General features: G+C 59.6%; 47 protein-coding genes and 1 tRNA gene. 29 read left to right on the plus strand and 19 right to left on the minus strand.

The window, feature by feature from the left end; all coding sequences use genetic code 11:
- On the minus strand, nt 1-783 hold a 783-nt coding region (locus ACTJJ7_RS26395; protein WP_440969334.1), incomplete at its 3' end, for a hypothetical protein.
- A gap of 123 nt (nt 784-906) precedes the next feature.
- Between ACTJJ7_RS26395 and ACTJJ7_RS26400 the strand changes: the two genes are divergently transcribed.
- The 3 genes from ACTJJ7_RS26400 (at nt 907) to ACTJJ7_RS26410 (ending at nt 2567) form a co-directional block, all read left to right on the plus strand.
- Entirely contained in the window at nt 907-1344 is a 438-nt protein-coding gene (locus ACTJJ7_RS26400; protein WP_105736578.1) for an SRPBCC family protein, read from the plus strand.
- Nucleotides 1345-1505: 161 nt separating this feature from the next.
- Nucleotides 1506-2303, plus strand: coding sequence for a DUF899 domain-containing protein (locus ACTJJ7_RS26405; RefSeq protein WP_440969335.1), 798 nt, complete (start codon nt 1506-1508; stop codon nt 2301-2303).
- 3 nt (nt 2304-2306) lie between these two features.
- On the plus strand, nt 2307-2567 hold the full coding sequence (locus ACTJJ7_RS26410; protein ID WP_440969336.1) for a hypothetical protein: 261 nt from the start codon (nt 2307-2309) through the stop codon (nt 2565-2567).
- Nucleotides 2568-2637: 70 nt separating this feature from the next.
- Here ACTJJ7_RS26410 and ACTJJ7_RS26415 read toward each other — a convergent pair whose 3' ends face one another.
- The gene (locus ACTJJ7_RS26415) at nt 2638-3126 is read right to left on the minus strand and encodes an Lrp/AsnC family transcriptional regulator (RefSeq protein ID WP_440969337.1); all 489 of its coding nucleotides are present in this window, start codon (nt 3124-3126) and stop codon (nt 2638-2640) included.
- Between the two features lie 105 nt (nt 3127-3231).
- Between ACTJJ7_RS26415 and ACTJJ7_RS26420 the strand changes: the two genes are divergently transcribed.
- The gene (locus ACTJJ7_RS26420) at nt 3232-4428 is read left to right on the plus strand and encodes a diaminopropionate ammonia-lyase (protein WP_440969338.1); all 1197 of its coding nucleotides are present in this window, start codon (nt 3232-3234) and stop codon (nt 4426-4428) included.
- Nucleotides 4429-4487: 59 nt separating this feature from the next.
- Here the strand turns inward: ACTJJ7_RS26420 and ACTJJ7_RS26425 are convergent, their stop codons facing one another.
- On the minus strand, nt 4488-4703 hold the full coding sequence (locus ACTJJ7_RS26425; protein ID WP_105736569.1) for a helix-turn-helix domain-containing protein: 216 nt from the start codon (nt 4701-4703) through the stop codon (nt 4488-4490).
- A gap of 133 nt (nt 4704-4836) precedes the next feature.
- Here ACTJJ7_RS26425 and ACTJJ7_RS26430 point away from each other — a divergent pair, with 133 nt between their 5' ends.
- Both ACTJJ7_RS26430 and ACTJJ7_RS26435 read left to right on the plus strand, forming a co-directional pair.
- The gene (locus ACTJJ7_RS26430) at nt 4837-5154 is read left to right on the plus strand and encodes a hypothetical protein (protein ID WP_440969339.1); all 318 of its coding nucleotides are present in this window, start codon (nt 4837-4839) and stop codon (nt 5152-5154) included.
- 75 nt (nt 5155-5229) lie between these two features.
- Nucleotides 5230-5418: a hypothetical protein gene (locus ACTJJ7_RS26435; protein ID WP_130268630.1), complete on the plus strand. Its 189-nt coding sequence runs from the start codon at nt 5230-5232 to the stop codon at nt 5416-5418.
- A gap of 11 nt (nt 5419-5429) precedes the next feature.
- Here ACTJJ7_RS26435 and ACTJJ7_RS26440 read toward each other — a convergent pair whose 3' ends face one another.
- Nucleotides 5430-6332 (minus strand): LysR family transcriptional regulator, encoded by a 903-nt coding sequence (locus ACTJJ7_RS26440; protein WP_440969340.1) that lies wholly within the window; start codon nt 6330-6332, stop codon nt 5430-5432.
- Between the two features lie 115 nt (nt 6333-6447).
- Between ACTJJ7_RS26440 and ACTJJ7_RS26445 the strand changes: the two genes are divergently transcribed.
- Nucleotides 6448-7449 carry an aldo/keto reductase gene (locus ACTJJ7_RS26445; RefSeq protein WP_440969341.1) on the plus strand — a complete coding sequence of 334 codons (1002 nt, stop codon included), beginning with the start codon at nt 6448-6450 and terminating at the stop codon, nt 7447-7449.
- Between the two features lie 30 nt (nt 7450-7479).
- Here ACTJJ7_RS26445 and ACTJJ7_RS26450 read toward each other — a convergent pair whose 3' ends face one another.
- Nucleotides 7480-9267 (minus strand): M23 family metallopeptidase, encoded by a 1788-nt coding sequence (locus ACTJJ7_RS26450; protein ID WP_440969342.1) that lies wholly within the window; start codon nt 9265-9267, stop codon nt 7480-7482.
- A gap of 384 nt (nt 9268-9651) precedes the next feature.
- On the opposite strand from ACTJJ7_RS26450, the gene ACTJJ7_RS26455 reads away from it, so the two are divergent.
- The 3 genes from ACTJJ7_RS26455 (at nt 9652) to ACTJJ7_RS26465 (ending at nt 11523) form a co-directional block, all read left to right on the plus strand.
- Complete coding sequence (locus tag ACTJJ7_RS26455) at nt 9652-9951, plus strand: hypothetical protein (RefSeq protein ID WP_440969343.1); 300 nt, start codon at nt 9652-9654, stop codon at nt 9949-9951.
- Nucleotides 9952-10021: 70 nt separating this feature from the next.
- The gene (locus ACTJJ7_RS26460) at nt 10022-10765 is read left to right on the plus strand and encodes a hypothetical protein (protein ID WP_440969344.1); all 744 of its coding nucleotides are present in this window, start codon (nt 10022-10024) and stop codon (nt 10763-10765) included.
- A 104-nt stretch (nt 10766-10869) separates the two neighbouring features.
- A complete protein-coding gene (locus ACTJJ7_RS26465) occupies nt 10870-11523 on the plus strand; it encodes a glutathione S-transferase family protein (RefSeq protein ID WP_440969345.1) in 654 nt (217 codons plus the stop codon).
- Between the two features lie 13 nt (nt 11524-11536).
- Here ACTJJ7_RS26465 and ACTJJ7_RS26470 read toward each other — a convergent pair whose 3' ends face one another.
- Nucleotides 11537-12094, minus strand: coding sequence for a DUF308 domain-containing protein (locus tag ACTJJ7_RS26470; RefSeq protein WP_440969346.1), 558 nt, complete (start codon nt 12092-12094; stop codon nt 11537-11539).
- A gap of 139 nt (nt 12095-12233) precedes the next feature.
- On the opposite strand from ACTJJ7_RS26470, the gene ACTJJ7_RS26475 reads away from it, so the two are divergent.
- On the plus strand, nt 12234-12812 hold the full coding sequence (locus ACTJJ7_RS26475) for a TetR/AcrR family transcriptional regulator (RefSeq protein ID WP_440969347.1): 579 nt from the start codon (nt 12234-12236) through the stop codon (nt 12810-12812).
- 75 nt (nt 12813-12887) lie between these two features.
- Here the strand turns inward: ACTJJ7_RS26475 and ACTJJ7_RS26480 are convergent, their stop codons facing one another.
- Nucleotides 12888-13211 (minus strand): hypothetical protein, encoded by a 324-nt coding sequence (locus ACTJJ7_RS26480; RefSeq protein ID WP_440969348.1) that lies wholly within the window; start codon nt 13209-13211, stop codon nt 12888-12890.
- A 439-nt stretch (nt 13212-13650) separates the two neighbouring features.
- On the opposite strand from ACTJJ7_RS26480, the gene ACTJJ7_RS26485 reads away from it, so the two are divergent.
- A complete protein-coding gene (locus ACTJJ7_RS26485) occupies nt 13651-14376 on the plus strand; it encodes a sce7726 family protein (RefSeq protein WP_440969349.1) in 726 nt (241 codons plus the stop codon).
- On the opposite strand, the gene ACTJJ7_RS26490 is transcribed toward ACTJJ7_RS26485, so the two are convergent.
- From ACTJJ7_RS26490 to ACTJJ7_RS26505, 4 genes are all read right to left on the minus strand, one after another.
- Entirely contained in the window at nt 14373-15422 is a 1050-nt protein-coding gene (locus ACTJJ7_RS26490) for a beta family protein (protein WP_440969350.1), read from the minus strand. The two genes, ACTJJ7_RS26485 and ACTJJ7_RS26490, sit on opposite strands and share 4 nt — an antisense overlap.
- A gap of 20 nt (nt 15423-15442) precedes the next feature.
- The gene (locus ACTJJ7_RS26495) at nt 15443-15943 is read right to left on the minus strand and encodes an ImmA/IrrE family metallo-endopeptidase (protein WP_403169806.1); all 501 of its coding nucleotides are present in this window, start codon (nt 15941-15943) and stop codon (nt 15443-15445) included.
- A gap of 11 nt (nt 15944-15954) precedes the next feature.
- Nucleotides 15955-16416: a hypothetical protein gene (locus ACTJJ7_RS26500; protein ID WP_440969351.1), complete on the minus strand. Its 462-nt coding sequence runs from the start codon at nt 16414-16416 to the stop codon at nt 15955-15957.
- A gap of 171 nt (nt 16417-16587) precedes the next feature.
- A tRNA-Thr gene (locus ACTJJ7_RS26505) sits at nt 16588-16663 on the minus strand.
- 279 nt (nt 16664-16942) lie between these two features.
- Between ACTJJ7_RS26505 and ACTJJ7_RS26510 the strand changes: the two genes are divergently transcribed.
- The 3 genes from ACTJJ7_RS26510 to ACTJJ7_RS26520 all read left to right on the plus strand — a co-directional run bounded on the left by ACTJJ7_RS26510 (nt 16943) and on the right by ACTJJ7_RS26520 (nt 20677).
- Nucleotides 16943-17431, plus strand: a complete 489-nt coding sequence (locus ACTJJ7_RS26510) for a (2Fe-2S)-binding protein (protein WP_105736548.1) — start codon at nt 16943-16945, stop codon at nt 17429-17431.
- An 88-nt stretch (nt 17432-17519) separates the two neighbouring features.
- Nucleotides 17520-19865, plus strand: coding sequence for a xanthine dehydrogenase family protein molybdopterin-binding subunit (locus ACTJJ7_RS26515; protein WP_105736546.1), 2346 nt, complete (start codon nt 17520-17522; stop codon nt 19863-19865).
- 11 nt (nt 19866-19876) lie between these two features.
- Nucleotides 19877-20677, plus strand: coding sequence for an FAD binding domain-containing protein (locus tag ACTJJ7_RS26520; protein WP_440969352.1), 801 nt, complete (start codon nt 19877-19879; stop codon nt 20675-20677).
- Here ACTJJ7_RS26520 and ACTJJ7_RS26525 read toward each other — a convergent pair.
- Entirely contained in the window at nt 20674-21243 is a 570-nt protein-coding gene (locus ACTJJ7_RS26525; protein ID WP_440969353.1) for a helix-turn-helix domain-containing protein, read from the minus strand. The two genes, ACTJJ7_RS26520 and ACTJJ7_RS26525, sit on opposite strands and share 4 nt — an antisense overlap.
- Before the next feature lie 29 nt (nt 21244-21272).
- Between ACTJJ7_RS26525 and ACTJJ7_RS26530 the strand changes: the two genes are divergently transcribed.
- Complete coding sequence (locus ACTJJ7_RS26530; protein ID WP_440969354.1) at nt 21273-21791, plus strand: N-acetyltransferase family protein; 519 nt, start codon at nt 21273-21275, stop codon at nt 21789-21791.
- On the opposite strand, the gene ACTJJ7_RS26535 is transcribed toward ACTJJ7_RS26530, so the two are convergent.
- Entirely contained in the window at nt 21788-22750 is a 963-nt protein-coding gene (locus ACTJJ7_RS26535; RefSeq protein ID WP_105736540.1) for an NAD(P)H-dependent flavin oxidoreductase, read from the minus strand. The two genes, ACTJJ7_RS26530 and ACTJJ7_RS26535, sit on opposite strands and share 4 nt — an antisense overlap.
- A 135-nt stretch (nt 22751-22885) precedes the next feature.
- Nucleotides 22886-24226: a PLP-dependent aminotransferase family protein gene (locus tag ACTJJ7_RS26540; RefSeq protein ID WP_440969355.1), complete on the minus strand. Its 1341-nt coding sequence runs from the start codon at nt 24224-24226 to the stop codon at nt 22886-22888.
- Nucleotides 24227-24330: 104 nt separating this feature from the next.
- Here ACTJJ7_RS26540 and ACTJJ7_RS26545 point away from each other — a divergent pair, with 104 nt between their 5' ends.
- The 7 genes from ACTJJ7_RS26545 to ACTJJ7_RS26575 all read left to right on the plus strand — a co-directional run bounded on the left by ACTJJ7_RS26545 (nt 24331) and on the right by ACTJJ7_RS26575 (nt 30966).
- Complete coding sequence (locus ACTJJ7_RS26545) at nt 24331-25326, plus strand: nitrate ABC transporter substrate-binding protein (protein WP_440969356.1); 996 nt, start codon at nt 24331-24333, stop codon at nt 25324-25326.
- Complete coding sequence (locus ACTJJ7_RS26550; RefSeq protein ID WP_105736536.1) at nt 25323-26123, plus strand: deaminated glutathione amidase; 801 nt, start codon at nt 25323-25325, stop codon at nt 26121-26123. Before ACTJJ7_RS26545 ends, ACTJJ7_RS26550 begins: the two co-directional genes overlap by 4 nt.
- Nucleotides 26124-26163: 40 nt before the next feature.
- Complete coding sequence (locus ACTJJ7_RS26555) at nt 26164-27060, plus strand: ABC transporter substrate-binding protein (protein WP_440969357.1); 897 nt, start codon at nt 26164-26166, stop codon at nt 27058-27060.
- Nucleotides 27057-28034 (plus strand): amino acid ABC transporter permease, encoded by a 978-nt coding sequence (locus ACTJJ7_RS26560; protein ID WP_440969358.1) that lies wholly within the window; start codon nt 27057-27059, stop codon nt 28032-28034. The genes ACTJJ7_RS26555 and ACTJJ7_RS26560 overlap by 4 nt, the downstream gene beginning before the upstream one ends.
- 14 nt (nt 28035-28048) lie before the next feature.
- Nucleotides 28049-28828: an amino acid ABC transporter ATP-binding protein gene (locus tag ACTJJ7_RS26565; protein WP_440969365.1), complete on the plus strand. Its 780-nt coding sequence runs from the start codon at nt 28049-28051 to the stop codon at nt 28826-28828.
- A gap of 221 nt (nt 28829-29049) precedes the next feature.
- Entirely contained in the window at nt 29050-30048 is a 999-nt protein-coding gene (locus tag ACTJJ7_RS26570) for a hypothetical protein (RefSeq protein ID WP_440969359.1), read from the plus strand.
- Between the two features lie 6 nt (nt 30049-30054).
- A complete protein-coding gene (locus ACTJJ7_RS26575; RefSeq protein WP_440969360.1) occupies nt 30055-30966 on the plus strand; it encodes a methyltransferase domain-containing protein in 912 nt (303 codons plus the stop codon).
- On the opposite strand, the gene ACTJJ7_RS26580 is transcribed toward ACTJJ7_RS26575, so the two are convergent.
- The 3 genes from ACTJJ7_RS26580 to ACTJJ7_RS26590 form a co-directional block, all read right to left on the minus strand.
- Nucleotides 30967-31755 (minus strand): TIGR02186 family protein, encoded by a 789-nt coding sequence (locus ACTJJ7_RS26580; RefSeq protein WP_105736526.1) that lies wholly within the window; start codon nt 31753-31755, stop codon nt 30967-30969.
- Nucleotides 31752-32705, minus strand: a complete 954-nt coding sequence (locus ACTJJ7_RS26585; RefSeq protein WP_199537991.1) for a sulfite exporter TauE/SafE family protein — start codon at nt 32703-32705, stop codon at nt 31752-31754. Before ACTJJ7_RS26585 ends, ACTJJ7_RS26580 begins: the two co-directional genes overlap by 4 nt.
- A gap of 355 nt (nt 32706-33060) precedes the next feature.
- Nucleotides 33061-36510 carry a peptidoglycan-binding protein gene (locus tag ACTJJ7_RS26590; RefSeq protein ID WP_440969361.1) on the minus strand — a complete coding sequence of 1150 codons (3450 nt, stop codon included), beginning with the start codon at nt 36508-36510 and terminating at the stop codon, nt 33061-33063.
- A gap of 535 nt (nt 36511-37045) precedes the next feature.
- On the opposite strand from ACTJJ7_RS26590, the gene ACTJJ7_RS26595 reads away from it, so the two are divergent.
- From ACTJJ7_RS26595 to ACTJJ7_RS26620, 6 genes are all read left to right on the plus strand, one after another.
- Entirely contained in the window at nt 37046-38839 is a 1794-nt protein-coding gene (locus ACTJJ7_RS26595) for an acyl-CoA dehydrogenase C-terminal domain-containing protein (protein WP_105736522.1), read from the plus strand.
- Between the two features lie 63 nt (nt 38840-38902).
- The gene (locus tag ACTJJ7_RS26600) at nt 38903-40075 is read left to right on the plus strand and encodes an acyl-CoA dehydrogenase family protein (protein WP_440969362.1); all 1173 of its coding nucleotides are present in this window, start codon (nt 38903-38905) and stop codon (nt 40073-40075) included.
- 26 nt (nt 40076-40101) lie between these two features.
- Nucleotides 40102-41310 (plus strand): acetyl-CoA C-acetyltransferase, encoded by a 1209-nt coding sequence (locus ACTJJ7_RS26605; RefSeq protein WP_105736518.1) that lies wholly within the window; start codon nt 40102-40104, stop codon nt 41308-41310.
- A 13-nt stretch (nt 41311-41323) separates the two neighbouring features.
- Nucleotides 41324-43546, plus strand: a complete 2223-nt coding sequence (locus ACTJJ7_RS26610) for a 3-hydroxyacyl-CoA dehydrogenase NAD-binding domain-containing protein (RefSeq protein WP_105736516.1) — start codon at nt 41324-41326, stop codon at nt 43544-43546.
- 162 nt (nt 43547-43708) lie between these two features.
- Complete coding sequence (locus ACTJJ7_RS26615; protein WP_105736514.1) at nt 43709-44353, plus strand: S24 family peptidase; 645 nt, start codon at nt 43709-43711, stop codon at nt 44351-44353.
- A gap of 15 nt (nt 44354-44368) precedes the next feature.
- Nucleotides 44369-45241 carry a thermonuclease family protein gene (locus ACTJJ7_RS26620; protein ID WP_440969363.1) on the plus strand — a complete coding sequence of 291 codons (873 nt, stop codon included), beginning with the start codon at nt 44369-44371 and terminating at the stop codon, nt 45239-45241.
- 14 nt (nt 45242-45255) lie between these two features.
- On the opposite strand, the gene ACTJJ7_RS26625 is transcribed toward ACTJJ7_RS26620, so the two are convergent.
- Both ACTJJ7_RS26625 and ACTJJ7_RS26630 read right to left on the minus strand, forming a co-directional pair.
- Nucleotides 45256-45639, minus strand: a complete 384-nt coding sequence (locus ACTJJ7_RS26625) for a VOC family protein (protein ID WP_105736511.1) — start codon at nt 45637-45639, stop codon at nt 45256-45258.
- Between the two features lie 37 nt (nt 45640-45676).
- On the minus strand, nt 45677-46981 hold a 1305-nt coding region (locus ACTJJ7_RS26630), incomplete at its 5' end, for a lysine--tRNA ligase (protein ID WP_440969364.1).

Here is a 46981-nt window from a genome sequence, read left to right on the forward strand (position 1 = left end):
AATGTCGAACCGGTCGGCAACGGTGAGGCAATTGTCGATGGCGGCTGGCGTGGTGCCCCAATCCTCATGCAGTTTCACACCGCGCTCGCCAACCGGAAAGATCGCCAGAACGCCATCGCCAATGAATTTCAGCACCTCGCCGCCAAAGGCATGGACGGCACCGGCGATCCGGTCGAACCACGCGTCGAGTGCGGCAATCACGTCCTTCGCTTCTGTTGTTTCCGACAATTCGGTGAAGCCGCGAAGATCGGCGAACAACAGGGCGGCCCGGATGGTCTCGCCGGGCTCGCGCCGCAAACGCCCAGCCAGGACCTGTGTCGCGCTGCGCCGGCCGAGATAGGTGGTCAGCAGTGCGGTCAGTGTTGAGCGCGCGGCCAACAGTGCCAGAGGCGCAGCGGCAAAACGGGCAGCTTGGCGCAGCAATTCCGACTGTTCGCTGGTGAGCGGGCGGTGCGCGGCCCAGCGAAGCACGGTACCGTTGGCGAAATCCTCCTGCACGGTATTTGTCCCGAGGCTGATCAGCCAGTTGCTGGCAAGGTCAGTGTCCTGGGACTCGGCAGGACCGGCCAGGCCCAGCGCCTCGATCACCTGTCCCGTGTCGGCGCGCCACAGCCATGTACGCCGTCCAATGACCGGATGGGGCGCCGCCTGGGTGAGCGTGCCGCCTGCCAGCGGCAGGCCGTCGGCGATGAGCCGGGCGGCGAGCGTCGTCAGAAAGGCATCGCCATCCGGCATGCCGGTCGCTTCGTCGACGAGAAAGGAAAGAGCGGACGGCAACTGCATGGCTGCCATCATGCAGCGATGCTAGGCCCCTGTCATCCGCTTTTGTTTCTTGCGCGAAATCCCGATTGGCTTACATTGCGCGATGCCGAAGTGAGTGTGCGTCCTGTTGGGAGGAGATCACCGATGACCGAGACGCTTCGCAACGAAATCGAGATCGCCGCCCCGCAGGCGACGGTCTTCGCCTTCCTCACCGATCCCGACAAGATCCTGCGCTGGATGGGGACGAAAGCGACAATCGAGCCGCATCCCGGCGGCATTTATCTCCTTAGCGTCAATGACACGCACACGGTTCGCGGCCAGTTCACCGAGGTCATTCCAGTGCACCGTCTGGCCTACAGTTTTGGCTGGGAAGGGCACGAAAATGTGCCGCCAGGTTCGAGTCTGGTCGAGATCGACCTTATAGAGAAGGAGGGAGGCACGCTGGTGCGTTTCACCCATAGCGGGCTGCCGGACGAGACGGAACGCGCCAACCACGAAAAGGGCTGGAACCACTACCTGCGCAGGCTGGTGGTGGCGGCAGCTGGTGGCGACCCCGGACCGGACAAGCCGCTTGGTTCGTAGAAGTCGTGGAAAAAGGCCCCGGGCATCCGGCTGAGTTTGCCCGGGAAATCCCGTCACAATTGTAACTCCCATGCTTTCGGTATCCGGCCCTAAACTCAGGACCGGTAAGCAACATGTCGCACCGGCTCGTACGGACGGCAGACAACCGAAGGAGAAAGACCATGACATCACATGTGACCGGAACACGCGAGGAATGGCTGGCTGCGCGGATCGGCCTGCTCAAGGATGAGAAGGATCTGACGCGGCGCAGCGATGCGCTGGCACAGCGGCGCCAGGAACTGCCCTGGGTTCGTATCGACAAGGAATACCGCTTCGACACCGACGCTGGAAGCGCCTCGCTGGCGGATCTGTTCAAGGGCCGTTCGCAGCTTCTCGTCTACCACTTCATGTTCGGACCGGATTATACGGCCGGCTGCCCGTCCTGCTCGGCGATCGCCGACGGTTTCAACGGCATCACCGTCCATCTGGAAAATCATGATGTCGCCTTCTCGGCGATATCGCGTGCACCGCTTGCCAAACTGCAGGGTTTCAAGCAGCGCATGGGCTGGAATTTCCCCTGGGCTTCGTCATTCAACAGTGACTTCAATCGGGATTTCAGCGTCCTGTTCACCGAGGAGCAACAGCGCAACGGCGGCATAGAATACAATTTCCGCCGGGAGGCAGCCGCACCGCAGCCGCCATCGGACAAGACAGCTCCGGAACGGCAGCCGCGCGGTGAAGAAGGGCCGGTCGATCTCATGGCGGCCATGACCGGTACCGATGCTGCCACCTTCACCCGTGACCGGCCGGGACTGAGCGCTTTCGTGCTCGATAAGGGCGTCGTCTACCACACCTATTCCAGCTATGCGCGCGGCCTCGATGGCATCTGGGGCATGTATCAATGGCTGGATCGTGCCCCGTTCGGGCGTAACGAGACCGGTGTCTGGTGGCGCCATCACGACAAGTACGGCCAGGGTTGAACGATGATGTTCGGCCCGGAACCCGGCAGCGCATCCGATCCCGGCCTGGCCGGCTGGCTGCGTCTCGCCGCAGCACCGACATTCGCCGTCATGGCGCTCGTCACAGCCCTCTCCGGCGACGCCGGCATGATCTGCTCGGCGATGCCGAATACATCGCCCTTCAGCGGCATGACCCTCATGTATGTGCTGATGAGCATTTTCCATGGGATGCCTTGGCTCAACCTGCTGGCACGGCTGCGGCGCGGTGCCGCCCGCCGGGTTTGACCCGGAGCGGGTAAGCAGCACCAATCCGGCGCGCGGCCTCGCGCGCCGGGATCGGAAGCCCGGGTAAAGATCAGGTCAGGGGGATGGCGAGGCTGGTCTTGACGCGGTCCATCACCACAACCGTGCGGAAGCGTTTGACATTGTGGTTGGCAAAGAACAGCCGCCGGGTCAGGCCTTCATAGGCGGCCATGCTGGCCACGATGATCACGAGCATGAAATCGGCCTCACCGGTGACATAGTAGCATTGCTGCACCTCCGGCGCGGCGGCAAAGCTCCTTTTCGCTGCATCGATCAGATCGATGCGCTCGCTTTCCACCTCCACTTCGACAAGGATCGTGATGGGCTGCCCGAGCCTGGCGGGGTCGAGGACGGCAACATTGGCCTGAATGACGCCGCGTTCCTCCATGCGCTTGATGCGGCGCTGCACCGCGGGGGCGGAAAGGTTGACCGCTTCACCGATGACCCGTTGCGGCGTCGCATTGTCCTTTTGCAGGATGTCGAGGATCGCAAGATCGAAATGATCGAGACCGGCTGGCGCGGTCAGCGATGGTTTGGCCATGAAACATCCCCTTTATGCAAGAAACTTGCGCAAGATGCGCCAAATAAGAGCATTTTTCTCGCTTCTATCGCATTATAAATGCGCAACGGCAGGAGTGAAAGAGCAATGTTGATCCTCAACCGGCATACCGGCCACAACGGGCCGCTTGATCCGCGCGACGTGGAGACCCTTGGTGTCGGCGCTGCGGCGGAAGTGGAACGGTATCTGTCCCATCGGGACAACCACGCGCCGACGCCTCTGCATGCATTGCCGGCGCTGGCCGCCGGTCTCGGCATTGCCACGCTCCACGTCAAGGATGAGGGCGCGCGCCTCGGTCTCGGCAGCTTCAAGGCGCTGGGCGGTTCCTATGCCGTGATCCGGCTTGTGCTTGAGGAAGCGGAGCGGCAATTGGGACGCCCCGTGGATATTGCGGAACTCCACACGCCGCCTGTCCGCGCCATTGCCAGCGGCATGACTTTCGGTTGCGCGACCGATGGCAATCACGGCAAGTCCGTTGCTGCCGGTGCCCGGCTTGTGGGCGCGCAGTCGGCGATCTTCGTGCATGCCGGGGTGAGCGACGAGCGGGTGGCGGCCATTGCCCGCTACGGCGCCGAGATGATCCGCGTCGACGGCACCTATGACGATTCCATCCGCGAGTCGGCGCGGGTGTGCGCGGCCAATGGCTGGACTGTCGTGTCCGACACTTCCTGGCCAGGCTATGAACGCATTCCGGGGCTGGTGATGCAGGGTTATACGGCCATCATCCGTGAAGCCTTGCGTGCATTGCCGCAAGCGCCAACCCATGTCTTCGTGCAGGCGGGTGTGGGCGGTGTCGCCGCTGCGCTTGCAGCATATCTGGCGCTTGTGCTTGGAAAAGAACGTCCGGCCTTCATCGTGGTCGAACCGGCCCGCGCCGCCTGCATTTTTGCCAGCGCGCAGGCGGGCGAGGTCGTCAAGATCGCCCACGGTGAAGCCACCGTCATGGCGATGCTTGAATGCTACGAGCCGTCACCCGTGGCCTGGCGTATCCTCTCCCGCGCCGCCGATGCGTTCATGACCGTTGAAGAGGAAGGGGCCGTCGCGGCGATGAACCGCCTGGCCCGGCCGCTTGGAACGGATGTAGCCGTCGTTGCGGGGGAAAGCGGCGGCGCCGGTTTGGCTGGCCTGCTCGCTGTCGCTGAAAATCATGACATGCGCCAAGCCATCCATCTTGATGCCGGTTCGCGCGTGTTCATCGTCAACACCGAGGGGGCGACGGACCCCGAGCGCTACACGCAGCTCGTGGGCCTGGCGCCGGAGATGGTTTTGCGCACTGCAATCTGAGCCTGTCGAACCACGCAGAGCCGGGAATGCCAGCCATTCAGTAATCGCTGCAGTTTAAGCTAGATACTACCCTGCATCAAAAGCAGATGGGGCGGCACACCAAGTGCTTTTGCCAAACGGTCGATCACCAGAACCGTCGGATTTCTGACGCCTCTTTCGACACCGCTGATATAGGTCCGGTGCAACTCTGTCTCAAAGGCAAGCTGCTCCTGAGATAGGCCCATCTCTTCCCGGATTCTTCTCACATTTCTGCCAACGATCTGCCTTGAGTCCATGGCGGCATGTGGCCGTGCATGTAGCTTTTAAGTCTACACACTATGAGTAACAATAGGCGAAAAGTGCTGGTCAATGCGTTTGCGATATGTATACTATAAGTCACAATTAACGTTGAATTTTTGAGCCATCGATATGGATACCTACAATTTCTGGCAGGATTTTTTTGATACGTACCAATCGCTCTCCGATTGGCTGAAGGTGCTGTGGCTGATCGTTCCGCCCGTCTTCGTGCTGGGGCTGGTGGCGCTGACTTTGCGGTTCCGGCTTGCAGGCAGGCAGATGAACGGCGCTCTTGATGGGGAACTGGTCTATTCCGTCCGCCGCGATGCGCAAAACCGGATCCATATCATCAGCCACATGCCGCTTGGCGACAGCAATCCACCGCTGCTCCTGCTTGGCCCGGCGGGCGATGACAAGGCGGAGCACGGCCGCGAGCAGCATATTGGCTGAATTTCTTAAGGATGGACTGGCTCTGGGCGTGATATGATCCTTCCATTGTCGCGCCCGAAAAGGTATGAGCCGCGTATGTCCAGTTCCATGTCATCACTCGAAAACGCCGCAAAATACCTCTCGCCCGAAGACAAGGCGCAGTTCGTCAAGATCAAACGCGAGATGGAAAAAGCCGGTGCTTCCAGAAAAAGCATTGAAGAACGTCTGAACGCCTTCATCTGGGATGTGATCGAGTCCGATGATGACGAGGAAGAGGACGAGTAGGCATCCCTTGTTCAAGGCTTCGCGCCGCCGGATTTGACGAAATCCACGAATGCGCGCAAGGGCGCCGGCATGAGCCTGCGGCTTGGATAGTAGAGGAAGGGCCCCGAAAAGCTCTGCCACCATTCGGGCAGAACGGGCCGGAAGGCACCGCTTTCAAGACCGTCTTGCAAAAACTCCTCGAATGTACAGATAATCCCCAGCCCCGCCAGTGCCGCGCCGCGTTCCAGGTCCATGGTTGAAGCAATCAATGGTCCCGTCGGGTTGACCTTCACCAGTTCCTTATTCCGCTCGAACTCCCACGGCGCGATGGCGCCGCTGGCAAAGCGGTGGCGTATGCAGGCATGCTGCAGCAGATCCTTCGGGTGCTGCGGTTCGCCATGCTTTTCCAGATAGGCCGGTGCTGCAACGCAGATGAAACGCTGGGTGCGCGGGCCGATGGGCACGGCGATCATGTCCTGCTCGATGCTTTCATCATAGCGGATACCCGCATCGAAACCGGCTGCCAGCACGTCGATGAAGGTGTCGTTGGTCGTCACCTCAAGCCTGATGCCCGGATATGCCGCGAGGAACCGGTTGACGATCGGCGGCAGGATGCAGTGGGCAACGATGGTGGGAACGTTCAGCTTCAGCGTTCCGGTCGGGCTGTCGCGAAAACTGTTGAGCGCGTCGAGCGCGCCGGTGATCTCACCGAGTGCCGGCGTCAACCGTTCGAGCAGCCGTGTCCCGGCCTCCGTGGGCGTAACGCTGCGGGTGGTGCGGTTGAGCAGGCGCACGCCGACACGCTCCTCCAGCCGCCGGATGGCGTCGCTGAGCGACGAAGCCGAAACACCGCGCAGCTTGGCGGCACCGCGAAAGCTGCGGGCTCGCGCCACGGATACAAGCGCATCGAGATCGCTGAGATTGGGATCGTTCATTGTTCGGTTTTCCGTACAGCCCGTACACAGTATGGCGGATTATCGCACAAATAGCGCTGGTTTATAAAGAGCCAACCTGCCGCAGGAAGTGCGGTGGCAAAAGGAGTTCGACAAGATGCAAATTCGTCCATTGGGTACAACCGGCCCGCAGGTCTCGGCATTGGGCCTCGGCTGCATGGGCATGTCCGGCATGTATGGGCCCGCCGACCGCACTGAGAGTATTGCGACCATTCATGCCGCGCTGGAAGCGGGTATCAACCTGCTGGATACCGGCGATTTCTACGGCATGGGCCACAACGAGCTGCTCATCAGCGAGGCCCTTAAAGGCACAAAGCGCGATCAGGCGATCCTCAGCGTCAAATTCGGGGCGCAGCGCGATCCCGCCGCCGGCTGGATCGGCTTTGACGGACGGCCCGCGGCGGTGAAAACCTCGCTGGCCTATTCCCTGCAGAGGCTCGGTGTGGATTATATCGATGTCTATCGTCCGGCGCGCCTTGATCCGAACGTGCCGATCGAGGAAACCATCGGCGCCATCGCGGAGATGGTGAAGGCCGGATTTGTCAGGCATATCGGCCTGTCGGAAGTCGGTCCGGAAACCATCCGCCGCGCCGCCGCGGTCCATCCGATTGCCGATCTGCAGATCGAGTATTCGCTGATTTCGCGCGGTATCGAGGAGCATATTCTCGCCACCTGCCGGGAACTGGGCATCGGCATCACCGCCTATGGCGTGCTGTCGCGTGGCCTGATCAGCGGGCACTGGCGCAAGGACGCTGCGGGTCCCGCCGATTTCCGCGCCCACAGTCCGCGCTTTCAGGGTGAGAATGTCGACAAGAACCTGCGTCTGGTCGATGCCCTGCAGGGCATTGCCGAAGCCCGGGGTGTCACGGTGGCACAGATCGCCATTGCCTGGGTGGCTGCACAGGGGGATGACATCATTCCCGTTGTCGGTGCCCGCCGCCGCGACCGCCTGAGCGAAGCGCTGGGCGCGCTGGATGTACACTTGTCCAGGGATGATCTTGACCGCATCGAGCAGGCCGTGCCGAAAGGGGCTGCTGCCGGAGAACGCTATGCCGCCGCACAGATGGCACATCTCGACAGCGAAGCGGGCGGCCACTGATCGGCGTTCGCCGCGTGCTCCTGCAAACGTCTAATGGATGGCCGTGTGCACCCGGCCATCATCAGGCGGGGCAAACGCGGTGGCGATGCGCGCGCCGATATAGTTCTCGATGTTTTCCACGTGGCTGATCTGCTTGCGGAAATCCGTCAATCTTGCGCCTTCAAGATCGGTTCCGGCAGGCAGCGGCGTCGCGGTCGGGTCGTAATATTTATCGCCGATGCGCAGTTCATAATAGAGATGCGGCCCTGTGGAGAGGCCGGTGGAGCCGATATAGGCAATCACCTGTCCCTGGCTGACGCGCTGGCCGACCTTCAGCGATGGCGGGGTTCGCGAAATATGCGAATAGGTGGTGAAGAAGCCGCCATCATGCTTGATGCGGACATATTTGCCATAGCCGGATTCCGATGAAATCAGCACCACCTCGCCATCGCCCGCCGCAAGAATGGGCGAGCCGAAGGGCGCGGCGTAGTCCACGCCATTGTGATGCTTGCGCACCTTCAAAATCGGATGGGTGCGCCAGGCAAAGCCATCGCCCAGCCGCCCGTTGGGCACCGGATTTTTCATCAGGGTCTTGGAGGCAGACTGGCCGTCCTCATCGAAGAACTCCGCCTTGTTGCCGGGCGCTGCACGGTAATGGTAAAACCGCTTGGTCTTGTCCTTCATGTTGAAGGTTACGGCAACGGGCTCGGATTCGCCCTGTTCATTGGTGCGGAACACCAGTTCGACGGATTGGTCGAGCAGGGCCGCATCGGTCAGCTTGATGCCGTTTTCCTTGGCAAGCTGCAGAATTTGTCCCGCCATGTGGGCCGGAACATTCAGCTTTTCCAGCTGCTGCATGGCGGCGGGAAATTCCTTTTCGGCCGCCTGCGCCCGGTCATCCCTGCGCGTATCGGTGCTGGCCACGTCCGTGCTGGCGATATGGGCTTCATGGGCGAGGCGCTCGAACTGCCGCGGGTTGCTGACACGCCGCAGGACGCCGCCATCGTCGCGCGCCAGATCGGATGGCGGGCTGTCATGCCGGAAAAGCCGCGCCATCAGCAGGCGCTCCGGCGCATCCTTGCGCGGCGCCTTTTCCAGGAGAAGCTCGATGCGCTCCGGCGAGGCGCTGCTGCTGGCCGTCAGTGCACTCTGCAGCGCCGCCCGGTCCTCGTCGGTCATGTTGGCCGCAGCGAGCAGGCTGCCGATATCGATGCCCTGGGCGGGCAGGGCGACCACCTGCTCGACGGCGGGAGCCGGTTGCACCTTGGCGGTGCTGACATTGATCGGCGTGCCGCGCACCAGAATGCGCTCCTCACCCAGGCTCGCCAGGGCAACCGGCATGGCTTTTGTCACGGTCTTTGCGGATTTCTCCGTCAGGATGGACTGGAACGGATCGCTGCTGGCGGGCGGAAACCGCTGGGCGAATGCAGCGGCATGCCCCGCGCTGACCCGCGCGGGCACCTGCCTGGTTGCACCGATCTTGACCTGGCGATAGGCGAATTTTTCCGTCGAACCATCAGCCTGGCTTTCCAGCACCTTGGCCACCGGCGCCGCCTGCACGATGGCGGGCGGAGGCAGGCGGTCGCCTTTCGGCGCAGCTTCAGGCCGTGTTCGCAGCGGTGCGGCAATGGCGGCTATGGCCACGGGTGGACGCCGGTTCATGACGGCGAGAACGCCCGTAAACATGGCGGCAGAGGCAATCACCGCCACCAGAATGGCCGAGAGAAAGCGCGCATGGGTGAAAAGCGAAAAGCGGACAATGCGCGATATCTGGCGGATGGCGCCAAAATTATCGTCGATTGCCTGTTCGATTCTGCTTTTTGCGTTTGATCGCGTCATCAGGTCCCGTACGTCACGCTTCCATTGCGCGCGAGGTTATTGTGTAACATGGCAATATCGAGGCACGCGGAACTTTATCCCCAACAAACCGCACTGCGCCCCTTATAAGGGCTGGTTCGGCGATTGGCGAGCAATCATTTGCCGATGAATTGTCTGTTCAAAGCTTCCGGTATCAGCGTGTCAGAAGTCCTGTTGTAGGCTGAAACAGCACGGCGGGAAATTGGACTTTCGATGAACGAGCCTTGCAATGGGACAGCGGACACGCGTTATGTTCGTCGTTCTCGCATTGGTAGCCATACGTATTTCCCAATTCCGTTTTTGCGCCTACCCTTTGAATCTGGCGTTGCTGAATGCGCGCTGCCTGAACCATGAGAGGAACGGATTATGCGCGAACTGATGGAATACGAGTTGGATTACGTGACTGGCGGTGGCGGCAACAGCGGTAAGGGCGGCAGTGGCAAAAGCGGCAGCGGCAAAAGCGGTAGTGGCGGTAACAGCAAGGGCGCCTCTTCGGGCAAGGGGCACACCAGCAGCAGTCCAGCACACGCCAAAGGTCAGACAAACGGCAAGCCTGGCAACGAAAGCCCGACGCACAACAGTCTGAGCATCGGTGTATCAGGCACCACGGACAATCACGGTCATTCCAGTGTGACAGGTTCGGCGAGTTATACGCATACGTGGTAGCGCACGTTTGTCCGGATTAACGGGCAGCAGCGCGCGAAGCATTGCGGCTTTGGTCCTGTTGTTGTGCGCCATGGTCTCTTCCGCCGCCCGCGCTGCGCCGCAACCGGCGCATTCGCTTCAGGCGGCGATGGACTTCGATTGCGGCTTCAAGCAGGAAATGATGCGGCCCAAAATGAGCCGGAATGGGGATATCCTCTGCTACTACGGTCAGATCAATGCTGAAACCGAGCGGCTGTTCCGGACAAATCTGACACGCGATATTCGCTATCTCATCGTTCGCTCAAGCGGCGGTGAGATGTTTGCCGCGAAAAACATCGGCCAGATGCTGGAACGCGTTCAGCCGGCCATTATCGTTGACCGCATCTGTGCATCGGGATGTGCGTATTATTTCTTCCTTCCACTGGAGCGCAAGGTGATCAAGCGCCACTCTTTTGTCGGTTTCCACGGCGGTCCGCCCGAAACCAGGAACAAGCTGTTCAAAACAGCGGCTGGTGCAGCCTTTTTCAGCAACGCAACACGGCAGGATCAGCGAAGAATACTGGCGAAGTGGCGGGATCTTCTTGATTGGCAGAACGCCATGCTTAAGAGAACCGGCGTGAACAAGATGCTTATTTACTGGAACCCGGCCAAGCGCATCCGCAAGGACCTTGAGCCGGGCTGCTATGCGCCCAACAAGCCCATATGGGCGCCATCGCCCAAAACCCTGAAGTCCTTCGGCGTCAAAGGGTTGATTTCGGCATGGTATCCCGCTTCGTACCGGGACATGTACAGGTTCGGAAAAGAACACGATCCTCACAGCTGCCTCGTCCCGTGAGGATAGCGCGCCTGATCCAGCCCGGCGAGGCTATCCTAGCCAAGCAATGTCGGAATCCCGTATAGCCAATCGTCTTCAGGACGCAGAAGCGATGGAGGACCGCCATGACCATAACCATTACCGCCTTTGAACGCTCGCCCGACAAGGGCCAGGGCCTGGCGCGCGACATGCGCGTGCGCTGGGCGCTGGAGGAAGTGGGCGCGCCCTACACAACCAGACTTGTTTCGTTCGCGGCGATGAAGGAGCCCGCGCATCTGGCGCTGCAGCCGTTCGGGCAGATTCCGACCTTTGAGGAAGACGGGCTCGCGCTGTTCGAATCCGGCGCCATCGTCCTGCATATCGCCGGGCGCCATCCCGGCCTCCTGCCGGATGACGGCAATGCGCGGGCGCGTGCCATCGCCTGGATGTTTGCCGCTGTCGCCACGGTGGAGCCGCCGATCCTCGAGCGTCAGGTTGCCCTGTTTGCGGAAGGGGACAGGAGCTGGCGCGCGGAGCGCATGCCTCTTGTCGATGGCCGTATCCGCGACCGGCTCGGCGAACTGTCCGTCCGGCTGGGTGAGGCCGAGTGGCTCGACGGCGCGTTCAGCGCCGGGGACCTGATGATGGTGCACGTGCTCATCCGGCTGCGGGCATCGGGCATAGTGGCGCAGTACCCTAACCTTGCCGCCTATGTCGCGCGCGGCGAGGCGCGCCCCGCCTACCAGCGCGCCTTCGCCTCCCAACGGGCGGTGTTCACCGCCGCGCCGGATCGCGATTAGGGCGCGATAACGCCTAGGCAACTGCCTTGCGATAGGCCGTGACGGCAAGCCAGATTGCGGAAAGCAGGAAGTAGAACGCGCCGAACGCCGCATAGGGCGCAATGTCCCGTATCGTCGGCGCAACAGTGCCGATGGACCGGCTGATCATGAAGCCGCCGGCGAGCGCCGACTGCGCGCCGCTCAGGATCATCGGCCATTGCGCGCCATAAGAACGCCAGCGCTTTATTCCCGTGTTCAACTGCAGCAGGCCTGAAAAGATCGCCCAGACGCCAAACACCGCCAGAACCGCATACATGCTGCTGCTCAACGCCGCGATGACGGCGAGCGTCATTATGGTGCTGACGGCGACATTCAATGCTTGGGACGGGTTGGCTTTGAGCCCGCCATTGACCCTTGCATCAACCAGATTGGCGAGGGCGTCCCATGCCGGGTAGATGACGAGCAGAAGCACGGCGAGAGCGGGTTGGGCGCTGAAGAGAATGGCGGCGGCAACCCATGCGACGGAGAAGATGGCGCGTGCGAAATAATAGGTTCGCAGCCAGCTGGACGGAGTTGAAGATTGATTTTGCATTGGCAGATTCCTTGTGGTTGTCTACCTACCAGTAGGAAGGTTACGTGTGTGAGTCAACCCGGTGCCCGAACACCTCATTGTGAGAAGCGGGAGCCATGCGCCGTCTTGACATCCAGCCTACCAGAAGGTAGGCAGCGCTATGCAATCAATGGCTTCGACTTCAGAAAAGATTCTTGATATCGCGCAGTCTCTCATCGTCGCGGGGGGCTATAACGGCTTCAGCTATGCCGATATCTCGGCTGCGATCGGCATCCGCAAGGCGAGCATCCACCATCACTTTCCGACGAAAGCTGAACTGGTTGCCGTACTGGTGGACCGTTACAGGCAGCAGGCCGAAACCGGTCTGCAAGCGCTGCGCGCACAGGTTGCGAGCCCTGCCGAACAGTTGCAGTTCTATCTGAACTACTGGGACACGTGCATTCGCGACGCCGCGCAGCCCTTCTGTGTCTGCGCGATGCTGGCTGGCGAGATGCAGATGCTGCCCGATGAGGTTGCATCACGCGTCCGCGCGCATTTCCAAAGCCTCGCGGCATGGCTTGCATCGGTGCTGAGCGCCGGAGCGCAGCAGGGCCTGTTCCGGTTGAACGGGCGGCCCGAGGAGGAGGCCCAGATGCTGATGGCCTCGGTTCATGGGGCCATGCTCTCCGCGCGGGCTTTTGGCGACCCCGGATTGTTCATTGCCATCATCAGCACGCAGATCGCCAAGCTGACGAAGTAGCCAGCGCAGACGGCCTGCGAGGCAACGTGCTTTGCCGCCAATACCGGCTAGGCTGCCTTGTGTGCTGGCGGGTGCCTATGCGGGCGGGGCGAGGCGGTTCGTCTCCGGCGATCCGTCTTCACCGCCAGCCGGCGGATCAAACACGAGCAGGCCCGGATTGCCCTCGGCCAGCGGGATATGGCTGACGACACGCAGCTGGCCCGCATCGCGGTGGATCGAATAAATCAGTTCACCCCCAGCGCTTTGCTCCATCTGTTTGGCGGCGATCCTGAAGCGCAGCATCAGCGCCACGAGGCCAAGCAGAAAGCCGGGCGGGATCAGTAGCCACAACGCCTTGATCCAGTCCGGCGAGGATTGAAATGTATCGAGCAGGTCTGACCAGAAATTGTAATCGTTCATGTGCACTCCCTTTTCTCGCGTGAGGAAAGCGGCCACCCGAGGTTTATCCTCTGGTGACCGGGGAGTTCGTAGCCGCCCACGGACGACCGCCACGGCCTTTAAGCCGAAGCTCTGGACATACGCCGAGGCCTCCCCGGCCATAGGGCTGAGGAGGTGCCTTTGCGGTCGACACCGACCGCCGTAGGAGGGGATACGAAGCCCCAAGACCGATCCGTTTCGACCGGCCTCACCGGGAATCATAGTGGGAAATGGAAGGAGGTGAAAGGGGTGGGGGAGGAAATGAGATTATTGATTGGGGCGGTTTGTCTTGCACTATTGCGCTTTATGAGAGATCGCGGTGGGTTCAATTAATAGAAATTGCTTAACCCACGGCACGTTGTTAAGAATTGGTTGACGGCTCTGGCAATAATTTATCGGGAGCTATTGTTAGGTGCCACGCATGAACGACAAAATTGATGAAACTCGCATAAAATGTGAGCTACTTTTGATGCTGCGTAGAAGCAAGTTATTGAATGCGCGCTCGGTCCTGTCGTCCGAGTACGTGATAGGATCAACTGGGCGCAGAGCTGATCTTGCTATTTTAAACGGCACGTCGTTTGTAGGAATTGAGATTAAAAGCAGATATGACTCGTTGGCCCGTTTATCCGACCAGCTTGAGGTTTACAGATCGTGCTTTACCCGTGTGATGTTAGTTGTTGACGAAAGACATGTTGAATCTGCAACTTTGCGCGCTGGCCCTAGTATCGAAATATGGAAAGTCGATAGCCAATGCGGGATACAATTGCACCGTCCTCAAGAAATTTCGCCAATGAAGATCAAATCGCAGCTTCTAAAAATGCTCACTACTGGAGATTTGAAGAGAGCGCTTAAGCTGCCATCTAATTCGAATATCAAAAAGAAAGAACTAATCCAGGTTATGAGCAGTCAGCCCGAAGAAGATATATTTCGGGAAGTAATTTACTCATTTAAACAGGTATACTCTGAAACTTCTAGCAAATTTTGGGCAGAAACCTATCGCAAAAATATATCACCACAATCGTTGCAAGCCTTGAGTAGATTTGCGTCCGTGCGCATTGAAAATAATCGTAAACAAGAACAACAGCACGCCTTCTGGGATAGCTGGCGCGAAGCTGCTAAAATAAGCCTACAAGACAATTGGGCCTAAAGGTCCGTCCATTCAACTTCACCATCTTGATCATCAGACCCAGATTGTGTGTGAAGATGAATGTTGATTCTTGCTGAAGTGGATAATTTCGGTGAATAAATCGCGTTATCCTGTCCCGCTGCTGTGCGTTTTATCATCTCTGTACCCCATATGCCTTGGTCCTTCCATTCAGGGCACTCGATCGCCCTTGCAGCAGCCATTTGATAAGCTTCTTCCCGATCTTCCTCTTCTGCCTCTCTGAAGAATTTCCACTTAGCAGCGAATGCATTATCGATTCTTGGAGCAGGACTGCCGCCGCCGCCATTTTGTTTTTCCGCTCGTACGCTAGCTCTGTCACAATAAATGTTTCGTTGTGTACCAAGTTCCGCAGCTACTAGATTGTAGAATTGCCGTTCAAATATTTCTTGTTCTGCTATACCGGTAAAAGATGATGGAAACGTAGATGCCGAAACCGAAATAAAACAATCGGGTATCTCATCCCTTATGGATTTGCAGGTATTATAGGCGATTAATGCTTTTGTTAGAATGTTCTTATCTTGCTTTTGAAAATCAATAATAAAATAAACGTCTTCATTCGAAGGAAATGACTTAAATAACTTTGCTATATCGTTTGCTGAGCTGAAAATCTGCTCGTGTAATCTAATAACAACACCGCGGCCTAAGGCCTTGAATGCAACTATCTGAGGCCAAATCTCATTAGGCACGCGCAGCTGTATAGCAGGAGTGAAGGTCGACTGTTCTTCGATAAATGACCGCCAATTGGCATATCCGTCTTTAGAATCTCTCAACAAGTCTAATGCAGCATGAACCGGTCTGCGATTCCCATCAAAAATCTCATCTGTCAAATCAACGATTATGGGTTTTCCTGAGCTGCACGCAGTAATTTTTGCCAAAGTGCTAGGAAATTCTTTAGCCGTCGTCCACGGCTGGAGAATGATATATGGAAGTATTCCTATTTTTACCTGAGGAGATAATTCTTCTAGGGCCTGCATTTCAGAGGGGCGCACTCCAAGAATAGGTACATAACCGAATGCGCCAAAATCCATAAAAATCCCCCAAATTTATTCTAGCTTAAGCCAAGCCGAATCTTCATAGCTGCTTCGGATACATTAAACTTATCAGCAAGAAATCCAACTATATTGTCAACCTTGAGAGATTTTGCTCTTTCAAGCCATTCATCGATCAGCGTCTGAGGCATCAGCAAGTCAGCGGCCATTCTATTAGCTTGTGCTTCACGACGATCAGACAAGGTTGATCGGTAAAGAACATCATCTGTAATTCCATCTCCAATCTCGTCTTGATGAAGTAGGTAGTGGCCTATTTCGTGAGCAACTGTAAACCGCTGACGACGCGACGAATCGTTTTTGTTCACTCGGATAATGAACTTCCCTTGTTGATCAGGATCTGGCCTAATCTCGCCGGAAATTCCGTTCGGTAGAACTGTGGCTATAACTTTGAGCCCAAGTGCGTTGGCAATTGTCGACAGTCGTATAGGCGCTGCGTCTTGCAATCGTTCGATTTCGTCAGTAATCTCTTGTTCTAAAGAGTGCCATTCGCGACTCATCATGCGGCTCTCCCTTAGTCAGTGAACGGTTTGTCATTACTCGCCGCCGGATCTATTTCAGCCCGCCGCGAGGCATCGTTGAGAAGAATGCTGTCAACACGTTCGATCAATATCGAACGAAGCTTACCGCGCTCCAATTGTTCTGAGACATGCTGAACAATCACTCCCTCAATACCTTTGGCAAAAGGACCTTCTTTCAAAAGTCTTTCGAGGTGTTCTTTGGAGGCAGTCTCAGTCATCTTTTGAAACTGTGAATATCCCCAGAATGCAAGGATGGCGATAAAAATCGCCAAAATAGTTATAACCACGGTAACAGCAGTAAGCATTATGGTTATAAAGTCAGGATAAGACATATTTACATTCTGCATTTCGCCAGGGGTGATTTTAATTCCAATCAACACCGATACCGCAAAAATCACTCCTGAGAGGATGCCAGCCAAAAAGATTGGAAAATAGTCATTCTGCTGTCGCCTCATTGTGATTCTTCAATTGATATCTATGTTCTCATTATGTTCACTTTTTCGAATGACGCAATCCGTTAAATGTCTTTGCGCTGAAGAAAGTTTGATGATGATTTGGTTGTGATTTAGGTAAGCGATGTTGCAGAATGATACAAAGAGAAGTAGGCAGTTTGTATAAGAAAGAAATGGTGCCGCTTCCCGGAATCGAACCGAGGACCCCATCATTACGAATGATGTGCTCTACCAACTGAGCTAAAGCGGCAGGGAAGGGACTTCCCGATCCCTGGGCCGGCCATCGGGATGTGCCGGAGGGATGACGCGCCTGATAGCGTTATTGCATCAGGAATGCAAGCCTCGTCATGCCGGCTTTTGCCTGAAACCGCGAAAATCCCTGTGCTCACCAAGTCTTGTTGCCAGCAGTACAGCCAGATTGGAATATTTCCATTTTGCCGATAGACAAGTGTGCAGGAGAGGTTAAACTTTCGGTTGTGGTCATGCGGCCCAGGGAGGGGCGGTGACCAAGGCGTTCTGGGAGGAACCGATGGCCAAAGTCGAACTGGTGGTCAATGGGCGCGCCGTCAAGGGCGAAGCCGAAGACCGCACGCTGCTTGTGCATTTCCTGCGTGAAAATCTGGGACTGACGGGAACCCATGTGGGGTGCGACACCTCGCAATGCGGCGCCTGCGTCGTGCATGTGGACGGGCGGGCCGTCAAATCCTGCACCATGCTGGCGGTGCAGGCCTCCGGCGCCGAGGTGACAACCATCGAGGGCATTGCCCTCAATGGCGAGTTGCATCCGGTGCAGGCGGCCTTCCGCGAGCATCACGGCCTGCAATGCGGTTTCTGCACGCCGGGTATGATCATGTCGTCGGTGGATATGATCCGCCGCCACCCGGAAGGGCTCGACGAGGCGACGGTGCGCGCGGAGCTGGAAGGCAATATCTGCCGCTGTACCGGCTACCACAACATTGTTCAGGCCGTGCTCGACGCATCGGAAAAAATGGGCAAGGGCGCCGTCAAGGCCGCCTGAGAAATCAATTCACGTCGTGCAGTCCGCTTCCGGCCAAACAGACAGTTGAGACATTTTGGCGAGGCGCCTGCGGCAGGGAGGTAGTGTCATGGGTGTCGAAGGCATTGGATCACGCGTTCTGCGCAAGGAAGACAAGCGGTTCCTCACCGGCAAGGGCCGCTATACCGACGATATGGTCGTGCCGGGGATGAAGCACGCGGTCTTCGTGCGCAGCCCGCACGCCCACGCGAAAATCACCGGGATCAGCACGGGCGCGGCGCAAAAGATGCCCGGCGTCATCGGGGTGCTCACCGGCAAGGAATTGAAGGCCGACGGCATCGGCAATCTTATCTGCGGCTGGATGATCCAGTCGAAGGATGGCACGCCGATGAAGATGGGCGCCTGGTCGCCGCTCGCCACCGATACGGTGCGCTATGTCGGCGATGCGGTGGCGATCGTCGTTGCCGATACGAAGGGCGAGGCGCGCGATGCCGCCGAGGCGGTGGAAATCGCCTATGAGGAGCTGCCCGTCGTCGTCAGCGCCGTCGAGGCGTTGAAGCCGGGGGCGCCGCAAGTGCACCCGGAAGCGCCGGGCAACCTGATTTTCGACTGGGATATCGGCGATGAAAAGGCGACGGCCGACGCCTTTGCCCGCGCCGCGCACGTAACGACGCTCGATATCGACAACAACCGCCTCGTGCCCAATGCCATGGAGCCGCGCGCGGCGCTCGGCCAGTACGATGCGGCAGAAGATCACTACACCTGCTGGACCACCTCGCAGAACCCGCATGTGGCGCGGCTGGTGATGAGCGCGTTCTACAATGTCGCGCCGGAAAACAAGCTGCGGGTGATCGCGCCGGATGTCGGCGGCGGTTTCGGCTCGAAGATTTTCATCTATCCGGAAGAGATCGTCTGCCTGTGGGCGTCGAAGAAGACGGGCGTTCCGGTCAAGTGGGTGGCGGACCGCACGGAAAGCTTCCTGTGCGATGCGCATGGGCGCGACCACGCCACCCATGCGCAGATCGCCTTTGACAAGGATCATAAAATTCTCGGCCTGAAGGTGGAAACCATCGCCAATCTCGGCGCCTACATGTCGCTGTTTTCGAGTTCCGTGCCGACCTATCTCTATGCGACGCTTCTGTCCGGCCAGTATGACATTCCGGCGATCCACGCCAATGTGAAGACAGTCTACACCAACACGGCGCCGGTCGATGCCTATCGCGGTGCCGGGCGGCCGGAAGCCTCCTATGTGCTGGAACGCATCATGGAGACGGCGGCACGTGAGCTGAACATATCGCCGGCGGAATTACGGCGGCGCAATTTCATCCGCGCCTTCCCGCACCAGACGCCTGTCATCATGGCCTATGATGCCGGGGATTTCGACGCGACGCTCGACGCCAGCATGAAGGCGGCCGATTATGCCGGTTTCGAAAAGCGCCGCACGGAAGCCGCCGGGCGCGGCAAGCTGCGCGGCATCGGCATGAGCTGTTACATCGAGGCCTGCGGTATCGCGCCGTCGGCGGCGGTCGGGGCGCTGGGCGCCGGTGTCGGCCTGTGGGAAAGCGCCGAGGTGCGGGTCAATGCCGTCGGCACCATCGAAATCCTCACCGGCTCGCATTCGCACGGGCAGGGGCACGAAACTACGTTCGCCCAGCTGGCGGCGGAGCGTTTCGGCGTGCCGCTCGACAGCATTTCCATCGTCCATGGCGATACGGACAAGGTGCAGATGGGCATGGGCACCTATGGCTCGCGCTCCGGCGCGGTCGGCATGTCCGCCGTGGTCAAGGCCATGGACAAGGTCGAGGCCAAGGCCCGGAAGATCGCCGCGCATCTGCTGGAGGCCGACGAGGCGGATATCGAGATCAAGGACGGCAATGTGCGGGTGGCGGGGACGGACAAGTCGCTGCCGTGGTTCCAGGTGGCGCTCGCCTCCTACACCGCGCACAACCTGCCCTCCGGCATGGAGCCGGGGCTGAAGGAAACCGCGTTCTACGATCCGAGCAATTTTACCTTCCCGGCCGGCTGCTATATCTGCGAGGTGGAGATCGATCCGGAAACCGGCACGACCGAGATCGTGCAGTTCGTCGCTGCCGATGATTTCGGCAAGATCATCAATCCGATGATCGTCGAGGGGCAGGTGCATGGCGGCCTGGCGCAGGGCATCGGCCAGGCGCTGCTGGAAGGCACGCATTACGATGAAAGCGGCCAGCTGCTGACCGCGAGCTACATGGACTACACCATGCCGCGGGCGCAGGACCTGCCGTCGTTCAACGTCATGACGACGGAAACCCCGTGCCCCTCCAATCCGCTGGGGATCAAGGGCTGCGGCGAGGCTGGCGCCATCGGTTCACCGCCTGCCGTGATGAATGCCGTCACCGATGCCATCCGCAACAACAGCCTGAGCATGCCCGCGACCCCGCAAAAGGTCTGGGCTGCCATTCAGGCGGCGAAATAGGGAGATGTGCCATGTATGAAACCCAGTATCATCGGGCCACGTCGGTCGAGGACGCGGCAAAACAAATGGGCGCGGCGGAGGATGGCAAATTCCTCGCCGGTGGCATGACCCTGATCCCAACGATGAAGCAGCGGCTGGCGTCGCCGAGCCATCTGATCGACCTGCGCCATATTCCCGGCCTGAAAGGCATCACCATCACCGGCAGAACCGTGCGTATCGGCGCGGCGACCACGCATTATGACGTCGCGGTTCATGCCGAGCTGGCAAGGCTTTGCCCGGCGATCACGCATCTGGCGGCCCATATCGGCGATCCGCAGGTGCGCAATATGGGAACCATCGGCGGCTCGGTTGCCAATAACGATCCTGCGGCCGATTATCCCGCGGCGCTGCTTGCCCTCAATGCAACCGTCATCACCAGCGCGCGCTCGCTTGCCGCTGCGGATTTCTTTGCCGGCCTGTTTGAAACGGCGCTGGAACCCGACGAGATCGTCACGGCCGTCGAATTCACCGTGCCTGACAGGGCAGCCTACAAAAAGTTCCCGAATCCGGCGTCGCTCTATGCCATGGCTGGCGTGTTCGTTGCCAAGGCTGGCCATGAGGTGCGGGTTGCGGTGACCGGAGCTGGCGAGAACGGCGTGTTCCGGGCGCAGGCGCTGGAGGCGGCGCTGGCAAAGAATTTCAGTGCTGCGGCGCTGGACGGCGTTGTGGTTTCCGCCGATGGCCTGATGTCCGACATGCATGCCTCGGCCGACTACCGCGCCAATCTGGTGAAGGTCATGGCCAAGCGTGCCGTGGCGGAGATCGCGGGTTAGGCCTGTCGCAGCACGATCACCGCATAGCGGCAGGGCTCAGCGCTCTCATTGGCGAAGATGCAGTCATTGGGGGCGCCAAGTTCGAGGCAATCGCCCGCTTCAAGCCGATGAAACGTTTCACCCTCGGTAAAACTCAGCACGCCGCTTAAAATCCAGATCAGTTGCCGCTGGAAGGTATAGGCGGAAGCGGGGAGCGCCACCCGCGCCTTTGCCGGCAGCTCGACATGCACCACATCGACGGGCAGGCCGGAGGCGGGCGAGACATGCCGGCGGATATAGCCGGTTTCGGGATCGGTCCACAGCGGCTGGTCCTGGTAACGCAGCAACCGTCCTTCCTGCATTTCCGCCCGCGCCATCAGCGTTGACATGCTGAGGCCGAAAGCCCCTGAGAACCGCGCCATCAGCATGGCCGTCGGGCTGCTCTGGCCACGCTCCACCCTGTTGATCATGGCGCGCGACACACCGGATTTTTCCGCGAGCTCCGTCAGCGACCAACCGCGCGCCTCCCGCTCGACCCGGATGCGGGCACCGATTTTTGCATCGACATCGTCTATTTTATGAGACATAATGAAACTATAGTAGACGAATGAAAAGGATGCAAGTTGTGATCGTGCGTGCGGCCAGTGAGGCGGATCTTCCAGCCATTCTCGAGATTTACAACGATGCTGTGCTGCACACCACGGCGATCTGGAACGACATGCTGGTCGATCTGGTGAACCGCAGGGTCTGGTTCAACGAGCGGCGGTCAAAGGGATTTCCGGTGCTGGTCAGCGTCGACGATGGCGGCGGTGTCACCGGCTATGCTTCCTTCGGCGACTGGCGTGCCTTCGATGGTTATCGTCACACGGTCGAGCATTCCGTGTATGTCCATAAGGCAGCGCGCGGCGGCGGGATCGGCAAGGCCCTGATGCTGGCGCTGATTGGCGAGGCGCGGGTGCTTGGCAAGCATGCGATGGTTGCCGGTATCGAGTCCGGTAATGCAGCGTCCATCCGCCTGCACGAAAAGCTGGGCTTTCAGGCGGTGGGCCATCTGCCTGAGGTGGGAACCAAATTCGGCAAATGGCTTGACCTGACATTCATGCAGATCACTTTGGACAAGGCTCCGCCGCGTTAGGCGGCGCAGAGTTTTGCCTTCGCCTCGCGGTATTCGCGCTCCAGCCGCTCAACATAGTCTGCGGCGCCGGTTACTTCCTTGATCGCGCCGATGCCCTGGCCGCAACCCCAGATGTCTTTCCAGGCCTTGGCGCCGGTGGTTGCCGCTTCGAAATCCATCTTGGATGGATCGGCTTCTGGCAGGTGATCGGCGTCCATCCCCGAATTGACGATGGATGGCTTGAGATAATTGCCGTGGATGCCCGTGAAATAGTTGGAATAGACAATGTCGGACGAGGCGGAATCAACAATCATCTGCTTGTAGGCATCGACGGCGCGCGCTTCCTTCGTCGCAATGAAGGGCGAGCCGATATAGGCAAGATCCGCACCCATGGCCTGTGCCGCCAGAACCGCCTTGCCCGTCGCGATGGCGCCGGACAGCAGCAACGGCCCGTCGAACCATTCGCGGATTTCCTGGATGAGCGCAAAGGGCGACAATGGTCCGGCGTGCCCGCCTGCACCGGCGGCAACCGCGATCAGCCCGTCCGCGCCCTTGCGGATAGCTGAATTGGCGTGGCGGTTGTTGATGATGTCGTGCAGCACGATCCCGCCATAGGAGTGGATGGCGGCGTTGACTTCCGGCACGGCGCCGAGGGATGAGATAACGATCGGAACCTTGTATTTCACGCACATGGAAAGGTCATGCTCGAGGCGCTTGTTGGACCGGTGCACGATCTGGTTGACCGCAAACGGCGCCGCCGGGCGGTCCGGGTTCTTGGCGTCATGGTCGCGCAGGCCTTCGGTGATCTCGGCCAGCCATTCATCGAGCTGGGCCTCAGGCCGCGCGTTCAGGGCAGGGAAGGAGCCGACAATGCCGGCCTTGCATTGTGCCAGCACGAGGGCCGGGTGCGAAATGATGAACAGCGGTGCGCCGACAACGGGAATGCGCAGCGTCTTCGTCAGGATTTCGGGCAATGCCATGTTCTTCCTCCCATGGAATAAATTTTGACGTTTCCGTAAACGTAACTCTTTTTAGCAGACCACGTGCGGTGATCAAGCGAAAGGTTGGCGCGGTTGCCTGGGCGTGATCAAAGGCGTGTGAGCGGTGTGCGCAGGTCAGTAAAGATGATCCGGGTGCCTCACCGCAAGGGCGATGGCATCGGCCACCTCGTCTTCCCTGTCCCGCAAGACGCTGGTCGCCACACGGATATAGCTGATCGGCCGCACGGAACATTTCTTGCCCGCAAGGACGGCAACCCCGCGCGCTGCGAGGGTTACGAGGGCAAATTGTTCGGACGCCACCGGAATCCACAGGCAGAGGCCTTCGCCGCCGGAAAGATGGACGCCGCGCTCGCCGAGGGCCTGCATCAGCCCATCGCGCCGTTGCTTGTAGATGCTGCGGGCATGTTTCATGCTCGCCTGTGTCGCTTGGTCCTTGAGGAGGAATGCAACGGCCGATTGCAGGACCCGGCTGGTCCATCCTGCGCTGAAGCTGCGGTAGGACTGGATCTGCTCGACGATGCGCGTCGAACTCGACAGCACCGCCAAACGCAGGTCGGGCCCGAGGGATTTGGAATAGGAGACGATGTGCACGACCCGGTCCGGAAAACGGTCGCCAAGGCTGACCGGAGGCAATGAGGAGATGTCTCCCACGCCGTCATCCTCGATGATGAGCGCATCGCTGTCGCTGAGAATGTCTGCGAGTTCCGCAAGCCGGGCAGCACTCACGCCGCGCCCGGTAACCGCATGCGTGCGCGGCTGGAAGAGGAAGGCCGCGGGTTTGCGTTGCAGCGCATCGGCAAGTGAATCGCGCAGCGGTCCGTTTTCGTCACACTGGACCGGCAGGATGTGGGCACCGAGATCTTCCAGAATGTCGAGGAGGCGCATCGCCGTGGGGTCTTCAATGGCGACGAACGATCCGGGCATCACCAGCGCATGCAAGAGCGCGTAGACCGCGTTGTAACCGCCATTGGTGGCAAGAAAGGCCTCGGGTTTGTAGGGCCAGCCTGGTTTTACCGCTGTTTCCAGCTCCGACAGGATGGGAATGCGCCGATAGCTGTTGAGGGTTTCCGCCGAGGCTCCATGCGCCAGGGCATTGGCCAGCGGTGGCAGGAGGTGGACATCCGGAACCGCCATGGAAAGGTCCAGTACGTCATCACCGTAATCGCCTGAACTCGCCAGCCGCAGGGGTTTGGGCGCGATGCGGTCACCGCTGACCCACGTGCCATTGCGTCCGCGTCCGGTGATGATCTTCTGGCGCCGCAACTCGCTCCAGGCTTCCGAAACCGTCGCCGGGCTGATGCCGAGGGTATAGGCGAGATCGCGGATGGCGGGCAGTTTGGTGCCGACGGGAATGGCGCCTGCGCGGATCAGGGCGCTGGTTTCGATGGCGATACCGCGCATTGTCCGGTCATTCAACTTTTCTGCAAACCACTGAACCGAGGCCAATTCGCTCATTTCCATCCCTCTTTTAAATGTTCAGTAACGTAATAGTATTTGATCAGTCAATAATGAACATTTAGCTTCCCTCACGAAAACCGAAATTGCAATGAGGAAATGTCTTGCGTATCACTGTTCGACTGGCTGTCCGCGATTGGGATTATTATACGCCGCTGGCGTTGGGTGACGTCACGTCCGAGAGGCTTGATGTCAAAGTCGACCGGGTCGGCACGCTGATCGGCAATGTCGCAGCCGATCCGCATCATGATGCGGCTGAGATGTCCTTCAGCCGTTATGCGTCGGCGCGGGCCAATGGTGAAACCGATGTCATTGGCGTTCCCAACTTCGTCATGCGCGGCTTTCGCCATCGCTGCATCATCACGGCCAGAAACAGTCCGGTCACCCGGCTGGAACATCTGGCGGGCAAGAAGATTGGCGTGACCGGCTGGCGCGATTCCGGCAATACCTGGACCCGCGCGGCGCTTTCCCATGCCGGCGTCGGTATCGAGAATGCATTCTGGTTTGCCGGCCGCCTCACCGAGGCTCATCCCATCACCGACAGGCTCGACGGTTTTGGCCGCCCTGGCCGCATTGAAGCAGTGCCGGGCGAGCGGCCGATGATGCAATTGCTGGAAACCGGCGAGCTTGACGCCGTGTTCACGCCGTTCATGCCCGAAGGCTTTTTTGGCCCCGCGTCCAAATTCCGCCACGTGCTGACGGATTTCCGGGCGGAGGAACTCGCCTATTTCCATGAGGTTGGCTACGTTCCCGGCATGCATCTCCTGGGGCTGAAGGCATCCTTTGTGGCCGAGCATCCCTGGCTGCCGGAAGAGCTCAGCAATCTGCTGGATGAATCGCAGCGCGTCTGGCTGGAGAAGCGGCGCAAATATGCCGACACCACGCCATGGATCATCGATGAGCTTGGTCACGTCGCCCGGGATTTGCCTTCTCACTGGAACGACAGCGGTTTTGCCGTCAACGAACGGATGATCGCCGATTTTGCCGAACAACTGCACCTGCAAGGATTGACACCGATGCTTCTCTCACCCGCCAACCTTTTCCCGCATCACAGTGACCAGACGTCCGGCTCCACCAGCCGCACGGGAGTTCCGGCATGAGGGTCGCTCTGGGCCAATTTGCCGTCAGCAAGGTCTGGCAGGAAAATGCCGACATCTGCACAAAGCTGATGCGCGATGCCCATGCGGGCGGCGCCGATCTGCTGGTCCTGCCGGAAGGCATTCTTGCCCGCGACATCACCGATCCGGATATCGTGCTGAAGACGGCGCAGCCGCTGGACGGCCCGTTCATGACGCAATTGCTGGCCGAAAGCCGCAACAGCGACATGACCGTGATGATGTGCGTGCATGTCCCGACCGGCGGTCAGCGCGTCTTCAACAATCTGGTGACCATCCGCCGCGGCGAAATCGTCGCCCAATATCTGAAGCTTCATCTTTATGACGCTTTTGCCGCCAAGGAATCCACCAATGTGCAGCCGGGCGGTGAAATTCCCGGTCTCATCGACATTGCGGGGCTCAAGCTTGGCCTCATGACCTGTTACGACCTGCGCTTCCCGGAACTGGCGCGCCGCCATGCGGTGGATGGCGCGGACGTGCTCATCCTTCCCGCCGCATGGGTCAAGGGTCCCGGCAAGGAGGCGCATTGGGAGGTGCTGGTGACGGCGCGGGCGCTGGAAAACACCTGCTACATCGTTGCCGTGGGTGAGTGCGGCGAGCGCAATATCGGTGCCAGCATGGTGGTGGACCCGCTCGGCGTGGCCGTTGTGCGGGCGGGGGAAGGCCCTGCACTGATCTTCGCCGATATCGATCCCAAGCGCATCAGTCATGCGCGTGCGGTCCTGCCGGTTCTCGCCAACCGCCGTTTTGCCCGGCCCGAACTGGCCGGTACGACCGCCTGAACGCAATAGGTTTTCAAGAGATATAAAAAGGGGAACAATAATGAAACTCAAACACCTGACCTTTACCGCGCTGTTTGCGGCAACTCTCGCCGCTGCACCCGCAATGGCCGCGGAGGTGACCATCGCCAAGCAGACGGTCAACGAGGGATTGCGGGCCAAGCTGCCCGAGGAAATCCGCAAGACCGGAAGCATCACCTCGGTCAACAACGGTTCCTTCCCACCCTATGAAATCGTCACGGGCAACACGGAAATGCAGGGCGCCAGCGCCGATCTGACCAAGGCTGTCGGCGAGCTGTGGGGTGTCGAGATCAAGCATGCGACGGTCAGCGGCCTTCCGGCGCTGTTGAGCGGCATCAATTCCGGCCGTTACCAGTTCGCCATGGGTCCGGTGGGCGACTACCCCTCGCGTCAGGGCGCCAATGACTTTGTCGATTATGTGCAGGAGTTCGTGGTGTTTGCCGTACAGAAGGGCAATCCCAAGGGCATTACCTCGCTCGACAACACCTGTGGCAGCCGCATTGCCGTCATGGCGGGTGGTTCGGCCGAAAAGGTCATCAAGGAGCAGGCGGAAAAATGCACCAAGGATGGCAAGGCAGCCATCGAGGTCCAGTCCTTCACCGACCAGCCCACCTCGATTCTGGCGGTCCGCTCAAAGCGGTCCGATGCCTTCTTCTCCTCGCAGGCGCCGCTGATCTATTTCGTCGAGCAGGCCAATGGCCAGCTCGAGCTGACGGGAACCGGCCTGAAGAACGGGTTCGACGATATTTTCCAGGGCGCCGTGGTCGCCAAGGGTTCGCCGCTTGGCGGCATCCTCCTGGAAAGCATCAAGACCCTCATGGACAATGGCACCTATGCTGCCATTTTGAAGAAGTGGGGCCTTGAGAAGAACATGTTGAAGGAGCCCGGAATCAATCTCGCGGGCAAAGCTGCAAAATGACCCAAAACACGTCAACACTGGCATCGCCCGCAAAGGGCGATGCAGAGGCAGTGCTTCGCGATGTGGCGAATGCGCATAAGCCCTTTCGCACGGATCGCTGGCTCCTGTGGGGCATCACGCTCCTGATTGCCGCGAACTTCCTCTGGATCGTCGCCAACAACCAGAATTTCGGCTGGCCGATCGTGTTTCAATGGTTCACCGAAGCCACTGTTCTGCGCGGCCTCTACGTTACGCTGGGCCTGACCGTCGTCGCCATGGCCATCGGCGTGGTCATCGGGCTGGTCCTTGCCATTGCCCGCATGTCGAACGACCGGCTGGCAAGTTCCCTGGCGGGTCTTTACATCTGGTTCTTCCGCGGGACGCCGCTGCTGGTCCAGCTGATCTTCTGGTACAATCTCTCGACGCTTTTCCCGGAGATTTCCATTGCCATTCCCTTCGGTCCGACACTGGCGAGCTGGAACACCAATGATCTGATCACGCCGATGACGGCAGCCATTGCCGGCCTTGCGCTGAACGAGGCAGCCTATATGGCTGAGATTATTCGCGGCGGCCTCCTGTCGGTCGACAAGGGCCAGATTGAAACCACCGAAGCTTTCGGCATGACGCGCACCCGCGCCCTCTGGCGCATCATCATTCCCCAGGCCATGCGCTCCATCGTGCCGCCGACCGGCAATCAGCTGATCAGCATGATCAAGGCAACGTCACTCGTCAGCGTCATCGCCATGGCCGATCTGCTCTATTCCGTGCAGGCGGTCTATAACCGGACCTTCGAGGTCATCCCGATGCTGATGGTGGCGGTGATCTGGTACCTGTTCATCACGTCGATCCTCAATGTCGGGCAGGGTTTCATCGAGCGCTACTATGGTCGCGGCGAACGGGGTTCTTCAACAACCAGGAAGCAGGATAAGGTTGCCGCTGCTGCGTTGAGCGCCGCAACGGCAGTGCCGGCCCTGGCGCAGGAGGCAAGCAAATGACCGCGCAGTTTTCCATGAACGGCACCGAACCGGGCGAAGCGCTGGTGCGGGCCCGCAATGTCCACAAGTCGTTCGGCGACGTGGAGGTATTGATGGGCATTGATCTCGATGTTGCCCCGGGCGAAGTTGTGGTTGTCCTCGGACCCTCCGGTTCGGGCAAGTCCACGTTCCTGCGCTGCATCAACCATCTGGAGGCGATCGACCGCGGTTCCATTGTCGTGGCCGGCGAACAGATCGGTTACTCCCTGCGCAATGGCCGGCTCAACAAGCTGCCGGCGCGGGCCATTGCCGTGCAGCGGCGCCAGATCGGCATGGTGTTCCAGCAGTTCAACCTCTACCCGCATATGACCGCCTTGCAGAACATCATCGAAGCGCCCATCGGCGTGCACAGGCAAAGCCGCAAAGAGGCTACGGAACTTGCCATGGAACTGCTGGCCCGCGTCGGGCTGACCCACAAGGCCGATGCCTATCCCCGGCAATTGTCCGGCGGTCAGCAGCAACGCATCGCCATCGCACGGGCACTCGCAATCCGCCCCAAGCTGATGCTGTTCGACGAGCCGACCTCGGCGCTCGATCCGGAACTGGTTGGCGAAGTGCTGGCGACCATGCGCGATCTGGCTGACCAGGGACTAACGATGATTGTGGTCACGCATGAAATCGGTTTTGCCCGGGAAGCTGCTGACCGGGTGGTCTTCATGGATGGCGGCACCATCATCGAACAGGGCAAACCCGAAGACGTTCTCGGCAACCCGCAGCATCCCCGCACACGGGCGTTTCTGAGCCGTTTCATCTGAATATCGATCTCCCGGCCGTCCGCTCGCGTTCGATGCCGGGGATATTCGCTTTGTATAGAGCGCCAATTCGGGCGAAAACCGCCATCATTGCGCCGCGGTAGTCTTGAATAAGCAGTCAAATCGTCTATGCCTAGCCGGGTCATACGCGCTGCTTTGAAGGGGAAATCGTCGAGTTGGAAGCGATTGAACAAGCCATCCGAAATGCTTTCGCCAAAGCGGATGTGAGCAACCCTGCCGTTCGTCAGAAGATTTACGAATCAGCCTGGACCGCGCATGAGCGTTCGCTGATCGCCAATGGTGCGCTGGATGAGACCGAACGTGAAGAGCGCCGGGAGCATCTCAAAGCCACGATCACACGCATAGAGGGTGAATCGCGCGATGCGCCGCGTGTCGCACCGGAACCCGTCGCGGAACGGCGCGAGCCGTCCATGTCGGCGGGCCCCGCACAATCCAGGCAGGCGGTGTCCGGCCGTGTCGAACCATCCATGGGCGGATCGCTGGATTCCGACCTTGGCCCGGCGGACAACAGCCGTGCCGACAATTACCGGTCGGCCTACAACCAGCCGCGCGTGAAGAAGACCCGCGAACGCCAGAAGGCGCGTGGCCTGACGAAATTCGTCATTATGGTGGCCATTCTGCTGGTGGCGATCGGTCTTCTCTGGCTTGTTGCATCGGGCCTGATCAATTCGAAGCCATCCGGCAGCACACCGCCTGCGTCGAGCGCTGGTCCTGCCGTTGGCAGCCACGAGCCGATGAAGGGCGGGCAGCTTGCCGCGGAAGGCAATTGGATTTCCATTTTCGACCCGTCCGACATGACCCGCGTTTCGATGGCAGGCAGGGCGACAGCCAGCGTTGCCGGCGACAATTTGCAGAAATTCGTGCGGATCAAGTCTCCGGGCCAGAACGATGACATCAGCTTCCAGGTCGGGCAGGGCGTTCTGCAGCAACTGGCGGGTAAGCACGCCATCTTCGATATCATCGCCAAGGCGGAGGACGGTTCGGCGACGCAGATGGCGGTCAGCTGCGATTTCGGTGCCCTCGGCGATTGCGGACGCAAGCGCTACGACGTGACCGATGCAAGCAACGAATATCTGTTCGAATTGCAGTTTCCGGAAGGCAAGAAGCCGGGTGCGGGTGGTATCATCAAGATCAACTCGGATATTGCCCGCACGGGAAAAGCGATCGATATCTTTTCCATCCGCGTGCTGGTCGCGAACTGAACCAGCATGGCGCGGGCGTTCCTGTCCTCGGGTGATCTGATTGCGGACCGCCGCGCTTCCTATGCTGATATGCTGTTTGAGTCCGGTGACCATGTGGCCGCCGCCGATCTGATGCGGCAGGCGCTGGACATCGTGCCGGCTTGGACCGCCGGGCTCTATCGCCTGGGCGAAATGGAGGAAGCTGCGGGTGACGAGGATGCGGCAGCCGAAACGTGGCGGCGCCTGCTGGAACTCGACCCCGATGACCGCTTCGGTGCCACGCTGAAACTGGCGGCCTCGGGCTATGCGGTGGTGCCGGACAATCCGCCGACGGCCTATGTCGAGACCCTGTTCGATGCCTATGCCCCGACCTTCGAGGCGGCACTTCTGGAAAAGCTGTACTATCGCGTGCCGGAACTTTTGGCCAAGGCCATCAAGGCGGGGGCGCCCGGAAGACACTATCAGTCCATGCTCGATGTCGGCTGCGGCACAGGGCTGGTGGGTGAATATTTCCGGGCGGATGTGAACCATATGGCCGGTATGGACCTCTCCGAGGCGATGCTGCAGAAGGCCGAGGAAAAACATGTCTATGACCGCCTCTTCAAAGGCGATGTCAATGAACTCCACTATCCCGCAGGTTCGGCCGATCTCATTATCGCTGCGGATGTGTTTGTCTATGTCGGCGATCTCGACAGGGCCTTTGCCCGTCTGGTCGAGGTGCTTGGCCCTGATGGGCTCTTTGCCTTTTCGGTTGAAACCCATGCCGAAGATGGCGAGCTGATCCTGCAGTCCTCGCTGCGCTACACCCATTCGGAAGAGTATGTCCGCCGCCTCCTGGCCGAACATGGGCTTGCCCCGGTAACGATCGGGCGCGAGGCGATCCGCTTTGACCGCGGCGAACCCCTGCAGGGCCTGATCACCGTTGCCAGGCGCGCCTGATCAGTCTTTCCGGAACATCAGGCGGCCCATCCAGCCGGTAATCACGGCCAGAAACACGGCAAACAGGCCGTAGAGAAGGCTGTTCTCATGCGCAGCCTTGTAGATGCGGTATTCCAGCCCGGCTTTCACGATATTGAGGCTGGTCGAGCTTTCGCGCAGGAATTCGCCGTTGCGGAACAGAAAGGCCCGCGCCTGATGCTTGCCGACCGGCACATTGGCAGGCAGGGACAAAGTTGCGCGGAACAGGGTCGATGACAGGAACTGCACCTCACCCGGACGCTGGCTGTAGAGGCTCTGCTTGAGTTTCAACCTTGGCAGTTCCTTGGTGAATTCCCGCAGCGATGCGCTGGAACTGAATCCGTCGGGCATCGGCTCGTAATAGATATTGTTCACGCCGAGGGCCAGTTGGGCAAATATCTTGGGAACGGCAATATCCTGGAGGTTTCGTGTCGAGGCCAGCGAATAGGACGCCGGAATATGCTGGAACGTTACCGATTCCGCATTGATCCAGACGCCGAAGAACCGGTCCTTGCGCCGCACGACGAAATCGCGTTCTGGGCCCTGCAGGATCACGACGATATCATAGCGGCCCTGCCGCTGGATCAGCGGGTCGGCATTGTCGAGCGCGCCGAAGACGGTCAGGTCCGTGCCGCGAAAGCCCGAGGTGATGGCAATCGTGTCGGTCGACAGGCCGATCTCGACGGTTTCCTTGTTGCCCGGTACCTGTTGCGCCGCGGCTGTGGACAGCGATGCCAGGATGAGAAGAAGGGTGGCTGCCAAAGCTCTCATGATGCCCCCGGCGCCGCCAGCGCAATGGCGATCGAATAGAGATCATCCGGGGTCACAAAGAGTTCGATGGCAAGGCGCAGGCCTACGGCCAGAACCAGCGTGGCGAGCAGCGCGCGCAATTGCTCGCCGCGCAGTTTTTGCCCGATGCGGGTGCCGTATTGCGCGCCGATGACGCCGCCGCTCATCAGGAGAAAGGCCAGCACGATATCGACCGACTGGTTGGTCGTTGCCTGCATGACGGTGGTAAAAGCCGTCACGAACACGATCTGGTAGAGCGATGTCCCGATAACCACATTGGTCGGCACTTTGAGAAGATAGATCATGGCCGGAACCATGATGAAGCCGCCGCCCACACCCATGATCGAGGACAGGAAGCCGATGGCTGCGCCAAGCGCCAGGATCGGGATGATGCTCACATAAATCTTCGAGGCGCGAAACCGCATCTTGAAGGGCAGGCGGTGCACCCAATTGTGCTGTCCCGGTTTCTTGAGGCTGGCAAGCTGTCCGGCCCTTGTCCGGCGCATGGACCTGACGCTTTCCAATAGCATGAGCCCGCCGATCGTGCTCAGGAAGATCACGTAGAGCAGGGACACGATCAGGTCGAGCTGGCCGAGTTCGCGCAGCAGGACAAAGACGTAAATGCCGATGCCTGCGCCCGCCACGCCGCCAATGACAAGCAGCGTCCCCAGTTTGACGTCGAGCGTGCCGCGCTTGAAATGTGACAGCGCGCCGGTGAAGGACGAGGCAATGACCTGGTTTGCGCCGGTGGCAACGGCAACGGCGGGCGGGATATTGTAGAAGATCAGCAGCGGCGTGATGAGGAACCCGCCGCCGACGCCGAACATGCCCGACAGGAATCCAACTGCTGCCCCCATGCCGAACAGCACGAAGATATTGACCGAAATCTCGGCTATTGGCAGGTAGATTCCCAATTCAGACCCCGAACCCATCACGGCGTTGTGGCGATTGTTCGCACACCAGTGGAACGAATTTGACATTCGCGCCCCATTTGACATCACGCGCACCACGCGAATGTCAAATTCAAAGTTCCACTGGAACCATATACTTCCTAGTGGTCCTATGATTCTGACATTTGCCTGAATGGCTTGTATCAGAGGAATGCAAATGTCAGAATCGGACCACTAGAATGACAGTAATTCTTTAATGCATTCTGCGCGCAGGCTGACACAGGATGCTTTAAGTTTCTTGCCCTCAGCCGCGCGCCGAGTCAAACAATGACTGCTGGGGCGTCAGCGTGTTGCCCCAAACACGAACCCGTGTGTCGCAACAGTCGCCTTGGCCGGTTCAGGTGTTCTTTTCGAGCAGCCGCTTGACCAGGTCCTTGTCGATATTGCCCGTTGGCTTCAGGCCGTTGCTCTTCTGGAACGCCATGATGGCATCGCGGGTTTTCGCGCCCATCCTGCCGTCCGACCCGCCCGCATCATAGCCATTCTTGTTGAGAATCAGCTGAATGTTGCGGATGGCCTTTTCCATATTGATGGACCCGGTGGTGGCCGGGCTCTCGCGCCATTCCTCCGGAACGCTCAAGGCATTGGTATCCGGATTCATCTGTTTTGGCTTCCACAGCTCGGTGGCTTCGCGCGCCCGTGTCAGCTGATCGGAGGTCATGGCCTTTGCCACTTCATCGCGCTTCTGGCCGGCATCCTTGTCGCCAGCGTTGGCGGCGAGGGCAAACCACTTGTAGCTCTCTTCCAGATTCTGCCGCATCCCCATGCCCTTGGCCGACAGGATGGCGAGATTGAACTGGCTGTCCTTCACGCCAAGTTCGGCCGCCCTGGTAAACCACATGACCGCGGATTCATTGTCCGGCGCACCATTTGCACCGGCTGCGAACAGCACGGCCAGATTGTGCATCGCGCTGGCATTGCCCTGTTCGGCGGCCAGTTGGTAATAGGTCTTTGCCTTGGCGAGATCGCGCGGAACACCGAGGCCTTTTTCGGCAAAATTTCCCAGGCGGTATTGTGCCGGTGCAAAACCCTTGTCGGCCGCAAGCGTGTACCACTCGGCTGCCTTGGCGTAATCGCTCTGGACACCCCGGCCTTCCATGTAGCGGTCGCCGATTTCAAACAGAGCCTTGGTATTGCCGCTGGCCGCTGCTTCGCGCAGGGGTTCCGGGCCTGCTTCGGCCGGAATGGCGGGAATCTGGCTGACATTCGCATCGACCTTCGCTGCCGCCGGGACATTCGTGCCGGAAGTCTGGGCGGCAATCAGGCTGCCCACGGTTTCCTGCGTTGGTGCAGGTGCAGCGGCTTGGTCCTCGTTCGGGGTGCTTCCGGCAGCAGTTTGTGGAGCGGGGGCAGGCGCGGACGGCGCCGGTGCTGCCGGAGCCGCGGATACGGCAACCTGCGCCTTGGGTTCGGCCGCCGGCACCATCGGTGCTGCAACGGAACCGGTATCGCTGCTCATCGCCGCCGGACCGCTGAAGAAGGCGTTCTTCAGCTGCAGGCCCGCGATCGCGATCATGATGGCGCCAATGGCGAGGAGAATGGGCTTGCGCTGGCGGGCCAGGAGGCTGCCCTTCTTGCCTTCAACGCTGTCCTTGCGGCCAGAACCGCGTGTCTGGCTTTCGACTTCAGCCGCCGCTGCCTGCGCAGCGCGGCGGGCTGCGGCGATGAAATCCGCCTTGCCAATGCCTGTATCGCCCGCCAGGTGCATCTCGCGGCGTTCGTCGCGCACCCGCTTGAGGATGGAGTTGAGATCCGGCATGCCCGAGCCGGGTTCAAGCGGCCGGTTGAGAATCTCGGCGTCAAGATCAGCCTTGTCGTCGTTTTTTTCATCGCTGCCGATTGTCTCGATGACCGGTTCCCGGTGCGCCTGTTCCTGTCTGCCGCGGGATTTCATGCCGCGCGTGAGGCTGCCCAGCAGGGATTTGCGTGCCGGAGCCGCTTCGTCCATGGCCTCGGCATCGTCTGCGGCCATTGTCATGTGCGCCGAAACATCATCCAGCTTGGAAAAGACCGGAGCTTCAAAAGCGGCCTCGGCGTCGCGGTAGGGCGTTTCATAGGCGTCAACCGTGGCCTTGGCTTTGGGAGCCGCGGCAACATGTGATCCGGCAGCCGCGCCATTCTCCAGCGAGCCAAGGCGGTCTACGATCTTCAAAAGCGTGTCGTGGATCGCCTCGAAGGTCTTGGAGTTGCGGTCTTCCGATTTGCGGGCAAGGCCTTCCAGGGTTTTCAGATCGTCGGCGAGCTCGCGGGCGATGACGCCGTCATGGGCATTGCCGAAATTGGCCGAATTGCGGATGGCTTCCGACGCCGCCTGGCGTGCAGCTTCCACGACGAAGTCGCGGTTCATGGCCATCGATTCCTCGATGGCATCAAGGCGCGGCGGGATGGCGGCAAATTCCGCATAGCGATCGTTGGAATGGGAGAGGTGTTCGGCAAGACCGGCAATCTGCAATTCAAGATTGCGGATTGCATCGTTCGAACCTTCGGCCTGCGGCACATTCTCGGCGATATAGCGCGCCATGTCGTCGAAGCGGGCTTCGAGATTGTCGGTCAGCCGGATGTCGCTGTGCTCGGCCATCATGTGATGATCGTCGAGACGGCGGGTCAGCTCTTCGAAGCGCTGGTCGATCTGGTGCATGAATGCCGGATCGGCAGCCGGCGCCTGCTGGGGCGCTGTTTCCAGGCGGTGGATGACGTGCAGGACCCGGTCTTCCAGATCGCGGAAATCGGAAATGCTGATGGAGGCCGGTGTGTTTTCGAGATGACGGGTGACGGACGACAGCTGTTCCGACAGCGCGTCAAGATTGACCGCCGGCGTTGCGCGCATGGCTGCCAGATGATCAACGCGCTCGGCCAGTTCGCCCATGCGCTGCAGGATCGTGTCCGAGGTGCGGTCATAGGCAACCGCCTCGACCTTGCTGCTCAGGGTTGCGATGCGCGCTTCAAGGCGCTCGAATGCATCGGTGTCACTGTGATTTGCGTGGGCAGGACGAGCCGTTGCCACGATGGCGCGGCTGATTTCATCGAGCCGCTCATCCATCTGGCGCATGAAATCGCCATTCACGCCGGATGTCCCCGTGCGCGACATCTGCTCCACCGCGCTGGCCAATGTCTTGAGCTTGTCTTCGACCTTCTTCAGCGGAATCGATTGCGGCAATACATCCACCGCCTGGCGGATCTGGTCGAGCCGCCCGCCCAGCGGATGATCCTGACGGAACGCATCGAAGCGTTCATCCATCGCGTCCCAGCGATTGTTCAGGTTTTTGACCGATTCTTCGCGGGCGAGCGTCGTGACTGTCCGCTTCAATTCATCGAGATCACCGCGCAGCATTGACAGATGGCCATTGTCCGCGCGGCCGGTCCTGTCGTTCAGGTTGCGGCTTGCGGTTGACTGGTGCAGGCGCTGCAAGGTTTCCGTGTGCGGTTCGGCGGAAGACCGGGCCGGCGCGCGGGCATCGTCGCGCATTTCCTCGCGCAACTGCTTGATGCGGGCAGCAATGGCCGAAAGGTCATGCTTGCCGTTCTGGGGCTTGCTGGCAAAGGACGGCAGGTCGTCGGATGGACGCTGTTTCGGTGCCGATGCAGCGCCCGCGCGGGAAGCCAGTGCGGCGAAGCGGTCGGCAATATCCGTCTGGTCCTGGTCGACATCCGGATAATCCGGCTCCATCGTCTCGCGCAGCTGGCTTTCCAGCGCTTCGAGCGTGCGGTTGATACTGTCCAGCGATGTGGTCTCGCGGCGTGACCGGTTCACATTGACCTGTTCCAGTAGTGACCTTTGGTTCGTCATGGACGCCTGCTTTGCCGTGTTTACGCCGGTGATCCGGCGGGTTAATTCTGTTTCACGGGGCAAGTCCGGACGCGCTGGCGATGTTCGCCTGCCACCCTGGCCTTGTCTGGTCTCGGTCTTCCGAAGCTCAAGAATGCGTTCTGCACATTGCCAATCCGGAAAGCCGGGACCGTTTGCCCCATGCGGTCCGACAAGCCGTGAAAAACAAATCACTCATAGACACGGTTCACCGACACCGTGACATTGGCGAAACGTGGTAAACAACTGGTTAAGAGATGGGCTGCAACCGTTAAAAATGTGATACGCTGGCATTGTAATTCATAGACGCGGCACCGGCCGAAATCGCTTGAATCCATCTCTCATCGCCATCGTCCCGTTAAACAGGGCATCCCATTCAGAAAGATTGATTCACAGGAGCAAAACTTCACAAAATTTTGACGTTTACGGAAACGTCAAAATTTGCTAGAGAGATGGAAAATCCGACGGCACCGAAGTCTCCGGGCCGTTTTGCTCGTTTATGTTTTGGAGGAAACTGATGCCGAGTTATCGCGCGCCCGTTGAAGACACGCTTTTCATTCTGAACGATGTCCTGGGCTATGAACGCTACAACAACCTGCCAGGTTTCGCCGATGCATCGCCGGATATCGTCGCGGCAATCCTGAGCGAAGGCGCCAAGCTGGCCGAGAACACGCTGTTTCCGATCAACCAGTCCGGTGATCATGAAGGCTGCGTGCGTCATGCGGACGGCACGGTCACCACCCCCAAAGGCTTCAAGGCCGCGTTCGACCAGTACCGCGAGGGCGGCTGGATGAGTTTGGCTGTGCCAGCAGAGTTCGGCGGTCAGGGTCTTCCCTATGCGCTGCATGTTGCCGTTGGCGAATATATGTCCTCGGCCAACATGGCGCTGGTGATGTATCCCGGCCTGACGCAGGGAGCGATCGCCGCGATCCTGACCCATGGTACCGACGACCAGAAGCAGACCTATCTGCCCAAGATGGTCGATGGCACCTGGACCGGCACGATGAACCTCACCGAGCCGCATTGCGGCACCGATCTCGGCCTGCTGCGCACCAAGGCTGTGCCCAATGCCGATGGTTCCTACAAGATTTCCGGCCAGAAGATTTTCATCTCCGCCGGCGAGCACGACATGTCGGAAAACATTATCCATCTGGTGCTTGCCCGCATCGAGGGCGCGCCGGAAGGCGTGAAAGGCATTTCCCTGTTCATCGTGCCGAAGTTCAATCTCGACGACAGCGGCAATGCCGGTACGCGCAACGGCGTCTCCTGCGGCTCGATCGAAGAGAAGATGGGCATCCACGCCAATTCGACCTGCGTGATGAACTATGACGAAGCCACGGGCTACCTGATCGGCGGCGAGAACAAGGGGCTGCGCGCCATGTTCACGATGATGAACGAGGCGCGTCTCGGCGTTGCGCTGCAGGGCTTGTCCATCGGTGAAATCGCCTACCAGAACGCGGTGGAATATGCCCGCGAGCGTCTCCAGGGCCGTTCGTTGACCGGACCGAAAGCGCCGGACAAGAAAGCTGATCCGCTGATCGTTCACCCGGATATCCGCCGCATCCTGATGACGATCAAGTCGTTCAATGAAGCGGGCCGCGCCTTCATCCTGTGGTCCGCGCTCAAATCCGATGTCGCGCATCGTTCCGACGACGAGGGTGACAAGCAGATTGCCGATGATATTCTCAGTCTGATGACCCCCGTTCTCAAGGGCGTCCTGACGGACAAGGGGTTTGAACATGCTGTGATGGCGCAACAGGTCTATGGCGGTCACGGCTACATCGAAGAACACGGCATGAGCCAGTATGTGCGCGATGCGCGCATTGCCATGATCTATGAAGGTGCCAACGGCGTTCAGGCGCTCGATCTCGTCGGCCGCAAGCTTGGTGCCAATGGTGGCCGTGCCGTCATGGCGTTCTTCAAGGAAGTCGGCGATTTCTGCGAGGAGAACCGCGGCGATGAAAAGCTTGCCTTCTTCACCAAGCATCTGAAGAAAGGCCTCAATGATCTTCAGGCCGCCTCGATGTGGCTGATGCAGAACGGTATGGCCAACCCGGACAATGCCGGGGCCGCGTCGACCGATTACATGCATCTGTTCGGTCTGGTGTCGCTTGGCTACATGTGGGCACAGATTGCCAAGGCATCCCATGCGAAACTGGCAGACGGTGCCGAAAAGAAGGATTTCTACGAGACCAAGCTCGTCACCGGGAAATTCTTCATGGAACGCGTCATGCCGGAAACATCGGCGCATCTCGCCCGTATCCAGACCGGCGCGGACACGATGATGGCGTTGACGGCGGAGGCGTTCTGATTGATGCAAAAGGGAGCGGAGGCTCCCATATGCAGCGAAAGGTGATTTCTAGGGAGGTTAGAGATGTCTATTCGGCCGGAAGACGTGTTGGGCGTGCCAAAACCCGACTGGAAGACTGACGATGTGGTGATGCTGCAGGACATGGCTTCGAAATTTCTCGAAGCCGAGGTTCTGCCGCACTATGACCGTTTCGAAAAACAGGAAATTTTTGATCGTTCCGTCTGGGAGCTTGCAGGCGAGAACGGGCTTCTGTGCGCCTCCATGCCGGAAGAATATGGCGGTGCCGGCGGTACCTATGCCCATGAAAGCGCGATCCTCGAAGCCATCAGCCATGTGGGTGTCGATGGCTTCGGCATAGCCCTGCACAATTCGATCGTTGCTCCCTATATTCTTCACTATGGTTCGGAAGAGCAGAAGAAGAAGTGGCTGCCGAAGATGGCGACCGGCGAACTGATCGGTGCCATCGCCATGACCGAGCCGGGTGCAGGTTCCGACCTTCAGGGCGTGAAGACAAGCGCCAAGAAGGACGGCAATCAATACGTCATCAACGGATCGAAGACCTTCATCACCAATGGCCAGCTCGCCAACCTGGTTGTCGTCGTGACCAAGACAGACCCGTCACAGGGTGCCAAGGGCACATCGCTCATTGTGGTCGAGACGGACGGACAGGAGGGTTTCGAACGTGGCCGCAACCTCGATAAGGTCGGGCTGAAATCGAACGATACCTCGGAGCTGTTCTTCAACAATGTCCGTGTGCCAACCGCGAACCTGCTTGGAACCGAAGAGGGGCAGGGCTTTGTGCAGCTGATGCAGCAATTGCCGCAGGAACGTCTTCAGATCGGCGGCACGGCCATTGCCATGGCCGAGCGCGCCATCGCAATTACCTCGGACTATGTCAAGGAGCGCAAGGCCTTCGGCAAGGCGGTCATCGATTTCCAGAACACCCAGTTCAAGCTGGCGGAGATGAAGACGGAAGCCACAATCGGCCGCGTCTTCTATAACCATTGCGTCGAACGCCACGTTAATGGCGGCCTCGACCCGGTCACTGCCTCCATGGCAAAATACTGGCTGAGTGACCTGCAGAACAAGATCGTTGACGAATGCCTGCAATTGCATGGCGGCTACGGTTACATGAACGAATATCCGATCGCACGTATGTTCCGCGATGCCCGCGTCCAGCGGATTTATGGCGGGACCAATGAAATCATGAAGCTTTTGATCGCCCGCAGCCTCTGAGGTGCGGTTCGAAAAGGGAGAATGAAATGGCCGAAGCATATATTTATGACCACGTCCGCACGCCGCGCGGCAAGGGCAAGAAGGATGGCAGTCTGCATGAAGTGCCCGCCGTCCGTCTCGGCGCCAAGGTGCTGGAAGCGCTGCGCGATCGCAATGGTCTCGACACGGGACTGGTCGACGACATTATCTATGGCTGCGTTGATCCCGTCGGTGAAGCCGGTGCGGTCATTCCGCGCTCATCGGCTTTCGAAGCCGGTTATGATTTCAAGGCGCCCGGCATGCAGATTTCGCGCTTCTGTGCCTCCGGTCTCGATGCGGTAAACTTTGCTGCTGCCAAGATCGTGCAGGGTGCCGATGACATCGTGATCGCTGGCGGTGTGGAATCCATGTCCCGCGTCGGCATGGGCATGTCCGGCGGTGCCTGGTACATGGACCCGTCCGTGGGCTTGCCCGGCTATTTCATGCCGCAGGGCGTATCGGCCGATCTGATCGCCACGAAATACGGTTTCACCCGCGACGATGTCGATGCCTATGCCGTGGAAAGCCAGAAGCGGGCAGGCGAAGCCTGGAAGAAGGGCTACTTCAAGAATTCTGTTCTCAGCATCAAGGACCAGAACGGCCTGACGATCCTTGATCACGACGAGCACATGCGTCCGGCGACGGACATGCAGGCGCTGGCGTCGCTCAACCCATCCTTCGTGATGCCGGGCGAAATGGGCGGCTTCAATGCCGTTGGCATCCAGGCGCATCCGGAAGTCGAAACCATCAATCACGTGCATCATGCCGGCAATTCCTCCGGCATCGTCGACGGTGCCGCCGGTGTCCTGCTCGGCTCGAAGAGCGCCGGCAAGGCATTGAGCGTCAAGCCGCGTGCCCGCATCCGTGCCTTTGCCAATATCGGTTCCGATCCGGCCTTGATGCTGACCGGTCCGGTCGATGTGACGGAAAAGCTGCTCAAGCGCGCCAAGATGAAGATTTCGGATATCGACCTGTTTGAACTGAATGAGGCCTTTGCGGCTGTCGTGCTGCGCTACATGCAGGCCTTCAACATTCCGCGCGACAGGATCAACGTCAACGGCGGCGCCATCGCCATGGGCCATCCGCTCGGGGCAACCGGTGCGATGATCCTCGGCACAGTGCTTGACGAGCTGGAGCGCCGCGATTTGAACGTCGCGCTGGTCACACTGTGCATTGGTGCCGGCATGGGCACCGCAACGATTATCGAACGCGTCTGAGGGAGAGCAGAAGATGAGCTATACAAACTTCAAATTCGACGTCGACGCGGACGGCATTGCGCTGGTCACCTGGGATATGCCCGACAAGTCGATGAATGTCTTCACCGAAGAGGTGATGAAGGAACTCGACGCCATCGTCGACCGCGTTGCCAAGGACGAAGCGATCAAGGGCGCGGTCATCACATCGGGCAAGGATACCTTCTCCGGCGGTGCGGACCTGACCATGCTCAAGCGCATGTTCCAGCTGTTCCAGGAGGAAAAAGCCAAAGATCCCAAGAAGGCCGTCGAACTCCTGTTCGAAAACACCGGCAAGATGGGTGGCCTGTTCCGCAAGCTCGAAACATCAGGCAAGCCATGGGTTTCGGCCATCAACGGCACCTGCATGGGCGGTGCATTTGAAATGTCGCTGGCCTGCCATGGCCGCGTTGTCTCCGATGACCCGTCGGTGAAGATGGCCCTGCCTGAGGTGAAGGTCGGCATTTTCCCGGGTGCGGGCGGCACGCAGCGCGTTCCGCGCCTGACCAACCAGCAGGATGCCCTGCAGATGATGACGACGGGCTCCAGCCTGACCGCAGCCCGCGCCAAGGCCATGGGGCTTGTGCATGAAATTGCTCCGGCCAAGAAGCTCGTCGAAACCGCCAAGAAGATGATCAAGGCAGGTTTGAAGCCAGTCCAGCCATGGGATGAAAAGGGTTTCAAGCTTCCCGGCGGCGCGATCTATTCGGCAGCGGGTGCCAATCTGTGGCCAGCCGCCACGGCCATTCTGCGCCGCGAGACCTACGGCAATTACCCAGGCGCCGCGGCGATCCTGAAATCCGTCTATGAAGGCCTCCTCGTGCCCTTCGATACCGGTCTGAAAATCGAGCAGCGCTACTTCACCAACATCCTGCAGAGCACGGAAGCCGGCATGATGATCCGCTCGCTGTTCGTTTCCCTGCAGGAACTGAACAAGGGCGCGCGCCGCCCGGCCGACGTCAAGCCGACCAAGTTCAAGAAGGTTGGTGTCATTGGTGCCGGTTTCATGGGGGCAGGTATCGCCTATGTCACAGCCAAGGCCGGAATTCCCGTTGTCCTGATCGACCAGACGCAGGAAGCCGCCGACAAAGGCAAGGCGCATACGGCTGAGCTGATCACCAAGGATATCCAGCGGGGCAAGGCAACCGCGGAAGACAAGGAAAAGCTGCTTGGCCTGATCACCGCCACCACGCAATATGCCGAGCTTGACGGTGCCGATCTCGTGATCGAAGCCGTGTTCGAGGACCGCGACGTCAAGCGCAAGGCAACGGAGCAGGCGGAAGCCGTCTTGAAGCCTGCAGCCGTGTTTGCCTCCAATACCTCGACACTGCCGATCACCGGCCTTGCCAAGGTTTCGGTGCGCCCGAAGAACTTCATCGGCATCCACTTCTTCTCGCCCGTCGACAAGATGATGCTGGTCGAGGTTATCCTCGGCAAGAAGACCTCGGAAAAGGCGCTGGCTGTCGCGCTTGATTATGTGCGTGCGATCAAGAAGACCCCCATCGTCGTCAACGATACACGCGGTTTCTACGTCAATCGCTGCGTCCTGCGTTACATGTCCGAAGCCTACAACATGCTCGTGGAAGGCGTTCCGCCTGCAATGATCGAGAATGTTGCCCGGATGGCTGGCATGCCGGTCGGGCCGCTCGCGCTCAACGATGAGACGGCCATCGATCTGTCGCAGAAAATTCTCAAGGCGACACTTGCCGATCTTGGGCCGAAGGCCGTCGATCCGCGGCATGTGGAACTGGTCAACACGCTCGTCGACAAGTACGATCGCCGCGGCCGCAAGAACGGCAAGGGCTTTTATGACTATCCTGCCAAGCCCGCCAAGAAGCATCTGTGGCCGGAACTAAAGACGCTCTATCCGCAGCAGGACGCCGACAAGATCGATGTGGAAGTGCTCAAGCAGCGCTTCCTCTTCACCATCGCGCTGGAAGCAGCCCGTGTCATGGAAGAGGGGATTGTCACCGATCCGCGCGAAGCGGATGTCGGCTCGATCCTGGCGTTCGGCTTTGCGCCCTATACGGGCGGAACGCTGTCCTATATCGATGGCATCGGTGCAGCGAAGTTCGTGGAAATCGCCAAGGGCCTGCAGCGCAAATACGGTGCCCAGTTCAAGGCGCCGAAGCTGCTTCTCGACATGGCCGAGAAGGGCGACACCTTCTATGAACGCTTCAATCCCTATCCGGTTGAAGCCAAGAAGAAAAAGGCAGCCTGACTGAGATATGAGGGGATCACTTGCTGATCCCCTCATTGCCGTCGAACCATGCACGAGTTCTTTCTCGATATAAGAAAGTTTTCCGCGTTTTATCTCGACTTTTCCCCAATTCCCTCCTAAAACTTTAGTGAAGGTATTTTTTCCTTTTTCTGGAAGAGTCCCATGTTCTCACATGACCGTATCTGGGCGGCCATCGATGCGCTGGCAGAACGTCATTCGCTTTCCGTTTCCGGGCTGGCGAAGCGCGCCGGGCTTGATCCCACCACGTTCAACAAATCCAAGCGTTATGCGGTTGATGGCCGTGCCCGCTGGCCCTCGACGGAGTCGCTTGCCAAGATCATGGAAGCGACAGGCGCCTCGCTGGATGAATTCATGACGCTGGTTGTCGGCGGCAAGGGTGGAAGGGCCGGCGTGGGTGCCATGCGGTCCGTGCCGCTTCTGGGTTTCGCCCAGGCGGGCGCCGGCGGCTTCTTCGATGATGGGGGATTCCCGGTCGGCCAGGGCTGGGACGTGGTTGAATTTCCTGTCGGTTCCGGAGAAGCGGTTTATGCGCTCGAGGTTTCCGGGGACTCCATGCTGCCGCTCTACCGCGACGGTGATACGATCATCGTCGCTCCCGGAGCGCCAGTGCGCCGCGGCGACCGTGTTGTCGTCCGCACCAAGGAAGGCGAGGTCATGGCAAAAATTCTCGCGCGCCAGACCCCGCGCACCATCGAACTGCAGTCGATGAATCCCGAACACGTCAACCGGACCTTCGATGCCGTTCATATTGACTGGATTGCCCGGATATTGTGGGCCAGCCAATAAAGGGAACCTTTCCCCATGCGTCAGCTGCCGCTTTACATTCTGACCATCCTGGTCGGGGTCTGTCTGGCCTCTATCTTTATCGCCCCGTTCTATGCCGGACTGCCATCGGTGGGGCTAAGCGGGCAGAACGTAACGATATCGCCGGAAAGCTTTCAGATGCCCGATGATGCGGACGGGGATGCACCGCCGCTGCAGGATGCTGCGCCGTCCGCTCCTCAAACCACTGCCGCCCGGCAGGTCGATCCGGACGGGTTTTCAGTGACCGGCAAGGAAACAGGGCCCCTGCAGCGCATTGAACCGCGCCAGCCTCTCAGTGATATAGGCCATGCGTCGCCGCCTGCGCCTCCCCCTCCTCCCGTACCCGTCGACACGACGGCACGGCCCAAGCTGCTCTACCGGCCGGTTGCGACAGCGGCAGGAACCGTGGAGGCCTCAGGCTACAGGATCGCCATCGAGGGGATCAATGTCGTGCCGCCGGAAGAAACATGTACTGCCGATGGCGCGGCGGTATGGCCATGCGGTATGGCCGCGCGCACGGCCTTCCGCAACTGGCTGCGGTCGCGGGCGATAGAATGCAATGTTCCCGACCAGCCTCAGGACGCGCTCGTTTCCACCCAGTGCAAGCTCGGCACAACCGATCTGGCCGCATGGCTGGTCGACAATGGCTGGGCGCGGGCAAGCGATGGCTCGCCCCTGGCCGCGAACATGAAGAAGGCCGAGGAGGCAAGGCTCGGCATTTTCGGCAGTCCGCCGCCATCACTCCCGGCAGCGGTCGATTTGCCGTCACCGGGGCTCAGCGGCGACCTGTCCCCGCCATCGGCAGAACCGCAGCCGGCACCCTTGCCAGTGCCCGCGCCCGATGCACCGTTCCCGCCGAAGCCACAGTAGGACGATTCCGTCTGTCAGCCTTCGTGGCAGACGGCCTCGATATTGTGGTTGTCCGGATCCCGCACGAAGGCACCATAATAGTCCGGATGGTAATGGGGCCGTAGCCCTGGTTCGCCATTATCCTTGCCGCCGGCTTCCAGCGCCGCCTTGTGAAAGGCATCGACAAGCGCGCGCTTGCCGACACGAAAAGCAACATGCATGGGCGGATTGTTCGGGATACCGCTGGCGAGCCAGAAGTCGGGCTTGCCGCCTTCGCCGAAGCCAGCGACATCAGCGCTTCCCGTCACCGACGCGGGAAACTCGACGATCAGCTCGTAACCAATGGCGGCAAGGGCCTTCTGGTAGAATTTCTTGCTCTCTTCGAAATTGCTGACATTCACGCCGGTGTGGTCAATCATCCGTTCCTCCCTCAGTTTGGCTGCGGGTATGGAAAAACTATGCCAGTTGGCCCGTCAACGCCTTTTTGATGAGCGCGCGCGTTTCGGCGATGCCGTAAAGCGCGACGAAGGAACCGAACCGCGGCCCGCGCTCCTGCCCGATCAGCACTTCATAGAGCATCTGGAAGAACGACACCGAAACGCCGGGTCCGCCTTCCGGGCTCTTCTTCGTGTGATCCTGATAGCGTTCGATGCCGCGGGCGACATCCAGCATGGCATTCTGGATGGTATTGCCATCGGCATCCGCCGGTAATGTGGCAAGCTGCGCGTCAATCCCCTTCAATGCCTCAAGCTCGACCGCGTCCGCCGCGCGGAACTTCTTGGTCGGCTTGACGAAATCATTGAAGTAGCGGATCGCATAGGTGACAAGCTCGTTCAGCTTCGGGTTGTTCTCCTGCGTCACGCCGGGTGCATAGCGGGAGATGAATCCCCAGAGAACATCGGCATTTTCGGCATTCGAAGCGCTGACGAGGTTGAGCAGCATGGCAAAGGGCACCGGCATATCAAGCACGGGCGGTGTGCCGTAGTGCTGATGCCAGACCGGATTGCCGAGGCGTTCCTTCCATTCCTGCCGCTGATAGGCGGAAAGAAAGGTGAAATACTCGTCCACGGCCTTCGGGATGACATCGAAATACAGCTTCTTCGCCGTCTTCGGCTTCTGGAACATATAGAGTGCCAGGCTTTCCGTTGGCGCATAGGTCAGCCAGTCATCGATCGTCAGGCCGTTGCCCTTCGACTTGGAAATTTTTTGCCCCTTGTCGTCGAGGAAGAGTTCGTAGTTGAAGCCTTCGGGCGCGCGGCCGCCAATGGCGCGGCAAATCTTCGATGATAGGGTCACGGAATCGATGAGATCCTTGCCCGCCATCTCGTAATCGACGCCAAGGGCGGTCCAGCGCATGGCCCAGTCGGCCTTCCACTGGCACTTGACCTTGCCGCCGGTCACTTCCGTTTCAATGCGCTCGCCGGTATCGGGGTCTTCATAGGTGATGGTGCCCTTTTGCACGTTGCGGGCGATCATCGGGACCTGCAGGACAACGCCGGTACGCGGGCTGATGGGCAGGAAGGGCGAATAGGTCGCCCGGCGTTCCTCGCCAAGGGTCGGCAGGATGATGTTCATGACATCGTCATAGGCCGCCAGCATCTTCAGCAATGTCGCGTCGAACCGGCCCGACGCGTAATAGTCCGTCGCCGAGGCAAACTCGTAGTCGAAGCCGAAACGATCGAGAAACGCCCGCAGCCGCGCATTGTTGGCCGCGCCAAACGATGGATATTCGTTGGAGAACGGGTCGGGAATGCGGCTGAG

Source organism: Phyllobacterium sp. 22229, assembly GCF_052056495.1.
Lineage (GTDB): Bacteria > Pseudomonadota > Alphaproteobacteria > Rhizobiales > Rhizobiaceae > Phyllobacterium > Phyllobacterium myrsinacearum.

Excerpts from the sequence above, each read along its gene's own strand:
- ACTJJ7_RS26400 (WP_105736578.1), top strand. The coding sequence starts at position 907 with ATGACCGAGACGCTTCGCAACGAAATCGAGATCGCCGCCCCGCAGGCG.
- ACTJJ7_RS26405 (WP_440969335.1), top strand. The coding sequence starts at position 1,506 with ATGACATCACATGTGACCGGAACACGCGAGGAATGGCTGGCTGCGCGG.
- ACTJJ7_RS26410 (WP_440969336.1), top strand. The coding sequence starts at position 2,307 with ATGATGTTCGGCCCGGAACCCGGCAGCGCATCCGATCCCGGCCTGGCC.
- ACTJJ7_RS26415 (WP_440969337.1), bottom strand. The coding sequence starts at position 3,126 with ATGGCCAAACCATCGCTGACCGCGCCAGCCGGTCTCGATCATTTCGAT.
- ACTJJ7_RS26420 (WP_440969338.1), top strand. The coding sequence starts at position 3,232 with ATGTTGATCCTCAACCGGCATACCGGCCACAACGGGCCGCTTGATCCG.
- ACTJJ7_RS26425 (WP_105736569.1), bottom strand. The coding sequence starts at position 4,703 with ATGGACTCAAGGCAGATCGTTGGCAGAAATGTGAGAAGAATCCGGGAA.
- ACTJJ7_RS26430 (WP_440969339.1), top strand. The coding sequence starts at position 4,837 with ATGGATACCTACAATTTCTGGCAGGATTTTTTTGATACGTACCAATCG.
- ACTJJ7_RS26435 (WP_130268630.1), top strand. The coding sequence starts at position 5,230 with ATGTCCAGTTCCATGTCATCACTCGAAAACGCCGCAAAATACCTCTCG.
- ACTJJ7_RS26440 (WP_440969340.1), bottom strand. The coding sequence starts at position 6,332 with ATGAACGATCCCAATCTCAGCGATCTCGATGCGCTTGTATCCGTGGCG.
- ACTJJ7_RS26445 (WP_440969341.1), top strand. The coding sequence starts at position 6,448 with ATGCAAATTCGTCCATTGGGTACAACCGGCCCGCAGGTCTCGGCATTG.
- ACTJJ7_RS26450 (WP_440969342.1), bottom strand. The coding sequence starts at position 9,267 with ATGACGCGATCAAACGCAAAAAGCAGAATCGAACAGGCAATCGACGAT.
- ACTJJ7_RS26455 (WP_440969343.1), top strand. The coding sequence starts at position 9,652 with ATGCGCGAACTGATGGAATACGAGTTGGATTACGTGACTGGCGGTGGC.
- ACTJJ7_RS26460 (WP_440969344.1), top strand. The coding sequence starts at position 10,022 with ATGGTCTCTTCCGCCGCCCGCGCTGCGCCGCAACCGGCGCATTCGCTT.
- ACTJJ7_RS26465 (WP_440969345.1), top strand. The coding sequence starts at position 10,870 with ATGACCATAACCATTACCGCCTTTGAACGCTCGCCCGACAAGGGCCAG.
- ACTJJ7_RS26470 (WP_440969346.1), bottom strand. The coding sequence starts at position 12,094 with ATGCAAAATCAATCTTCAACTCCGTCCAGCTGGCTGCGAACCTATTAT.
- ACTJJ7_RS26475 (WP_440969347.1), top strand. The coding sequence starts at position 12,234 with ATGCAATCAATGGCTTCGACTTCAGAAAAGATTCTTGATATCGCGCAG.
- ACTJJ7_RS26480 (WP_440969348.1), bottom strand. The coding sequence starts at position 13,211 with ATGAACGATTACAATTTCTGGTCAGACCTGCTCGATACATTTCAATCC.
- ACTJJ7_RS26485 (WP_440969349.1), top strand. The coding sequence starts at position 13,651 with ATGAACGACAAAATTGATGAAACTCGCATAAAATGTGAGCTACTTTTG.
- ACTJJ7_RS26490 (WP_440969350.1), bottom strand. The coding sequence starts at position 15,422 with ATGGATTTTGGCGCATTCGGTTATGTACCTATTCTTGGAGTGCGCCCC.
- ACTJJ7_RS26495 (WP_403169806.1), bottom strand. The coding sequence starts at position 15,943 with ATGATGAGTCGCGAATGGCACTCTTTAGAACAAGAGATTACTGACGAA.
- ACTJJ7_RS26500 (WP_440969351.1), bottom strand. The coding sequence starts at position 16,416 with ATGAGGCGACAGCAGAATGACTATTTTCCAATCTTTTTGGCTGGCATC.
- ACTJJ7_RS26510 (WP_105736548.1), top strand. The coding sequence starts at position 16,943 with ATGGCCAAAGTCGAACTGGTGGTCAATGGGCGCGCCGTCAAGGGCGAA.
- ACTJJ7_RS26515 (WP_105736546.1), top strand. The coding sequence starts at position 17,520 with ATGGGTGTCGAAGGCATTGGATCACGCGTTCTGCGCAAGGAAGACAAG.
- ACTJJ7_RS26520 (WP_440969352.1), top strand. The coding sequence starts at position 19,877 with ATGTATGAAACCCAGTATCATCGGGCCACGTCGGTCGAGGACGCGGCA.
- ACTJJ7_RS26525 (WP_440969353.1), bottom strand. The coding sequence starts at position 21,243 with ATGTCTCATAAAATAGACGATGTCGATGCAAAAATCGGTGCCCGCATC.
- ACTJJ7_RS26530 (WP_440969354.1), top strand. The coding sequence starts at position 21,273 with ATGCAAGTTGTGATCGTGCGTGCGGCCAGTGAGGCGGATCTTCCAGCC.
- ACTJJ7_RS26535 (WP_105736540.1), bottom strand. The coding sequence starts at position 22,750 with ATGGCATTGCCCGAAATCCTGACGAAGACGCTGCGCATTCCCGTTGTC.
- ACTJJ7_RS26540 (WP_440969355.1), bottom strand. The coding sequence starts at position 24,226 with ATGAGCGAATTGGCCTCGGTTCAGTGGTTTGCAGAAAAGTTGAATGAC.
- ACTJJ7_RS26550 (WP_105736536.1), top strand. The coding sequence starts at position 25,323 with ATGAGGGTCGCTCTGGGCCAATTTGCCGTCAGCAAGGTCTGGCAGGAA.
- ACTJJ7_RS26555 (WP_440969357.1), top strand. The coding sequence starts at position 26,164 with ATGAAACTCAAACACCTGACCTTTACCGCGCTGTTTGCGGCAACTCTC.
- ACTJJ7_RS26560 (WP_440969358.1), top strand. The coding sequence starts at position 27,057 with ATGACCCAAAACACGTCAACACTGGCATCGCCCGCAAAGGGCGATGCA.
- ACTJJ7_RS26565 (WP_440969365.1), top strand. The coding sequence starts at position 28,049 with ATGAACGGCACCGAACCGGGCGAAGCGCTGGTGCGGGCCCGCAATGTC.
- ACTJJ7_RS26575 (WP_440969360.1), top strand. The coding sequence starts at position 30,055 with ATGGCGCGGGCGTTCCTGTCCTCGGGTGATCTGATTGCGGACCGCCGC.
- ACTJJ7_RS26580 (WP_105736526.1), bottom strand. The coding sequence starts at position 31,755 with ATGAGAGCTTTGGCAGCCACCCTTCTTCTCATCCTGGCATCGCTGTCC.
- ACTJJ7_RS26585 (WP_199537991.1), bottom strand. The coding sequence starts at position 32,705 with ATGGGTTCGGGGTCTGAATTGGGAATCTACCTGCCAATAGCCGAGATT.
- ACTJJ7_RS26590 (WP_440969361.1), bottom strand. The coding sequence starts at position 36,510 with ATGACGAACCAAAGGTCACTACTGGAACAGGTCAATGTGAACCGGTCA.
- ACTJJ7_RS26595 (WP_105736522.1), top strand. The coding sequence starts at position 37,046 with ATGCCGAGTTATCGCGCGCCCGTTGAAGACACGCTTTTCATTCTGAAC.
- ACTJJ7_RS26600 (WP_440969362.1), top strand. The coding sequence starts at position 38,903 with ATGTCTATTCGGCCGGAAGACGTGTTGGGCGTGCCAAAACCCGACTGG.
- ACTJJ7_RS26605 (WP_105736518.1), top strand. The coding sequence starts at position 40,102 with ATGGCCGAAGCATATATTTATGACCACGTCCGCACGCCGCGCGGCAAG.
- ACTJJ7_RS26610 (WP_105736516.1), top strand. The coding sequence starts at position 41,324 with ATGAGCTATACAAACTTCAAATTCGACGTCGACGCGGACGGCATTGCG.
- ACTJJ7_RS26615 (WP_105736514.1), top strand. The coding sequence starts at position 43,709 with ATGTTCTCACATGACCGTATCTGGGCGGCCATCGATGCGCTGGCAGAA.
- ACTJJ7_RS26620 (WP_440969363.1), top strand. The coding sequence starts at position 44,369 with ATGCGTCAGCTGCCGCTTTACATTCTGACCATCCTGGTCGGGGTCTGT.
- ACTJJ7_RS26625 (WP_105736511.1), bottom strand. The coding sequence starts at position 45,639 with ATGATTGACCACACCGGCGTGAATGTCAGCAATTTCGAAGAGAGCAAG.